Source organism: Microbacterium sp. K36, assembly GCF_004794355.1.
GTDB classification, from domain to species: domain Bacteria; phylum Actinomycetota; class Actinomycetes; order Actinomycetales; family Microbacteriaceae; genus Microbacterium; species Microbacterium paraoxydans_D.
Genome location: NZ_SSDN01000038.1, coordinates 1 through 42,003 on the forward strand (window position 1 = coordinate 1; position 42,003 = coordinate 42,003).

Consider the following 42,003-nt stretch of genomic DNA (forward strand, 5'->3'; position numbering starts at 1 on the left):
CCGTCGACGCCTGGTACGACGCGCTGCTCCCGCGGCTCGTGCCCCTGCAGGCGGCGTACGGCGGGCAGATCTGTCCCGTGACCTCCGTCGCCCGACGCAGGACCGCCGAACGCGGGAGACGCCGCCGTCGCGGGACCGCCGAACACCGGCGGAGCGGGCGGCGCCACCGGATCTCCGGCCGCGGCGTGCTCGCTCCAGCGGTGCGTGTGGTCTCGGGACGCCGCCTCGGCTGCGGCGACACTGACCTCGTTGAGCAGCGCGAGGGCGTCGGCTCGCTCGAGCCCGGAGAGGAGGCCGGTGATCGGCCCGGGCACGGTGTGCACCTGAGCACCGGAGACTCCCTGCGCCCGGTCGATGGGCCCCTGGCTCAGCGACACGCCCTGGAGACGCGCGAGCGGGAAGACCGCGAGCTTGCGCCACACGATTCCCCGACGCAGCAGCAGGCCGTCCGTCGTCACCGTGTATCCGTGACGCTTCCAGGAGAACGGTCGCCGCCACCAGGCCCGGCGCGGCATCGTCCGGTAGGGGTCGGCGTCGGTCGGACCGACGACACCCTGGTCCCACAGCGCGGGGATGCTCTCGACCGGCACGTCGGGCAGCACGAGCGACAGCACCCGCTCCACGTCCGCGCGCTTGCCGACCGGGAGCACGACGTTGAACTGCTGACCGCTGCTCGACGACTGCTGGGCAGCGCTCTTGCCGCTCATCCGGTTGATCTTGATGGTCCACCAGCCGAACGGCCGCCAGAGCAGGGACTGCGACACCTCGACCGCGAAGATGCGGCCGGGCGGGAGGGTCTCGGTGACGGTGGTGAGCAGCCCGTAGGTGATGCGCACGCCGTCGGGAGTGGGCGCGATGGAGTAGCGCAGCGACTTGGATATCTGCGCCCAGGTGATGCCGACCACGGCGATGACCATGGGGACGCCCATGCCGAGACCGATGCCCAGCAGCACCACCCCGCCGTCGGGTTCCCCGTCGATGAGGATCCCGATGAGGGTGCTGCCGATCGCGATGGCGAAGATCACGCCGAAGAACACCAGCCACAGCAGCCCGGAGATGAGCTGCGAGCCGATCAGCCGGCCGGCCGGGATCTTGACGACGCTCTCGGGCACGACGTCCTGCAGGTCCACCCCGGCGAGCAGGCCGTTGACGCCCTCGTTCATCGAGCCGGCGAGCTGTGCGCGGGCGGAAGCCGGAGCGGTCCCGCCGGGCGCCGCTGCGCCCTGCGGATCCAATGCCGCGTGCCGAGCGGCACGCGCCCCGGACGCCAGGCGCAGGATCTCGGCGCGCACGCCTTCGGCGCGCGGCGTCGCCAGGTATTCGAGCGCGACGTTCGCGTCGGTGCCCGCGCCGACGACCTCGAGTTTCGCGAGGCCGATGATGCGTGCCGGGAACGGCCGCGTGAGGTTCACTCCCTGCACGCGGTCGAGCGGGGCCCGACGGTGCGACCGGAAGATGATGCCCTTGCGCACCTCGACATGGTCGCCGGTGATGCGGAACTGCTGGAAGCGCCAGACGAACCAGAAGATCGCCACGAGCACCACGACGAGCGCGAGGACACCCAGCAGCGCGATCAGGGCGAAGTTGTTCGCGAGCACCCAGTCCACCGGGTCGCCGCCGGTGTAGTCGTCGTAGTGCGCCTCCTCCGGCGCGAACTGCCCCACGAGCCAGGCGATGACCCGATCGCGCATGTTCGCGATCACGATGCCGCCCACGATGATGAGCGCCAAGCCGCCCTTGAAGAGCGGGGTCAGCGGATGCATCCGGTGCCATTCGCCGTCCGCGAGGTGCGTCGACGGTGTGCCCGCGGGGGTCTGCCCTGGTGCGGCGGTGGGGAGCTGCTGCGACTCGCTCACAGGCCGGTCCGGCGGGTCTCGGCGACCTGGATGAGCGTGTCGCGCAGCGCCTCGGCCGCCGCCTGGGTGAGGCCGGGGATCTGCACACCGGTGGTCGCTGCGGCGGTGACCATCTTGAGCTGGGAGATGCCGAACGCCCGGTCGAGCGGCCCCTGGGTGATGTCGACGAGCTGCATACGGCCGTAGGGCACCGCGATCATGCGCTGCCAGAGGATGCCCTTGCGGAACACGATGTCGTCCGCCCGCAGCATGTAGCCGATCGCCCGCGCCTGACGCGGGAGGATGACCAGCGTCACGAGGGTGATGAGGATGATGACCCCGGCCGGGATCCACACCCAGTCCTGCTCGAGCACGATGTTCAGCACGACGGCCGCCGCCACGACGATCGCCAGGAAGATGACGTTCTGCACGATCTGCGACACCACGTAGCGCGGCGAGATCTGGTGCCAGGTGCCGTCGAGCTCGAGGCGGGCCTCGTTGCGCGCCGTGCGCAGGCCCGTGTAGGTGCCCTGGTCGAGGGCGCCGAGGTCAGTGCCCTCCGCCGGGTTCAGGGGCGCGGTCTCTGGGTTCTGAGTCATCAGGATCCTTCGGCAGGGTGCAGAACTGTTCGGCGACGAGAGCGGCGACGACGAGCACGACCGCACTCGCGATCAGCGCCACCATGGCCACAGTCGACCCTATCGGGGGATCGATGGGGCGCGTGAGGAGGAAGGCCAGCAGCCCGGCGCCGAAACCCGCCATGATCGCCCCCAGCAGGCTGGACGCCCGCGCGAGGGTCGCGGCCCGGAGGGCACGGAACGGGTCGATGCGCACCCCCGACCGGACGCTGCGCCGCACCGGCCAGGCCACCCCGAGCGACGCACCCGCGATGAGGACGAGCAGCACCGGGAGGAAGAGGGACGGCGTGAACGTGGCCCGCCCCGTCGCCGTGAGCATCTGGTCGAGGACGAAGCCGGCCCCGGCGCCGACGAGTGCGAGAACGGCGAGAAGTCCGGCGGAGGTGCGCTTCATCCCTCGCCTCGCGCGTGAAGGTCCGCCGCCAGATCGGCGACCCGGCCCCGGCCCACGAGCTCGGCGTCGGGATCGAGGTCGAGCCACGGCTCCAGGACGAACAGCCGCTCCGCCGCCCGCGGATGGGGCAGCTGGATCCGGGGGTCGTCCGACACGACGTCGCCGTAGGCGATGAGGTCGAGGTCCAGGGTGCGGTCGCCCCACCGCTCGCCGCGCACGCGGCCGTTCTCGTCCTCGATGGCGTGCAGCATGCCGAGGAGGATCTCGGGAGCGAGCCGGGTGGTCACCAGAGCCACCGCGTTCACATACCCGGGGGCGTCCGGATCGGGGCCGTCCAGGCGCAGCGCCACCGTCTCGAACAGGCGCGACAGGCGCACGTCCGAGACGAGCGGGAGCCGCCCGATGCGCGCGGCCGCGGCGCGGATCGTGTCTTCGCGGTCGCCCAGGTTGGCGCCGAGCGCCACGACCGCCACCGTCTCGGGGCGCGGAGGTCGGGGCCCCGGCACCTGCGGCGGGCGGGTGAGGTTGCGGCTCATGTGGTGATGTCCTCCAGCGACTCCGGCGCCCGCGTCCGGTGCACCGTGACGGCCACGTCGCCGAAGGTCAGGGCGATCGGAGCCTGCGGCTTGTGCACCGTCACGGTCACCTGCTGCACGCGGCGGTCACCGAGGGCGACGTCCGCGATCCGCTCGGCCAGGGTCTCGATGAGGTTCACCGGCTCCCCCGCGACGACGGCGGCCACCCGCTCCGCGAGCTCGCCGTAGTGCACGGTGTCGGCCACATCGTCGGAGGCGGCGGCCTGTTCGAGGGAGAGCCGCAGGCGGAGGTCGACCGTGAACTCCTGTCCGTTCTCCCGCTCGTGCGGGTAGACGCCGTGGTGGCCGAACACGGTCAGCCCTGTCAGCACGATCTCGTCGAGGAAGTCCATGCCTCTAGGGTACGGCGACGCTCCGACCTCGCACTCAGCCTTCCCAGGCGCGCGTGATCGCGAGGGCGTCGCGGGTCGCCGCGACGTCGTGCACGCGCACCGCCCAGGCGCCGGCGCGCATCGCGAGCGCACTCGTCACCGCGGTGGCCAGGTCCCGGCGCTCCTCGGAGACGCCGTCACCGCCCGGCGCCGCCGCCTGCAGCACGTCGGCGAGGAAGCGCTTGCGCGACGTCCCGACCAGCACGCGGAAGCCGAGGCCCACGATCTCGTCGAGGCCCCGCAGCACATCCCAGTTCTGGGCACCGGCCTTGGCGAACCCGATACCGGGATCGACGATCAGGCGGGAGGGCGCGATCCCGGCGGCCGCTGCCTCCCCGATGCGCTCGCGCAGCTCGCCGGCCACCTCTCGGGCGACGCGGCGGTAATCGGCGTTCGCGTACATGTCGGCGGAGAAGCCGCGCCAGTGCCCGATCGCGAAATCGGCTCCCGAGTCCGCCACGGCGGCGCGCATGTCGGGGTCGGCGAGTCCGCCGGAGACGTCGTTGACGATGCGCGCCCCCGCCCGGACGGCGGCCGCGGCGGTCGACGCGTTGAGGGTGTCGATGCTGACGACGGCGCCGGCCGCCGCGAGCTGTTCGACGACCGGAAGGACACGGCGCTGCTCCTCGTCCACCCAGACGCGCTCCGCGCCGGGCCGGGTCGACTCGCCTCCGACGTCGAGGACGGACGCCCCTTCCACGCGCAGGCGGAGGCCGTGGGTGACCGCGCGGTCCGCGTCGAGGTACCGCCCGCCGTCGCTGAACGAGTCGGGCGTCACATTGACGATGCCCCAGATCCCGGTCATGCGCGCGATGTCCCGACCCCCGGCACGGTCATGCCGATCAGGGTCACCAGCTCCGCACGCGCCACGGGATCCGTGTAGACCCCGCGCGCCGCGATGGTCAGCGTCGAGGCCTCGGTCTGCCGCCCGCCCCGCATCGTCACGCAGCCGTGGCTGGCATCGAGCACGACGAGCACGCCGCGCGCGTCGAGGTTCTCGGCGATCGTGTCGGCGATCTGCTCCCCCAGCCGCTCCTGCACCTGCGGCCGCGCGGCGAGGACCTCCACGACGCGCACGAGCGCGCCGAGGCCGACAACCTGCTCGCCCGGAAGGTAGGCGATGTGCGCATGCCCTGCGAAGGGCAGGAGGTGGTGCTCGCACACCGAGCGGAAGCGGATGTCGCGCAGCAGCACCGCGCCGGACGGCAGGGTGTCCGGCGCCGGCCCGCGGGTCACGCTGATGGTGTGGGCGAGCGGCTCGGCGGGATCCTCGCCCACCCCGGCGAAGAACTCCGCGTAGAGCTCGGCCATCCGGGAGGGCGTCTGTTTGATCCCCGGACGATCGGGGTCCTCGCCGATCGCCTCCAGGAGTTCCCTGGTGAGCCGCTCGACGCGTCCCTTGTCGACGGTCACGTCACGCCGTCGCGGGACGAGGGTTGCCCGCTCCGGCGGAGCCCTGCTGCGGACGCGGCGGGGCCGTCGGCGCCTCGACGGAGGCGGCGAGCGAGACGTCCTTCTTCGGGACCTCGATCGGCGGCCGCTCCGAGACCGGACGGTCCTCGCTGGACAGCCACAGCGGACGCTCGGGGAGCTTCTTCACCTCGGTGAAGATCTCCGCGATGCGGTTGTGGTCGAGGGTCTCCTCCTCGAGGAGCGCGAGGGCGAGACGGTCGAGGATGTCCCGGTTCTCGCTGAGCACCGCGTACGCCTCGTTGTGCGCCTGCTCGATGAGCGCCCGCACCTCGGCATCGACGCGCTCCGCGACCTTCTCGGAGTACTCGCGGCCACGGCCCATGTCGCGCGCGACGAACATGTCGCCGCCCTCGGTGCCGAGCTTGACGGGGCCGACCTGCGTCGTCATGCCGTACTCGATGACCATCTTGCGGGCGATCGAGGTCGCCTTCTCGATGTCGTTCGACGCGCCGGTTGTGGGGTCGTGGAAGACGAGTTCCTCCGCGACGCGACCGCCCATGGCGTAGGTGAGCTGGTCCTGCAGCTCGTTGCGGGTCACGGAGTACTTGTCGTCGAGCGGCAGCACCATCGTGTAGCCCAGCGCCTTGCCGCGGGGCAGGATCGTGATCTTCGTCACGGGGTCGGTGTAGTTCATCGCCGCCGCCGCGAGCGCGTGTCCGCCCTCGTGATACGCCGTGATGAGCTTCTCCTTGTCCTTCATCACGCGAGTGCGACGCTGCGGACCGGCGATCACGCGGTCGATGGCCTCGTCGAGGGCGCGGTTGTCGATGAGCTGCGCGTTCGAGCGGGCCGTGAGCAGCGCGGCCTCGTTCAGCACGTTCGCCAGGTCGGCACCGGTGAAGCCGGGGGTCTTGCGAGCGACGACCTCGAGGTCGACGTTCTTCGACAGCGGCTTGCCCTTGCTGTGCACCTCGAGGATCTTCTGGCGGCCCTTGAGGTCGGGGGCGTCGACACCGATCTGACGGTCGAAGCGGCCGGGGCGCAGCAGCGCGGGGTCGAGGATGTCGGGACGGTTGGTGGCCGCGATCACGATAACGTTCGCGTTCGGGTCGAAGCCGTCCATCTCGACGAGCATCTGGTTCAGCGTCTGCTCGCGCTCGTCGTTGCCGCCGCCCATGCCGGCGCCGCGGTGACGGCCCACGGCGTCGATCTCGTCGATGAAGATGATGGCCGGGGCGTTCTCCTTGGCCTGGCTGAACAGGTCGCGCACGCGGGAGGCGCCGACGCCGACGAACATCTCGACGAAGTCGGAACCGGAGATCGAGTAGAACGGGGCTCCGGCCTCACCGGCGACGGCGCGGGCGAGGAGGGTCTTTCCGGTTCCGGGAGGGCCGTACAGGAGCACGCCCTTCGGGATGCGGGCGCCGATGGCCTGGAACTTCGCCGGGTCCTGCAGGAACTCCTTGATCTCGTGGAGCTCCTCGATGGCCTCGTCGGCACCGGCGACGTCGGCGAAGGTGACCGTCGGGGTCTCCTTGTTGACGAGCTTGGCCTTGGACTTGCCGAACTGCATGACCTTGCCGCCGCCGCCCTGCATGGAGGACAGGAGCCACCAGAACAGCAGACCGAGCAGCACGAGGGGAAGAAGGAGGGAGAGGAAGCCGTCGAACCAGGTCGCACGCGGGACGGCGTCGTTGAAGCCGTCCTTCGGAGCGGCCGCATCGATCGCGGAGACCACCTCGTCGGCGCGGGCCTCGACGTAGTAGAACTGGACGTTCTCGGAGCCCTCGAACGGCTTCGACAGCGTCATGTCCACGCGCTGATCGCCGTCGGTGGTGACGACCTCGGTCACGGTCTTGCCGGAGAGCAGCTCGAGCCCCTCCTGCGTCGTGATCTGCTTCGGCGCACCGAGGTTCGAGATCAGCAGGAATCCGCCAAAGAGCAGCACGCCGATCAGAGCGATGTAGATCAGCGGATTGCGGGTGAGCTTCTTCACATCCATGGTCGGATCAGCGTATCGCCTCCGTGCTAGGGGGCCGCTGTGCGTTCACCCACGGCGCAACGCCCCCGACGCTGCGGCCTGGGTCGCTGAGCCCGCTGGAGCCCGCCCGGGTCGCTGAGCCTGTCGAAGCGTCAGCTGTAGACGTGCGGTGCCAGCACGGCGACGTCGCGGAGGTTGCGGTAGCGCTCGGCGTAGTCGAGTCCGTAGCCGACGACGAATTCCACGGGGATGTCGAAGCCGACGTACTTGCAGTCGATCTCGACCTTCGCGGCCTCCGGCTTGCGTAGCAGCGCGAGGACCTCGATCGACTCCGCACCGCGGGACTCGAAGTTCTCCAGGAGCCAGCTCAGGGTGAGGCCGGAGTCGATGATGTCCTCGACGATGAGCACGTGCTTGCCGTGCAGGTCCGTGTCGAGGTCCTTGCGGATCTGCACGACGCCGCTCGACTTCGTGCTGGCGCCGTAGCTGGACACCGCCATCCAGTCCATCGGCGCGTGGAACGGCAGCGCTCGCGCGAAGTCCGCCATGACCATGACCGCGCCCTTCAGCACGCCGACGAGGATGAGGTCCTTGCCCTCGTAGTCCTTCGCGACCTGCGCCGCGAGCTCGTCGAGCTTGGCGTGGATCTCCTCCTCGGTGACGAGGATCTGTGCAAGGTCGTCCTGGATCTCCGCGGCGCGCATGGATCGATTTTAGGCGACGCGGCGGTGTGCTCCGGTCGCGGGCGCGTACCTCTCCCCTGGGCGGGCGGCACCGCACTACTCTGACGGTGACGTGGGCGCACGCCCCGACGGAAGGAGATCCCCATGGCGACTCAAGACATCCTCAGCCAGGTCCCCCTCGACGACATCGCAAAGAAGCTCGGAGTGTCGCGCGACGAGGCCAAGGTCGCGGTCGAGCAGGGCGGCGCCGTGCTCCTCGGCGGGCTGGCCAAGAACGCGGAGAGCTCCGAGGGGTCGGCGGCCATCGAGAAGGCCCTCGGCAAGCACCGCGGCGCGTCGAGCCCGGCGACGGTCGACGACATCGATCAGGAGGACGGCGAGAAGATCGTCTCCCACATCCTCGGCGGGAAGGAGAAGGAGGTCACGAAGGAGCTGACGGAGTCGAAGGCGACCCCGGGCATCGACTTCGGAAAGCTCCTCCCCATCCTCGCGCCGATCGTGATGGGTCTCATCGCCAACGCGACCAAGGACAAGACGGCGAAGGCGGATGCGGGCACGGAGGGCTCCGGCGGGATCGGCGACGTCATCGGCGGCATCCTCGGCGGCGGCGACTCCGGCTCCGGCGGCGGGTTGGGTGACGTGCTGGGTGGCCTCCTCGGCGGCGGCAAGAGCGGCTCCGGCGGCGGCATCGACCTCGGCGGGATCCTCGGCGGCCTCTTCGGCGGCAAGAAGTAGAACGTGACGCCGCCGCGGCCCGCGATTCAGCGGGTCGCGGCGGTGAACACGATCCGGCCGCCCTGGCGCACGGCGGCGCACCCCGGCAGGTCGATCGGGCCCTGACCCGACCAATCGGTCACGAGGCGGGCGACCTCGATCGTCTGCGCACGGCTCAGGCTCGCCCCGAACTCGCTGTCGACCACGAGGCGGATGATCCGGTTGCGCAGCGCGGCTGGGTTGGCGGCGAGCGCGGCGACGCTCACCGAGATCCCGGCCTCCGCGTGCTCGACGATGTCCTCGATCGTCTCGTGGATCATCTCGTCGAACGCCTCCGCGTCCTCCCGGAGCTGCTCGGCGGTGCGCGCCAACGCCTCGGCGATGCCCGGGCCGAGCTGCGTCTCCAGCACGGGGAGCACGTGGCGACGCACCCGCACCCGCGTGTAGCGGTCATCGGTGTTGTGCGGGTCTTCCCACGGCTGCAGCTCCGCCGCGGCGCAGAACGCACGGGTGGTCTCGCGGCGCACGCCGAGCAGCGGGCGCAGCCACTGGAGGCCGTCGTCGTCCTCCCGATCCGGTGCCATGCCCTGCAGGCTCGTCGCCCCGGAGCCTCGGGCGAGTCCGAGCAGGACCGTCTCGGCCTGATCGTCGAGCGTGTGACCGAGCAGGACCGCCCGCGCGCCGATGTCGCCCGCCGCGTCCCGGAGCACGCGGTAGCGCGCATCCCGCGCGGCCGCCTCGGGACCGCCGTCGCCGTCGACCTCCACGCGGACGACGAGCACCTCGAGCCCGAGCTGTCCGGCGACGCGTGCCGTCTCGGCGGCGACCTCGGCGGATCCCTGCTGCAGACCGTGGTCGACCGTCACCGCGGTCGCACGCACCCCGCGTTTCGCGGCCTCGAACGCGGTGGCCGCCGCCAGTGCGAGCGAGTCGGCGCCGCCGGACACCGCGACGACGACGGTCGAGCCCTCGGGCAGGTCGGCGAGCGCGGTGCGCACGGCGAGGCGGATCTCGGCGACGGCGGGGTCGAGGGAAGGCATCCCTCCACGCTAGGGCACCGTCTCGGCTGCCGTGTCGCCCGAAACCGCGCAGGGCTATCCTGGCGCCGTGACCGGTCGCTCCCCTGCTCCGTCGTTCCGCCCTGAGCGCTTCAAGGCGTTCGTCGATGCGGTCGTGGCGATCGCGATGACGTTGCTGATCCTGCCGCTCACGGACTCGGTCGCCGAGGCGGCCGCCGATCACTTGGATACGGCACAGTTCCTCGCCGCACACGCGGGCCAGCTTCTGAGCTTCGGATTGAGCTTCCTCCTCATCGCGGTGTTCTGGATGGGGCACCACAGTCAGTACCGGGACGTCCAGGCGGTCACGCCGGCACTGCTGTGGATCAACGTGGCGTGGATGGCGACCATCGTGTGGCTGCCGGTGCCGACGGCGATGATCGGTCAGATGGAGCCCGACCCTCTGCAGGCGGTCCTCTACATCGGCACGCTCCTTCTGACGCAGGTCACGACGCTCGCCGGCTGGCTCTATCTGCAGCGGCACGGGGAGCTCATCACGGCACCCCCGGCGGTGATCCGCGGCGGAATCGCCGGTGATTTCGCGGCGATCGTCCTTTTCGCGATCGCCCTGGTCATCGCCGTCGCCGCGTCGCCGAACGGATACCTGGGGTTGCTGGTCCTCCTGTTGAGCAGTCCTCTCTCACGCCTCCTGAACCGGATCGTCCAGCGGCGGCACCGGGACAGCCATCCCGCGCCCCCCGAGTAGGCTGGTCCGCGGCATCCCAACCGATCTTCCTGAGGAGCACACGCATGGGCGCACACGACGCCGTCATCGAGATCCCGCGCGGCAGCCGCGTGAAGTACGAGGTCGACCACGAGACCGGGCGAGTGCACCTCGACCGCGTGCTCTACACGACCTTCGGCTACCCGGCCGACTACGGCTACTTCGACAACACGCTCGGCGAGGACGGCGACCCGCTCGACGTGCTGGTGCTCCTCGACCACCAGATCTACCCCGGCGTCGTCGTCGAGGTCCGCCCCGTCGCCGTGCTGAAGATGAGCGACGAGGCCGGCGGAGACGACAAGCTCGTCGCCGTGCTCTCCAAGGACCCGCGCTGGGCGCACATCCAGGACATCGACGACATCGCCGAGTACACGAAGAAGGAGATCGCGCACTTCTTCGAGCACTACAAGGACCTCGAGCCCAACAAGTGGGTCAAGGTCGACGAGTGGGGCAACGCCGCCGAGGCGCAGCGCATTCTCGACGAGGCCATCGTCCGCTTCGGCGAGCAGGGCCACTGACCCCACCTGGGTCGCTGACCTCTCTGGGTCGCTGACCTTCTCTGGGTCGCTGAGCCTGTCGAAGCGAAGACCCCCGGACACCAGGCGTCCGGGGGTCTTCTGCTGTCCAGCCGTCCGTCAGACGGAGATGCCCTTGCTCGCCATGAAGTCGATGGGGTTCGTGTAGCGGCCGTTGATGTAGACCTCGAAGTGCAGGTGGCAGCCGAAGGAGCCGCCGGTGTTGCCCGCATACGCGATGACCTGGCCGGCGCGCACCCACTGGCCGTTCCGGACCGCGAAGCCGCCGGGCTTGATGTGCGCGTAGCCGGTCGCGATGCCGCCGCCGTGCTGGATCCGGACGTAGTTGCCGTACCCGCCGTTGTAGAACGCGGCATCGACAGTGCCCGAGTGCGCCGCGTAGATCGCTGCGCCGCAACCGTTCGCGAGGTCGACGCCGTAGTGCCAGCTCGACGAGCAGCCGTTGGCGTTGCACTGCTGCGAGCGGGGGCCGTAGCCGGAGCTGCGGTAGCCGCCGTGCGGACGCACCCAGCCGCCACTTCCCGGGGTCCCTCCTCCGCCGCTGTTCCCACCGGCGTTCGCGGCGGCCTCGGCGGCCTCGCGGCGCTTGCGCTCCTTCTCGCGCTCCTCGACGCCCTTCTGGTAGCCGGCGACGGTGGTCGCGGTGGTGTCCTTGAGCGCGGCGAGCTGCGCCTGCATCGTGGCGAGGTTGGAGGACTGCTCGTCGAGCGCGGCCTGCGCGGCGTCTGCGGCCTGCTGCGCCGCGACCATCTTCTCCTCGGCGATCTTCTGGAGCCGATCGCGCTCGTCCCGGGCGACGACCGCCTGGTCGCTGAGCGACTGGGCGGAGTTCCGCGCGGCGACCGCGTCGTTGTAGACGGTCTGGTTGTACTCGAGGAGCTTGTCCATCGACCCGAGGCGGGCGAGGAGCTCGTCGGCGTTGGCTGCGGAGCCCGCGAAGAACAGCTCCAGCGAGGTGTCGTCACCGCCGTTGCGGTAGAGCTGGGCGGCGACCTGTCCGGCCTTGCGGGCGGACTCGTCGGCGACGGCGGCCTGCGCGTCCGCCTTCTCCTGCAGCGAGTCGGCCTCCGCGATCGCGGCGAAGTAGGCCTGCTGCGCGTTGTAGAACTCGGTCGAGGCGACCTCGGCGGCGGCCTGCGTCTCGGAGACCTTCTGCGTGAGCGACTGGATCAGCCCCTCGATGCGCTTCACCTCTGCGGCCTTGGAGGCCTCGTTCTGCTTGGCCTTCTGCACGTCGTCCCAGCTCGGGTACGACGCGGCGTGGGCGGCCGTGACTCCGGACGTGATGCCGAACGCGCTGAGGGCGACGACGCTGAGCGCGCCGAGTCCGAGAGCGCCGCGACGGCTGATGCCGTCGCCGAAGAGGGTACGTCGCTCCGTCGGGGTGGGCGCACACCCGCAGTCCGCGGATGCTGCGAGTGCCGCATCCTGCGTGGTCTTGTCGTTCACACGGCCCCTTCCGCCGGTTTCACAGATGCCACAGTAACAACAACTTTCACACCAGCACCAGACTCCTGGAGCGGCGCGAACGGCATCCCCGACCCCTCCATGGTCCCGCTCGAACACGCCCGGGGGAAGCGGGTTCCGGGCTCGATTCGCGATTTGCCCGAATGATCCCTTATGCTTGAGCGTCGGCAAGGAAGTCCCCCGGGACTGACTCGGCCCCATCGTTTAGCGGCCTAGGACGCCGCCCTTTCACGGCGGTAGCACGGGTTCGAATCCCGTTGGGGTCACTCCATCCGATACAATTGAAAACACCAGTATGGCCCTGTAGCGCAGTTGGTTAGCGTGCCGCCCTGTCACGGCGGAGGTCGCGGGTTCAAGTCCCGTCAGGGTCGCTCCGTGCGACGAGCTCTTTCTTCGGAGAGGGCTCTTCGTCTAGGACGCGGCAGCATCATCGCCGCGCGGCTCTGTAGCTCAGTTGGTAGAGCGTTCGACTGAAAATCGAAAGGTCACCGGATCGATGCCGGTCGGAGCCACAAGGCTGATCATTACAATCAGCCCAGAAACCCTCGCCTAGCTTCTACATGGCGGGGGTTTTGCTTTGCCCTGGAACGAACGGGACGCGGCTTCCCGGATCCGAGGCGTCACATCCCGATCCCCGCCGACGTAGAATATGGCTCAGAAGACATTTCTACGGGAGGCGACATGACCAACGCATCAGTGCTCGTGCGCGCTGCGCGGAAGAGCAGCGGCCTCACGCAGAAGGATCTCGCCGAGCGAACCAACGTCGACCAAGGCCGAGTATCTCGGGTGGAAGGTGGCCGGGAGGCTGAGTTCAGCACAGTCGAGCGCTTCCTCCGTGGCGCCGGCTACCGCTTGTACTCCGCACCGACGCGACGGGACGACGCGGCAACCATCGCGGCGGCGATCCGCGGGTACCTGCGAGCGGGTGACAAGTACAGCGCACTTCGCGAGTTCATCCAGCTGAGCGACAACCTCAACGCCGAGCACGGCCTCGTACGCGGGGTCCTCGGTCTCGCGGAACCCGAGCCGACCGGCGACCGCGTCTGGGACGCCGCCCTGGCAGCCCTCGTGGATCTTCGCCTCCGCGAGGAGGGGCTCCCCACTCCGGCGTGGGTCGACGCCCCGAACAGGCGGGTCCAGGTTCCCCGTACCCTGGACGTCGATCCGGCGGATCCGATCCCGGCGCCCGACGACGTGCCCACGGAATTCTTCGAGCGTGGTGTCCTTGTCTGGCAAGACACACTGACGAGCGTCTGATGGCTGACGCACTGAACCGCGACGACATCATCGCCGGCCTCCGCGACCTGGTCGGGGAGCTTCATGCCGCTGGCGAAGTCGCAGGCATCCGACTTGTCGGTGGCGCTGCGCTCGTCATCAGGTACTTCGACCGCCGTGCCACCGGAGACCTCGATTCCCTTCACATCAACCCTGGAAGTGACGAAGCCGTTCTCGCTGCGGCCTCGCGCGTCGGAGACCAGCGCGGGTGGAGCGTCGGCTGGTTCAACTTCGCTGTGGAGCACGCGGATTCCGTGCCGACGTTCGGGCGTCGAACTGTCGAGTGGGAGACGATCTACGACCGAGACGGCGTCATCATCCAGGTCGCCTCGAAGGACGCGCTTCTCGCCATGAAACTCCGCGCCAACCGGCCAGGACGCGACGTGGACGACATCCGTCAGTTGCTCAGCCTCTGCGGCATCACCACATTGGAGGCGGCGGAGGCTCACTACGAGGACTTCTACCCGGGCGACGGTCTCAGCGACCGCGCTATCGGCATCGTCGAGCGGATCCTCGATGCCGGCCTGCCGACAGCGGTTCCCTCCCCCGGTCCCATCCATCTCTGACGCGATAACAGAGCGGGGTGGAGAGAGGGGAGAACGGGAGGAGGCGACGCGCAGACTCACGCCGACACAGGTGAGTCCGCCGAGCCATCCTTCCTCGCGTCGCCCGCGGCGACCGCGTGCGGCAACGCGTAGGTCACGAGGCTCACGATGAATTTCCCGGGCTCCTCGAACATGCACAGGTGCGCGGAGTTCTCGAACCACACGACGTGCGTCGAAGGCGCCGTCACGGTCTCCAGCCAGCGGGCGACCGGTCCGGTGGGGGTCGTCCAGTCGTGTCGTCCGAGGAACTGGAGCATCGGCACCTCGAACGCCGTCTGATCGCGGGCGTCGAAGCCGAGCAGGGCGGGCAGCACCTTACGCATCGTCGCCCGCTGCCCGACACCGATGAGGCCCAGGTCGGCGTCCGTGTAATACGGGGACAGCTCCTGCGACTCGGTGAAGTACGCGAAGTCGGAGCGATACGCCGAGAGGCCGCCGTAGTACTGCGCCCATCTCCGGCAGGTCACGATGCGTTCGACGGTCAACGGCTCGTCACCGGGGTACTCCCCGAGCGCCTGCAACTCGGAGATCGCCTGCTCGTTCCGGTCCGCGACGGCACTCCGCAGCGCGTGGCGGAAGCTCTCCTCCTCGTTCTCGGGACCGGAGATGACCTGGCCGACGCCGACGTACGCCCACAGCAGGTCGGGACGCCGCCGGGCGAGGGTGAGCCCGAGGACCGTCCCCCAGCTGTGCCCGAGCACCCCGACCTTCTGCACGCCCAGCTCGCCCTGGAGCCACGCGATCAGGTCCACGAGATCGTCGACGTACCGGTCGACGCTGAGGTCCATGTCCTCGGACACGGACCCCGCGGACTTGCCGCTCGCGCGCTGGTCGTAGTTGACGACCGTGAAGTAGTCCTCCACGCCTCGTTGCCAGACCCACGACGAGGGCAGCGACGGGAGGGCCGGACCGCCGTGACAGACGACGAGCACGGGGTTCCGTATGCTCCGACCGCGGATCGAGACGAACTGGGCGACGCCGCCGAGCTCGACGTACGCCGTCCGGTCGATCGACTCCGGGTTCGGGATCCGGCACAGATCCGCGATCACCGCGCGGCCGAGGTCGTCACTCATGTCGATCACCCTAGGAGAGAATCACACCGGCGGAACGGTCACCCCAGCGCGCGCTGCGACACGCCCCGATGCGCGGTGACGTAGTCGAGCACCGCCGCCCAGTGCGCCCCGTGACCCGTGCGATACATGGTCCCCCACGGCTCGCGCCCCACCTCCGCGGACGAGCGCAGCAGATCGAGCATCGCCTGCGTGCGTCGGCGCATCATGTCCGGGAGCACCGCGCGCAGCTCCTCGTCGGCGCCGTATCCGTCGACGAAAGCCGCGAGGTCTTCGGCGGAGCGCTGCGGGTCCCGGGTCGGATCCGGAAGCGCGAACGTCTGCGCGGAGAAGGCGAGGTCTCACGAGCGGGTGCTCGGGGAGGCGCCGTCCCAGTCGATGAAGACCCAACGGTCGCCGAGCATCAGATTCCACGGCGCCAGGTCGTTGTGGCAGATGAGCTCCTGCGCGGGCGGCGAGAGGGGTGGTTCCCAGACCGCATCAGCAGCAGGGACGTACCTCGCCGAGACGTCATGGATCCGGCGGACCATCCCGCCCACGCGACCGAGCTCGGCGGCGGAGAGCGGTGCGGCATCCATCGCGAGCGCGCCGGGGAGGAACTCGATGATCTGCCGCCCCTGCGGGTCTCTGCCGAGCGGCTCCGGCGCATCGACGCCGCCGTCCCGCAGCGCCCGCACATAGGCGATGACGTGCGGGGTCGCGGCTGTCCACGCCTTGCGGACGGTGTCCCCGACCCGCACGACGGGTCCGCTCGCATTGCCGCCCTCGAGGACTTCCTCCCGCATCCCCCGAGGCTATCGGAGGCGCCTTGGGCAGAGATCACTCCTCCGGGTGACGAGGGATACCTCCCCCGACGGACGCCCCCCGCGAGCCACGCCAGCAAAGTGGAGGTATGACACGACGACACCTCCTCCCCGCTGCCGCTCTGCTCCTCGGCGGCACCCTGCTGCTCGGCGGATGCGCCGCCGTGGAGGGTCTCGTGCACAAGCAGTCGACCCGGACCTTCGACGACGCCGACGCCTTCCGCGCGGACACGCCGGTCGACGCGGACTGGGTTCCGGACGACGCGACCGCTCTCACGCTCCGGACGTCGACCATCGAGGACGCCGACGACGCCGTGCTCCTGCTGACGAGCACGACGGCGCTGCCGGACGAGTGCGTGGAGACGGAGCGGACCTCCGCCCCGACCTGGACTCTGGACGACGGCCCGTCCGCGTACGAGGCGAAGACCGTCTCCGTCTGCGGCGACTGGAGCGTCATCCCGTCCGACGACGGCTGGTTCGGATGGACACCGAACTCGGACGAGGAGAAGGCCTCCGCCCGGAGCTGAGGTCCGCTCAGAGGTCGTCGAGGGCCTCGCGCGCCGACTCCACGGCCTCGGCAGCGGCGTCCTTCTTCTCCACGGCCGCGGTGCGCCGCTCCTCCGCGGCGGGACGGTCGCGCTCGACGCGATCGGCCTCCTGACGCAACTTCTCCAGCTGCGCCTCCAGCTCGGCGATGCCGTCGGCAAGCTCCTCGGCGCGGTCGCTCAGTGCCCGCACCGCCTCGTCCTCCTTCGTGAGCGCCCGCTCCGCCGCCGCGAGATCCTTCTCCGCAGCCGCCACCTGACGCTCCGCATCCCGGCGCTTCCGACGCTCCTGCAGTTCGTCCGGGGGACGCGGGGCCTGCGGCCGCAACGTCGGGAGAGTCCCGGCGACCGCGTCCCGGATGTCATCCGCGTTGCCGGAAGGTTCCAACGCCCGCACCAGACGCCCCGAGGCGACAGCGGCGGCCGCATCCGGGTCGAAGAACGCCGCGGAGATCGTCTGCTCCACCGCGTCCCGCGTCGCCGCCGTCACGCGTTCACCCCGGGACCCCGCAAGGTCGGCAGCGGCCTCGGCAAGGCGCCGGGTCAAGGCCCGACGCTCCCGTCCGAGCTTCGCCAGTGCAGCGGCATCCAGGTCCTCCTGCGCCTCGCGCAGCTCCGCCGCGAGCGCCAGGGCCTCCCCGAGCTGGGCGGCGCGCTCCTGCGCGAAGACGTTGACGACCCAAGCGGCGACCGCGGGCTTGCGCAGCGCCTTCACCTCCGCGGCGAGCGCGCGGTCGTCGAGGTCTTTCGCCCGCGCGTTCCGGGCGGTCGTGAACTCCTCGGGCGGCCCCGCATAGAGCACCGCCGCGATGTCATCGAGAGTCGGAGCGGCCATGCGCCCACGATACGCGTCGCCGTCTGGCGAGGGCCCGGAGGACGGGACTACTCGATCGCGAGGTAGTCCGCCGCGTCCGAGGCGACCAGCATCCTGGCCCCGAAGCCTCCGCTGCCGTTTCCGGGGTACAGGTAGAGCTGTCCGGCGGCCGTGCGCCCGATGATGTCCGCGCGCCCGTCGCCGTTGTAGTCCACCCCACCGGTGACCTCGGTGAACTCCTGCCATCCGGAGCCCACCTGCCGGGAGGTTCGCAGCCCGGACGACCCGGTGTAGAGCTGGAGTGCTCCGGTGCCGGTGACGGCCAGGATGTCCCCGCGCCCGTCCCCGTCGAAGTCGCCGGCGATGAGGTAGTGGAAGGCGTCCCAGCCGCCGCCATAGGTGATGTGGGGCGTGCTGAAGCCGCCCGCGCCGTTCCCTCGATACACCGTCAGCACACCGCCCTCGGAGACGCCGATGAGGTCCTGCCGACCGTCCCCGGTGAAGTCCGCGCCGGATGCGACGTGTCGCATGGAGTACCAGCCCGACCCCGGCGTGTTCGCGGCCCGGAAGCCGCCGACGCCGTTCCCGGCGTAGAACTCCAGAACCCCGTCGGAGCGCGCCACGAGGATGTCCGCGTTGCCGTCACCGTTGAAGTCCGTGTGGGTGATGTGGCGCCTCGAGTTCCCCCAGTCAGCTCCGAAGAGCGTGGTGGGGGCGCCGAAGCCGCCGCGGCCGTCACCCGCTCGCAGGCGCAGATCGCCGTTACCGGCGACGAGGAGCAGATCGGTGTTTCCGTCTCCTGTGAAGTCGGCGACATCGAGTCCCGCGGGGTCTCCTGTGCCCAGCCCCGGGAAGAACAACGGGATCGTCCCGCCCCTCGTGACGTTCGACAGGCAGGTGAAGCCCTGGTTGATCTGGGAGTAGACCTTGCCGTTCAGCCACACCTCGAAATGCAGGTGATACGCGGCGGAGTTGCCGGTGTTCCCGACGACGCCGATCTGCTGTCCGCGCAGGACCTTGGTCCCCGGCGCGTACCAGCCGGGCGCCGCCATATGGGCGTACCGGGTGACGTAGCCGCCCGGATGCTGCACGTCGACGTAGTTTCCGTAACCGCCGTTCGACGTGCGGCTCTTGATCACGCCGTCATACGCCGCCAGGATCGGCGTCCCGCCGTTCCGGGAGATGTCGATGCCGTCGTGCGCTCGATAGTTGCCGAGGCATCCGTCGCCGACCTTGGACTGGATGTTGCCCGAAGCCGGGTAGACCATGTAGCCGTCGGACGCCGCGCTCGCGGAGCCGGTCGTGGTGAGGGCCGGCGTCAGCGATCCCAGCACGATCGCGAGCACGGCGACGATCCCGATGCGACCAAGACGCAAGCGGGACGTGCGCTTCATCTCGAAGTTCTCTCTTGCTCGGCGGCCCCAGGGGACGTGGTGTCCTCCGCGGTCACCGTACCAAGGGCAGACGCCCCGCCACGCGAACGCCACCCCCTTCGCCCCGTTCCGCCGGCCTCACACCGGTGATCGTGAGACCCCACGGGGGTGTACCGTCAGCACCATGGGAAGACTCCGGTACGACGGGCACTCGGATCCGATCCTCATCGAGGACGAGACGCTCGCGCATCTGAAGATCGTCATCGCCACGAAGCTGCGTCGTCAGGAGAGCTTCATGATGACCTGGCAGCCTCCCGAGGGCGGCATCGACCGGCGAGCGAGCGTCTGGATCCATCCCGCCATCCCCCTGCAGTTCGGCTTCGACGAGGCGGAGCCGCCGGCCGTGGACCCGCACCGCATCCAGGAGATCATGCAGGCGCTCAATGCCTCCGGCGACCTTCAGCTGGACCATCTCACCGGCCCGCGCTGACGCGCACCGACGTTCAGCACGGAAGGTCGCTGCCCTGGACACCGCTCTGATCCTCGTTCTCTTCCTGGTCATCCTCGGCCTCATCGTCGGGGCTGCTTTTCTCCGCGGCTGGGTGCGGCGCAGCGCATCGTCGGCCGGCGAGCGCGCGGGAGCACGGTACACCGCCGCGCGGATGGAGGAGATCCTCGCCGACCTCGGCGCCACTCTCCTCGTCCACGCCTCCCCGACGGCCACGGCGGAGCTCCTGCGCGTGGTCGTCGCGGAGCGAGGCAGGAGCTTCTCGCTGCTCCCGGATGGTGCACTGGGAGTCCGCTTCGTCGAACCGGACGACACCGTCGCGCGATTGGTTCCCCGCAGCGGGGGAACTCTCCTCCGCGTCGAGACCTTCCGCGAGTACCTCGGGTTCCCGCAGACCGCGCCCCTCTGGCGGGAACTGCGCGCCCTCGCGGCCGCTGAGGCTGCGATCCGCGGGATCGAGGTGGGCGACGGACCCGTCTCCGTGTTCGAGCGCGGCCCGGAGCTCGACGACCGCAACGCGCGCTGGTTCCGGGTCTGATCGTCGCCGCAGGCCCTCGAATTGAGGGTCACGATTCCCAGGTGACGCAATTAGGCTAGACGCGCGCCGCGCCCCGCAGGGACGGATGACGACCCGGTCGTGGCGCATGCCGGGGGCCTCCTCCTCCGAGCTTGCGATCCCGTCCACGGAAACGAAGTCCGCTTCGTGTCGCGGACACGCCAGAAAGGCTTGAACCCATGAGCGAATCCTCGGGCACACCCCGCGACGACGACCGGTCGCCGGACTTCTTCGATCAGCTGATCGAGACGGCTCCCCGCGACACGTCGTCCACGTCCACCTCGGCGTTCACCATCGGATTCCGCGGCTACGACAAGGGCGAGGTCGACGCCGCGCTCGCATCGATGCGCGCCCAGCTCCAGCAGGCCGCTGATGAAGTCGCCGAGGCGAAGGCCCGCGAGGCCGAGTCGGTCGAAGCTCTCAAAGCCGAAGAGCGAGCGGCACGCGAGGCCCTGGAAGCCGAGCTCGCCGCCGCGAACGCCAAGGCCGCGGACGCCGAGCAGCAGGTTGCGACGCTCACCTCCGAGCTCGTCGACATGCCGCAGGCCGACGGCGAGGAGGCGCCCTCCCGCCAGCAGTTCGAGGCGATCCTGCGGGTGGCCGAGGAGCAGGCGAACGTCCTCATCCAGAACGCCGCCGTGCAGGCCGACCGCCTGATGACCTCGGCCCGCGAGGAAGTCGCCGCGCAGCGCGCCGAGGCCGAGGCGGATGCCGAGCGCATCATCTCCCAGGCTCAGCGCGACGCCGATCAGGTGCGGCTGAAGATGGAGACCGAGTACACGGCCCACGAGGCGCGCATCGAGCGCGAGGCCGCCCACGCCGCGGAGAAGGTCAGCCAGGCGTCCCAGGAGGCCACGGCCATCCGGACCGAGGCCGAGAAGGGCGCCGCGGCGCTCCGGTCGCTGGTCACCCGCGAGACCACGCAGCTGCGCGCGGACGCCGAGCGCGAGGTCCGCGAGATGAACGCCCGCGTGCTGGAGTTCGAGGAGACCCTCACCCGCCGCCAGGACGACGCGCAGCAGGAGTTCCTCGTCCTCCACAACCAGGCGGTCGCACACGCCGAGCGCATCACGACCGACGCGAACGAGCAGGTCACCGCCTCGCTGGAGCACGCCCAGCGCATCTCCGCGAAGGCCGACGGCTACGAGAAGCTCATGCGCTCGCAGGCACAGGCGATCGAGGCCGACGCGCAAGTCCGCGCCAGGGACATCCTCGAGCGCGCCCGCGTGAAGTCTCAGAAGATCGTCGACGCGGTGACCGGCCACACCTCCACCGTCCTCCGCGACGCCGAGGATCGCGCCCGTCAGCTGCGGTGGCAGCAGCAGCAGCTCACCAGCTTCATGGCCGAGGTGCGCGAGCTCATCCGCCCCGACGGCATCTTCAGCGACGACAGCCTTCCCACGGAGATCGCGGTGACAGAGGCCACGATCGACGAGGACGACGACGAGAACGAGGACGACGTCGTCGAAGCGACCGTCGAGAGCTTCCGAGGCGACGAGGTCCTCGACGACGAGCTCGACGACGACCGTCCGCTGGAGAAGATCACGATCGACGTCGTCGAGACGGACGACTCCTCGAAGCGTTGATCCACGCGGATACGACGAAGGGGCGAGCAGCTGTCCGCTCGCCCCTTCGTCGTCTCCGTACGACTCAGGCGCGGCGGAGCTGTGCGGCCGCCGGGCAGTCGAACGGGTCGCGCGCCGCCAGGCCCACGCGGTTCAGGTAGGCGATGACGATCGCGTACGACTGCCCGAGGCTCGTCTCCGTGTACGGGATGCTGTTCGCCGCGCAGTAGTCGCGCACGATGCCGCGGGCCTTCGACAGGTGCAGCCGCGACATGTTCGGGAACAGGTGGTGCTCGACCTGGTGGTTGAGGCCGCCCATCAGCCCCGTCACCCACCATCCGCCGCGGATGTTGCGCGACGTGCGCACCTGCTTCGAGAAGAAGTCGAGCTTGGCGTCCGGGGCGATGACCGGCATGCCCTTGTGGTTGGGGGCGAAGGACGCGCCCATGTACACACCGAAGACCGCGAGCTGCACACCCAGGAACGCGAAGGCCATGCCGACGGGAAGCAGGAGGAACAGCGGCACGAGGATGACGGCGAACCGGAGGACGATGAGACCGAGTTCGGTCCAGCGCCCCTTCACGTTCTTCCGCGTCATCAGGTGCTTCAGGCCGAGGTAGTGCAGGTTGAGCCCCTCGAGCGTCAGGAGGGGGAAGAAGAGCCACCCCTGCTTGCGCGTGATGAGCCGGACGATGCCGCGCGACTGCGCCGCATCCTCCTCCAGGAAGGAGATGGTGTCGACCTGGATGTCGGGGTCCTTGCCGACCTGGTTCGGGTTGCCGTGGTGGCGGGTGTGCTTGGAGTCCCACCAGTGGTAGCTCATGCCGATGATGCCGGCGAGCACGCGGGCCAGGCGGAAGTTCGCGGGCCCCGTGGAGAGGATCTGACGGTGCGCCGCCTCATGGGCGAGGAAGGCGACTTGCGTGAAGACGACCCCGAGGGCGGCGGCGATGAGGAGCTGGAACCAGCTGTCACCGAGGAGGAGGAAGCCCGCGACGCAGCCGGCGAAGGCGACGACCAGGGCGGCGCCGATCAGCGTGTAGAACACAGGAGTGCGCTGCAGGAGCCCGGTCTCCTTCACGACCTGCTGCACATCGCGGTAGGCCCGGGTGAGCGGGGGGAACTCGGCGTTCCCGGCGTAGGTCTGACGAACCGGTCCGAGCGTGGCGGTGACGGTCGGGGAGGATGTGCGGGAGATGATGCTCTCCTGTCGATCGGGAGCCCTTGAGCTGAAGAAGCCAAGGGCGGTTGCCGATCGCTGTGGCCACACTAACCGCGCTCGCATACGCGAGGCGGCATACGACTCAGGCCCGTGCCCGCCGCGGCCGCCGGCGGGGCGCGCGCGGCGGTGTCGCCGAGGCCGCCGGTCGTGCGGGCTGCTGCGCGGCGGCGAGCGCGCGGAAGGCGTCGTCGAGGGACGGGAACGACCCGAGGTCGGTGCCGCGCTCGTCGCGCAGCCGGTGCGCGGATCCGTCGAACTCGACGAATCCGGCGAACTCACCGTTGCGGGTGGCGACGTGCACGTCGACGTCGGCCTGTTTCCAGGTGAGAGGGATGGAGGAAGGGACGGTGGTGGTACTCATGCTCATGCTCATTGCTGTGGGGCGGGCGCGCTCGCGCTCCGCCACGTGAAGAGACCGAGGGCGGATTCCACGCGCGTCGATGTGCGTGTTCCGTGGATGGCCCTGATCAGTGGCGACGAGGCGGCCGAGAGGGGGCGAAACGCACACGTTGCACCATCAGCTTAGCAGATCCACGAACCACGCGCCGAGAGCGTCAGCTGCCGGGCGGACGACCGCCGCCACCCGTGGGCGCGGCGCCGGCGCTCGGCGTGGTCGTCGTGTCGACGCCGACCACGAGGGTCGCGGTGTATCCGCCGGTGACGCTCCCCGTCGTCGTGGCGAGCTGCGACACCCCGCCGTCGTCGCCGAAGACGTTGTCGGAGGTCAGGGAGATCCGCGCCAGATTGTCCGCCGATCCGGAGTACGCCGTCTCCGCATAGACCGCACTGCAGGCGTCCTCGGGCAGCGCGAGCTGGGACGTGGCGATCGCGTTCGACGCGTCGGTGATCGAGGCCGCGTCCGGATACACCTCGAAGTGGATGTGAGGCCACCGACCCGAGTAGCACCCGGGGAAGACGGAGGTGAAGGACACCTTCCCGTCGTCGTCGGCGACCTGCACCCCGCGCAGATAGGAGACGTCCTCGAGCCCGGACGAGTACAGCGAGTACTCCCCCTGCGCGTTGCAGTGCCAGGCGTAGACCGCGACGCCTGCGAACGGCAGCCCGCCGTTCGCCAGGTCGAGGATCTGCAGCTCGAAGGAGAGCGGCACGCCGTCGGCCGTCGCACCTCCGTCGATGGACGAGCGGATGTCCTGGCGGATGATCCCGGCTTCGTCGAGGATGTCGGGGCCGTTCGACCCGTCGCCCGGGTAGGGACCGGCGGTCTCGTCCGGGATCTCGGCGACCGCGGCGTCGGTCGCGGTGGCGCTGGGCGTGGGGGTGGCGGTCGTCGACGACGATCCTGTGGCGCCGGGAGCGCAGGCGGCGAGGACGACGGCACCGAGGCCGAGCCCGCCGCCGATCAGCAGCCCGCGACGGCTCATCAGCGTCCGGAGGTCGAAGGCGACACCCTGGTCGACGACCTCTTCGTCCGCGCGGTCCAGCAGTCGTCCTTCGTACATGGGGCCCTGCGGCGTGGGGGTCGGTTCGGGGATGCGGCTCATGATGTGCTCCTCTCGAGCGTCGGCGGCGTTGCCACAATGCTCGACGGGTGAACAATCAAGAAGCTATGCGTGATCCCTGGGGCTCCTGTGGAGTCAGGAGCAGAGCGGAGGATGCGGGGACATCGCTCCGCTCTGCAGCGCTGGCGCTCGAAGAACTCGGCGGACAACGCAGGGCCGGGGCGATGGGGGAATCGCGCGCGCGGCCACGAAGACGGCCGTCATGCAGGGGACATGCGCGGCCGTGGCGCATCCAGTGCAACATGCCACTTGGCACCTGTCAAGTTTTTCCCGGACATCTGTCCAGATTGGGCGAGATGCCATAGCATTGCCCGCACCGATCCCGAAGGGGACGAGACCGGGGGACAGCATGACGACAGCGGACAAGCGCGCGGAACGCGCAGGGGTGGACAAGTTCGCGCTGCGCCGGCGGGCGCTGGCCGAAGCGGCCTTGGAGGCGATCGCCGAGCGGGGGTTCGCGCGGACGGGACTCCGCGAGATCGCGCAGCACTCGGAGCTCTCCCACGGGTCGCTGCACTACTACTTCACCGACAAGAACGACCTCATCGCGGAGGCCGTGCGGATATCCAAGGGCGGGCTCGGTGACCGCTACCTCGCCGTGCTGGAGAGGGCCGAGACCGCGGAGGAGCTGGCGGCCGGGGCCGCCGAGGAGCTCGCCAGGAGCGTGCACGACGACGCCCGCCTGCACCGGCTCTGGTACGACCTCCGCAACCAGTCCCTGTTCGAGTCGGGCTTCGGCGACACGATCGCCGAAGTCGAGGCCGACCTGCAGGATGCCATCTGGCGCGTGGTCGAGCGCTACTCCGAGCTCTGCGGACGCCCGTGCCGCTTCACGCCGCTCTTCGCGTACGCGCTCACGGACGGCATGCTCCAGCACGCCCTCATCCGCCACCTACGCGGCGACGGCGAGGCGATCGCGCGCCTGCGCCGCGAATGCCGGGAGCTCTTCGCCGCCAGCGTGTGACGCCGCGGATCACTCGTCCGTGACGATGGTTCCCCGAGCAACGGGCGGCCGGATCACCAGCACGATCACGATCGCCACCATGACCGTCGCCGTCAGCGCCACGGGCACCGGCACGAACGGATCGAGCAGGACGAGCAGCGCGCCGACGGGGATGACCGCGTTGACGACGCGGTCGGCGTTGTCGCGGATCGCGATCCACCAGATCCCCAGGAGGAAGACCGCGATCGGCACCGAGACGGTGAACGTGGCGATCACCGGGGCGAGGTGGCTCTCCCCCGTCATCACATCCAGCTCGACCTCGACACCGGCCGAGAACGCGGCCGCCGCGGCGAACACGAAGTAGTGCGTGTAGCCGTAGCGCAGGGAACGCCCCAGGGTCGTGATGGCCCGGTGGTGGGGCGGCCAGAAGTAGATCCACCACAGCGCGGCCGTGACGATGAAGGCCAGCGCCGAGATGGCGAGGAGCGGACCGAGCGCCTCCACCTCGTCCAGCGCGTCGATGATCGCATTCGCGGAGGCGAGGAGGCTCTCGCCCAGCACGATGAGGGTGAAGAGACCGTACCGCTCGGTGATGTGGTGCGGGTGCCACGGCGTCTGTCCTCGGCGCTCCGCGAACACCGGGACGCTGACCTCGATGAGCGCGAACACGACGAACGCGACGAGCTGGACCGGACCGGACGGGATGAGCAGGAACAGGACCCACAGCACCTGCACGACCGCGATCCCGAGCGCGTATCGGAGTGCGACGCCGCGGAGCGGTTGCTCGGTCCGCGAGGCGCGCAGCCATTGGGCCACCATCGCGACGCGCATCACCACGTAGCCGACGACGGGGAGCGTGAAGTTCCCCTCGTCGAACGCCTGCGGGACTCCGGCGGCGAGGATGAGGACGCCCGCCATCTGGACGAACGTGGCGATCCGGTACGGCCAGTCGTCGGTGTCGAACGACGTCGCGAACCACGTGAAGTTCATCCACGCCCACCAGATCGCGAAGAAGAGCATGGCGTAGGAGGTGATGCCGTGGAGGAAGTCCCCGTGGCTCAGCGCGTGGTGCAGCTGGGCCGAGGCGATGCTCACGGCCACGACGAAGACGAGGTCGAAGAAGAGCTCCAACGGGCTCGCCGTGCGGTGGGGCTGACCCGGATCCCGCGGTGCCATGGGACGCAGGTGGAAGCGCGTGCTCGGTGTCTGGTGCGTGGTCACCGCGAAAGAGTAGCCCCGCCCGCCCGGCGCTGTGCGGTATTCCGGAACGGATTTCACCGAGTCCGCGGAACGGCTTCCCTCCGACGAGCGGATCCGCTACAGTGTTGGACGTCTGCAGTGCCTGCTGCACGCCTCGTCGGTTGGGACGACGAGGACCTTCACGATGTGGGATCGCGAAGCATCAGCAGGACCCGAGGGGTCGGGACGCAGACGTGTCCGTGAACGTGGGGTTCACGGTCTGGGGAAAACTGGGGAAACGATGGCGCACTGGGGTTATCTGCGTACATTCACGGCTCAAGGGGCCTCGGCATGACTTCCGTCGAGGATGCTCTGAGCATCGCTCGTACGGGTTTCACGCCGATCACGGCACCGCGAGCGACCGCGTCGGTGACGCCTGCGGCGAGCACGCCGCGCGTGTCGGCGACGCTCGAACGACGCCGCCAGTGGGAGCGTCGCTATCGGATGCGGCTGCGGATCACGGATGCGGCTGTCATCCTGATCGCGGTCGCACTGACGGCGATGGTCCAGCTGGTCTCCGGCGTCGCGGTGATCGAGGCCGTGCGCAACGCCGCATTGCTGGGTCTCGCCTGGTACCTGATGCTGTCGGCGCTCAACAGCCGAGCCGCCGCCATCTTCGGGTCAGGGGCCACGGAGTACCGTCGCGTCGCGCACGCGGCGGGACTCGCCTTCGGCATCACCGCCATCGCGGGCGTGCTCCTGGAGTGGGAAGGACTGCAGCCGCTGTTCTTCATCGCCCTCCCGGTCGGCATGCTCGGTCTCCTCTTCGCCCGCTGGACCTGGCGCCGCTGGCTGCAGCGGCAGCGTCTGTCCGGTCGGTTCGCGTCGAGGACATTGGTGGTCGGCGCCACCGAGGACGTCGAGTATGTGATCGACTCCCTGCAGAAGGGCGGGGAGAACGGCTATCACGTCGTGGGGACGACGCTGCTGGATCGCAATGCCGGCGCGCTCAGGATCGGGGAGAGCATCTACCCGGTCGTGGGCGATCTCGACACCGTCGCCGCCGCGGCGGCACAGCTCGGGGCGGACACCATCATCGTGGCGAGCCGCCCCGAGGGGTCCCCCGACTTCGTCAAGCAGCTCAGCTGGCAGCTCGAGGGCACCGCCGCCGAGCTCGTCCTCTCGAGCCGCCTGACGGATGTCGCGGGCCCGCGCATCTCCCTCCGCCAGGTCGACGGCCTGCCGCTGATCCAGGTGAAGATCCCGACCTACGAGGGCGGGGTCCACCTTCTCAAGCGCGCACTCGATGTCGTCGTGGCCACCGTCGCGCTCATCCCGATCGCGCTGCTCACCCCCGTGCTCAGCGCGCTCATCAAGCTCGACTCCCCCGGCCCGGTGTTCTTCTTCCAGGAGCGCGTGGGACGGGACGGCCGCCGGTTCAAGATGGTGAAGTTCCGGTCGATGCGCACCGACGCGGAGACGCAGCTCGCGGCGCTCAAGGAGCAGAACGAGGGCGCCGGCCTGCTCTTCAAGATGAAGGACGACCCGCGCGTGACCCGCGTCGGGAAGGTGCTGCGCAAGCTGTCGCTGGACGAGCTCCCGCAGTTCTGGAACGTGCTGGTGGGCGACATGAGCGTCGTCGGCCCGCGTCCGCCGCTGCCCAGCGAGGTCACGGCCTACGACGGCACCGTGTTCCGCCGCCTCTACATCAAGCCGGGCATCACGGGTCTGTGGCAGGTCTCCGGACGCAGCGACCTCTCGTGGGACGAGAGCGTGCGGCTCGACCTGCGGTACGTGGAGAACTGGTCCGTCATGAACGATCTGCAGATCATGTGGCGCACCGCGAAGGTCATGGCGCAGCCGAGCGGGGCATACTGAGCGGATGAGCACTACGACACCCCTCACGATCGCGATGGTGGGGACCAGAGGCGTGCCTGCCGCCTACGGCGGGTTCGAGACGGCCATCGAGGAGGTCGGACGCCGCCTGGCCGACCGCGGGCACGACGTCGTCGTGTACACCCGCGGTTCCGAACACCGGGAGAAGGAGTACCTCGGCATGCGCGTGGTGCACCTCCCCGCCGTCCCCGTGAAGCAGGTCGAGACGCTCAGCCACACCGGGCTCTCGGCCCTGCACCTGCTCTTCCACCGCCGCCCCGACGCGACCTTCGTCTTCAACGCCGCGAACTCGCCGTTCCTGCCCCTGCTCCGGCTGCGCCGGGCGCCCGTCGCCCTGCACATGGACGGTCTCGAGTGGCGTCGTTCGAAGTGGGGTCCACGCGGCAAGGCCTACTATCGCTGGGCCGAGCAGTTCGGCGTCCGCACCGCCGACGCGCTCATCGCCGATGCCCCCGGCATCTCCGACTACTACCGTCACCAGTTCGACGTGCCGACGGAGTTGATCCGCTATGGCGCGCCGATCCTCGACCAGCCGCCGACGCACCGTCTGGCCGAGATGGAGCTCACTCCCGGCGGCTACCACCTCGTCGTCGCACGGTTCGAGCCGGAGAACCATGTGCTCGAGATCGTCCGTGGCTACCGGGCCAGCGCCGCGCGCCTGCCGCTCGTGGTCGTCGGGTCTGCCCCGTACGCGGCCGGGTACATCCAGGAGATCCGGAACGCCGCCGAGGGCGACGAGCGCATCCGCCTCGTCGGCGGCGTCTACGACCAGGAGCTCCTCGACGCGCTCTACGCGCACGCCGCCACCTACCTGCACGGCCACTCCGTCGGCGGCACCAATCCGTCACTCCTCCGCGCCATGGGAGCGGGCACGGCCGTGATCGGCTACGAGGTGCCCTTCAACCGCGAGGTGCTCGACGGCAACGGGTGGTTCTTCGCCGATGCGGACGACGTCGCCGCCCATGTCGCCGCCGCCGAAGGCGATACGGCCGCTCGCGACGCGCATGCCGCGGCGGTGCAGGAGATCGCCCGGACCCGGTTCCGGTGGGACGACGTGGCCGACGAATACGAAGACCTCGCTCGCCGCCTCGCCGAGGGCTCCAGCATCCATTCCTCCGCCCGGCGCGCACGACGACGGAGCACGGACTGGGCCCCCGCCCCCGCGGACGCCGCCCGATGACCGCGGGAGAGAACCGCAAGACCGTCCTCCTGGTGCATCCCGGAGCGGAGATGTTCGGGTCCGACCGCATGCTCCTCGAGAGCGCGACCGGCCTCGTCGAGGCGGGCGCCCGCGTCGTGGTCGCCCTGCCGAGCACGGGTCTCCTCGTCGCGCCGCTGCGAGAGGCCGGCGCGGAGGTCGTCATCCTGCCGATGCTCGTCCTGCGCAAGGTCCTCCTCACCCCGCGGGGACTGCCGCGCCTCTTCCGCGACACGTTCCGCGGTCTCGGCGCCGCGTGGCGGCTGATCGGACGCCTCCGGCCCGACGCGGTCTACGTGTCGACCATCATCATCCCGCAGTGGCCTCTCGTCGCCCGGCTCCGGGGCACGCGCGCGGTCAGCCACGTGCATGAGGCCGAGGCTTCCGGCAACCCGCTCGTGAACCGGCTTCTCTATGCGCCGCACCTCGCCTCTGCCCGGGCCCTGGTGAACAGTCGCTTCAGCCTGGACACGATCCGGCGCGCGCTCCCGGCCCTCGCCGACCGGACCCGGGTGGTGGCCAACGGCGTCGCATCACCCGAGCACCCTGCTCGGCCGCGTCCCCGCCTCGACGGTCCCCTCCGCGTGCTCTACGTGGGCCGGCTCTCGCCGCGGAAGGGTCCCGACCTCGTCATCGACGCTGCCGCCGCGCTTCAGGCGGCGGGCCGTCCGGTCGAGGTCACGCTGCTCGGCGCGGTCTTCGAGGGGTACGAATGGTTCGAGCGCGATCTCCGCGCGCGGGCCGACGAGACCGGCGTCGCCGTCACCTTCGCCGGTTTCCACCCCGACATCTGGCCCTTCCTCGCCAAGGCCGACGTCCTGGTCGTGCCGTCGCGGGTGGACGAGCCGTTCGGCAACACCGCCGTCGAGGGCGTGCTCGGACTCCGCCCTGTCATCGCGAGCGACAGCAGCGGCCTGCGGGAGGCCGCGGGCGGATACGCCACTGCGCAACTGGTCGCTCCGGACGATGCCGACGCGATCGCGACCGCGCTCGAGGAGGTCCGCGCGCGCTGGGACCACCACGTGGCCGCCGTCGACGCGAGTCGGGACGAGGCCCTGCGCCGGCACGCTCCCGCGGTCTACCGCGCCGGCGTCACCGCCGGCGTCCTGGACTGAGCCGCGGAGAACACCCCCGGATCAGACCGATGCCCCGGCATCGGCGGTCAGCCGCGCCCGGTGTCGCACGATGTAGATCGAGAACGGGATCAGCTGGCAGACCAGCAGCGCGAACGCGACACCGATCAGCGGGCCGACGATGCCGAGGATCGGCGTGAGCACGAACGCGAGGATGATCCCGACGGCGGCCATGCTGAGCGTCGGGATCACCTGGAAACGGATCCCGGGCTTGTCCATGATGAACATGCCCAGCGGGTACACGGCCGCGGTGAGCATGATCATGAGCCCGAACGCGAAGATCGTGGTCGGCCGCACCTCCAGCTCCCCCTGGGTGATGAATCCGAACAGCCACGGACCGATGAGCCACACCACGACCGTCGCGAGGGCGACCGCCGTGGCGAACAGAGCGGAGAGCAGGAACGGTCCGCGGCGCAGGTCGCCCTGGTGCCGCATCCGGGCGAAGTGCGGCCAGAGGGCGAGTCCGCCGGCCATCACGAGGCCGTTGAGCGCGAAGAACACCTGGCCCGCCACCCCGTACTCCGCGACGTCGGTCGGGCCGCCGAGCTGCGCGATCACATAGCGCTGCGACCCCACCGCGATGGGATAGGTCACCATCTGCGCCAGCATCGGCCAGCCGACGTCCATGACCCGGACGCCGGGGAACCGTCGCGGACGCAGCACCATGCGTGCGGCCTCGGGGATCAGCGGAGAGGTGGTGCGTGCGGTGATGAGCACGCCCAGGATCGAGACGATGAGAGACGCCGCGAAGGACGCCATCGCCGCATAGGAGTGGAGGTCGTCGCCGCCGAACGTGAGGAGCAGCCAGACGCCGGCGAGGGTGAGCGGCGAGATGAGGCCCTGCAGCAGGATCACGATGTGGTTCTTCCGCTGCCCGAGCATGATCCGCGCCCAGATGCCGAGCGGGATCCCGAGGCAGAAGATGGTGACGCAGAAGAACGCCGCCAGCGACGCCCCGGGCTGCTGTCCGGCGTCGCCGAAGATGAGCTCCCAGGCTCCGGTGGCGAGGAGCACGGTGTTGATCGCCATCGCGGAGGCGGCGAACAGCAGCAGCACCCGCCCGACGGAGGTCAGCTGGTAGCGCAGCTTCTCGTCCGTCCGGACGTCGTCGCTCGTGGCCACGGCGTTCACGAGCACGGCGCCGCTGCCGAGATCGGTGAACGTCAGCAGAGACGGGATCGTGGTGAGCAGCGTGTAGAGGGCGAAGCTGCCGACGCCCGCATCCCCGATGATCATCCGTGTCGTGAGAACGCCGCAGACCAGCGCGATGACCATCGTCAGCGCGCGGGCGCCGACAGCGAGAAGAGAACCCATACCTAGATCGTCACCGCGGCAGGGCCCCCAGCGTCGCGCTGTTGCCGGGGAGTCGCGATACCGAGGCGATATCCGCCGGAACCGGCACTGCCACTGCGGCCTGCCGCTGCGCCTGTGCGGGGATCAGTGCGTATGTCGCGGACACCACGGAGGCTCCCTGTACGAACTGCGAGCGGCGGTCCTGGCCCGTCGCCGCCGTGAAGGCCGCGAGGGTGTCGGCCACGGCCGGATCCCGCGAGACGGATCCCTTCGACCACGCCGAGAACCACCGGGGTGTGCCCGGGGCGGTGCGGTGGTAGAGGTTGCCGTTCACGCTCGACATCATCTGCGCACCCGTGAAGGTGGTCGAGTAGTCCTGCACGCAGACAAGGCAGTTGCCGGCGCTCTCCGCCATGACGTTGTTGGACATCACGGTATTGCGCACGATCCACGGCGCGAGCGGCGCGTACCGCGTGCGTGGATCATGGCCGGCCGCGTTCGGGTCGGAGGCTCGGCGAGCGTCCTGACCGATGCTGATGTTCCGGTTGGCGTTGCCCACGAAGGTGTTGTTCCAGATCTTCACGTTTCCGGAGTTCAGGACGAACAGTCCGAAGTCGCCGTTGCGCGCGATGATGTTGTCCGCGACGACCGCCCGCTCTGAGAGTTCGACCATGACGCCGTGGCCGGTGTTGCCGATCACGTCGTTGCCCGTGAAGACGATGTCGATCACCGACTCGTCGAACCAGGGACCACGCCCGGCGTTCCCGGTGAAGGCGCTGTCTGAGACGGTCACACCCCGCGTCCTGGTGACCTTGAACGCGCCGGATACCGGGGAGTGGTTGAAGCGCTCGGCGTTGTTGCCGACGGAGAGCATCTGCTTCACCTTCAAGCCGTCGGCCTGGCTGGCCCCGCCGCCGAGAAGCCCGTTGCCGATCAACGAGACCCGCGTCAGCGTCGTCCGGGGCGCCCAGGAGTAGAAGCCGGTCGTCGAGTTGTCGCGGATGGTCACGTCAGCCAGCGTGATGTCGCTCGCCGCGGCGATGACCGTCCCCATCTGGGGCACGCTGGTGGCGTATCGCCGCACGCCGATGCCACGCACCTCGGATCCGGCGGAGCGGATCGAGAGCGCCTGAGTCAGAACGCTCGCCTCCACGGACTTGCCCGTGGGATCCGTGCCGATCACGAGCCGCTTCGCCTTGTCGTCGACGAAGAAGGTTCCGGCGACCACCTGTGCGGCGGAACCGACCTCCCGCAGCTGCACGCCCGCGACCCAAACCTGATCCGGATGCGCCGCCATGGGATACGCGGGATCGACGAAGCGCCACTCCGCCTGGGCGTTGTCGGGCGCGCCCTTCGTGTACGTGGGGCTCGAGTCGAGCGCCGTCCCCCAGCCGTCCACCGTCCAGGTGTTCCCTGCGGCCTTCCAGCCGGTGACGGCCTTCGCCCCGTCCATCCAGACCGCCTCGTTCGGAGCAGGCTGGATCGTGACCCGCTTCTGCGGCGGCACGATGACCTCTTCGTGGTAGGTCCCGCCCCGGAGGACGATGGTCCCTCCGTTCGGCACGAGCCGCAGCGCCGCCGCGATCGTGCGCACCGGCGCCTTCTGCGTGCCGGCGGCGGCGTCGGATCCGCCCGGCGCTGCGTAGATCGCGGTGGCGGGAGCCGGGTACGACAGCGTGCCGGGGGCAGCAGCACCTGGCTTTCCGCGGACGCCGGCCGGAGTCGCCGGCGGAGCGGGCGTGACCGGGTTCGTCGGGTTCGCCGGCGGAGCCGGGTTCGGTGCGGGCGCAGGGGTCGGCGTCGGCGCAGGAGTCGGCGTCGGCGCAGGAGTCGGCGTCGGCGTCGGAGTAGGCGCAGGAGTGGGAGTCGGCGCGGTGACCAGGAGATCGTCGAGCGCCAGCGGAGCGGCCGCCTTTGCCCCGGACGAGGTATACAGCGCGAAGCCGTAACCCCCCGCGGCGGTGATCCGGGCCGCCGAGGAATCGGAGTGCGTCACCTGCCACGCGGAGGGCTCGGCTGCCCCTGCCACCCAGGCCTTGGCCGCCAGCGTCACCGGACTGGTTCCGGTCACATCGAGGGCGACGCGCAGCGACATGCCCTTCGTCACTGCGAACGGGAGTCGCCGCTCACTCAGATTCTGCACCGTCGTGAGATCGGTCATCCGGACGACGGAGACGTAGGCGGAGCCGTCGGGGTGCACCCGCAGCCGCACGCCGTACGAGTCCTTGCCCACGATGCGGACGGCTTGGGCGAGGTACAGGGGGCCACCGACGGGGAGGGCGGGGACGGTCACCGTGTAGCGGCTGGACACGTCCGCCGCGGTCACCCCGGCCACGGTCGCCCGCGCCGTGATCCCGGGCTTCCGGCTGGCGAGCATCCCCCGCCCGTTCGCGACGCTCGACGTGCCCTCGACCACGCGCCAGGCGCCGACGGGAGCCGCGCCCCAGCCGGAGGCGACGGTGCGGTTCATATCGTCCGACAGCAGAGGCGCCGCAGACGTGGCTGCCGGCCGGACGGACGGTGAGGCGGCGACCGCCGCGGATGCCGGTGCGGCGACCAGCGCTCCGGAGAGCGCAACGGCGATGCCGAGGACGCCAGCGACCATGCGATGGCGGCGCCGCGGCGCAGCGGGCGCTGCGGAAGACGAGGCACGAACAGGGAACGGAAAGGACACCATGTCACCGTTTCTGGGGCAGACTGCACGATCAACCCACGCTTCGCCGCAGTTTCAACCCCGGCGACAAAGAGCGAGCCCCCCTCGCAACCCATGAAGAATAACCGCCTCTCCAGGCGATGGCAAACGTTTCGAGCGCCTCCGCCGATATGCTGCGTGACCGCGCACATCGGACCGCGAGTCGGTCACTCGCTGTAGTACTCGCTGCGGTGACGATCGGGACGTGCGCGGTTGAGGACCGTGCCGAGGATGCGTGCGCCGCCCGATTCCAGCGATTTGATGCTCTTCTCCAACGCTGCGCGCCTCGTCTTCGTGGCGTCGACGACGAGGATCACGCCGTCCGTCTGCGTGGCCAGGAGATTGGCGTCCGCGACGCTGAGCGTCGGGGGCGAGTCGATCACGACGTAGTCGTAGTCCGCGGCCGCGAAGTCGAGAAGCTGCGCCATGCGGGCCGACGTGAGCAGCTCGGCAGGGTTCGGCGGGATGGTGCCGGCAGGGAGGATGTCGAGCGTGGTGTCCGCGACACGATGCTTCGCCACCTCGAACTCGACCTCGTCGAGCAGCACGCTGGTGAGTCCGACCGAACCGTCGATACCGGCGTGCTCATGGGCGCGCGGGCGCCGCATGTCCGCGTCGATCAGCAGGACGGAGTTGCGGAGCGCCGCGAGGGTCATCGCGAGGTTCACTGACACGGTCGACTTGCCCTCGGCGGGCATGCCGGAGGTCACCAGCAGCACCTTCACCCGGGACGAGACATTCGCATACGCGAGCGCCGACCGGATGCGCCGGAACTCCTCGGACGTGTGGCCGAGGGGCTCCTGGGCGACGGCGATTCCCCGCGCCTCCAGCAACGGCGACTTGGAGACGACGCCGAGCACGGGATCTCCCCCGGCCTGCGTCAGCGCCTCCTCGTTGCGGACCCGCGTGTCCAGCACTCCGATGAGCACAGCGGCCGCGAGGCCCAGCACGCCACCGAGGAACCCGCCGAGCGCTGCATCCCTCGGCTTGCTCGGGGTGAACTGGAACTCCGGGACCACGGCGTCGTCGATGACCTCGGCCGTGATCGTCGACTCGCCCTGCGGGTCCTTCGGGGCGACGTCTTTCACGACTGTGATGAGCTGCTCGGCGACCGCGTTCGCGAGCTCGGCGGCGGATTCCGGGTCGTCGGTGATGCCGGTGACGCGCAGGGTGACCGTGCTCTGCGGGATGGTGACCTCGATGTCTCTGGCGAGCGCGCGAGGTGTCGTGTCGAGACCGAGCTCCTCGATCACCGGATCGAGCACCCGCGAGCTCGTCGCCAGCTGGGCGAAGGAGAGCATCTGGCTCTGGGTGTACACGGACCCCTGGTTGAGATCCGAAGCACTCGTCCCCTGGTTGAGCGCGAAGTAGAGCGAGGTGGTCGCCTGGAACAACGGCGTCTGCAGCGACGCGTATCCGTATGACCCTGCGGCGCCCACGACGCCGCACAGCACGATCAACCACCAGAACTTACGCAGTGAGCCCGCGATGACACGCAGGCTGACCCGGCTCTCGGCCATGACTCCCCATTCCCCCTGAGGTCTCGATTCTAGAGGAGCCATCTGCACGTCTCCCTCACGTCTGCCGCACCTGTGGAGCGGTTCGGGCCGGCGGCGGTGCCGACGTGCCCAGATCGCGCAGGAATGCCGTATCGGCCGCGGTGGATCGTGTCCCGGCGTCTCGCGCCCAGGTCACCGCGAGCCCCACGCAGAACCACAGGAACATGCTGTACTGCGTGATGAGGGCGACGACGACCAGGCTCGGAAGCTGCCCGACGACAGCGAGGGCGGCAGGACTCCGCGTCGACCGCCGCACAGCCAGGATCGCCGCGCAGACGACGGCCGCCATGATGAGCAGCGTCGGCACGTAGCCGTACCGGAGGAGCGTGAGCACGAGGGCGTTGTCCACCGAGCGAGCGAAGTACCCCAGGTAGTAGTCGCCGGAGACGAGGGAATGCCAGTCGCCGGGGTTGCCGAACAGCTGCACCTGCTCCAGGAGGACCAGGAGGTCGGTGCGGTAGTCGGCGCTGCCTCCGGCCTCATCCCCTGCCGCACCGAACACGGAATCGATGACGGGGATGACGATCGCGGTGCCGATCACGCCGGCGACCGCCACCGTCACCCGGAAGCGCGTCGAGACGCCGACGATGAGGAAGGTGGACAGGACCAGGGTGAGCACCAGCGTGAGAAGGCCGGCACGACTGAAGGTGAAGACCGTGGCGGTGGCGATGAGCACGATGCCGGTGATCTTCGGGAACAGCCGCCACCGCGTCGCCACGACGAACGCTGAGGACATCGCGAGCGCGGCGCCGAGCGCGATCGAGTGTCCCCAGGCGCCTTCCGCACGCAGCACCCCACCGCGCTCCTGCAGTGGACTCCACGTCTCGTACACCACACCCGACCCGGGGATGAGGACGAAAGGGTTGAAGGACGTGAGGAACTCCACGACAGCGAGCGCCGCCGCCACGATGGCGACGACCGCGATCGTGGACGTGATCCAGTCGGTCGTCACACGCGCGAGCACCACGCGCCCCCAGATGTACGGGATCACCCACTCCAGGAGCGATGCGACGAGGGAGGCGAGGTCGACGGTGCCGAACCCGTACAGGCCGGTCACGACGAGGACGAACGCCGCGACCCAGGCGTCGGCGGCGCGCAGCGGCACGACCGACCAGTTCACGATGATCAGCAGGACGGTGAGTAGGGTGATCCCCGCCCAGTAGAACCCGAGGTTGACACCCACCCAGAGCGGTACGAAGAACAGCACGACGGCCCACACCGCGAAGGCGACGCGCGGAAGCAGCCGGAGGGCGAACACGACGATGGCCACTGCCGCGATTCCGCCGAAGGCGAGGAGCGCGATCGGGACAGCAGTGGCCATGCGTCAGGATCTTACTGCGGTGCGGTGACGCGGAACGAATCGAACGACACGCCCAGCGGCGCGGTCGCGCTGCCGGAGCGGTTGCCGCTCAGACCCACCGCGCCGGCGCCCAGGGGCGCCGCGTCGGTCGTGGTGATCTGCCAGGCTGCCGGCTTCGTGGTGTCCGTCGGCCAGAACTTGGCGGACAGCGTCGCCGACGTCGTCCCGGTCACGGACACCTCGAGGTTGTAGGAGGTGTTCGCCGCCCAGACCAGCCCGGGTACGGCCTGCGTGCGCAGGACGGTCCCTTCACGGTGCACGACGAGCCAGACCGTGCCGTCAGGACGCAGCCAGGCGCGGACGAAGTACTTCCCGGCCGCCGACTGCCGCGCGATCACGCCGATGTAGGCGCCGCCCGCGGCGGGCGCCTGGTCGACCCGGAACTGCGTCTCGAGCACCGCGTCGGCGACCGACGTCGTGTTGAGCGTCGCGTGACGGGTGTCTCCGGCGATGAGGTTCAGCTTCGCCTGACCGTCGGCGACCGTCGCCGCCGCCTGCGAACCGCCGGCGATCGTCCACGCCCCGCCGACCGTGGCGGTGCCCCAGCCGGGTCCCGCGGTCCGGTCGAAGCCGTCGTCCGCCACCGGAGCCGGCTGCGGCTCGGGCTCGGGCTCGGGCTCCGGGTCGACGGGAGGCGCAGTCACTGTCACCGGCTTGCTGGTGGTGTGCGTGGCCCCCTTGTCGTCCTTCACCGTGAGGGTGACGGTGTAAGTGCCCGCCGCGGTGTAGGTGCGGCTGCTCGTCGCGCCGGTCCCGGTCGTCCCGTCGCCGAAGTTCCACGCGTACGAGGCGATCGTGCCGTCGGAGTCGGTCGAGGCGCTGCCGTCCACGGCGACCGTGAGGTTGGTCGCGGTCGCGGTGAACGCGGCGGTGGGAGCGACGTTCGCGGGCTCCGGTTCGGGCTGCGGCTCGGGCTCCGGCGCCGGCGTGCCGAGGTTCTTCAGCGTGAAGTCGTCGAAGCTGGCGAGGTTGGTGCCGGTGGCGCTGCCCGCGCGATAGGAGAACACGGTCGGGGCGCCGGCGACCTGGAGGGCCGGAGTCGCATCCGTCGTGGTGAGCTGCCAGTTCGCGGGCTCTGCCGACCCCGACGCCCACAGCTTGGCGCGGATGGTCGTCGTGGAGGAACCCGTCGTCTCCATCAGGAGCGTGAACGAGCTGCCCGCTGTCCAGGTGAGTCCGGAGACGGCCGTGCTGGCGATCGCCGTTCCGTTGCGGTGGATCACGAGCCAGGTCGTGCCGTCGGCCCGGTGCCAGGCGAGGGCCCGGTATCCGGAGGACCCGGAGCGTCGAGCGCCCAGCCCTTCGTACACGACCCCGGTGGAGGGGCCGGAGGCGAGCGTGTAGCTGATCCGCGCGGACGAATCGAGGACGGACGTGCCCTGCAGCAGCATCTCCCTCGTCTCACCCGGCGTCAGGTTCACCTTGCCCACACCGTCGCCGACGGAGAGCACGGTGGCGGAGCCGCTCATCGGCGCCCAGGTGCCTCCCTTGTCCGCCGCACCCCACCCGCTGGACACGACGCGGCCGAAGGCATCGGACGCGGCGAAGACCTGAGCGGTCAGCGTGACCGTCTTGGTGGCCGTCGCGGTCGCGCCGAGGCTGTCGGTCACCGTGAGGGTGATCTCGCGCGCCCCGGCGCTCGCGTAGGTGTGGCCGGCGGACGCTCCGGAGCCCGCGGGGGTTCCGTCGCCCCAGTTCCACGAGTAGGTCAGAGTCGCGCCGTCGGACGCGCTCGAGCCCGCGGCGGAGACGTCGACGTTCAGCCCCGAGGCCGTCGCCGTGAAGGCCGCCACCGGGTCGGCATGCGTGGTCGTCACCTGTCGGGTGGTGGACGCGCTGCCGCCGCGATCGTCGGTGACGGTCAGGGTCACCGTGCGGGTGCCGGCCGTGGCGTACACGTGCGTGGCGACCTGCCCGGTCGACGTCGTGCCGTCCCCCCAGTTCCAGGCGTAGGAGGCGAGGGAGCCGTCCGAGTCCGCCGAGGCGGACGCGTCGGCCGAGACCGTCAGGCCGTTCGCGGTCGTCTCGAAGGCAGCCGTCGGGAGGACGTTCGGCGCCTGCACCACGACCTGCTTCTCCGCCGTGCTGGCGAGCCCGTTGCTGTCCGTCACCGTCAGCGTCACCGTGAAGGTGCCGGACTTCTCGTACGTGTGGCTCGTCGTCTTGCCGGTCGCCGTGGCCGAGTCGTCGCCGAAGTCCCAGCGGTAGCCGGCGATCGTCGCCGACCCCGCGGGCGCCGAGGCCTCCGCGTCGAACGCGACGGCGAGGTCGGTCGGGGTGGCGGAGAAGGCCGCCGTGGGGGCCTGGAAGCCCTTGCCGATGCCGTAGTGCGTCTTCACCTGCGTCGGGGTGAGGGCGAACGGGTAGACCGCGACCTCGTCCAGGGATCCCTTGAAGTACTTGGAACTGGGCTCGGACGGCCATCCGGCGAGGTTGTCCCCGCCGATACGCCAATATCCCGTGTAGTTCTCCGCGGTCGTGGCCCCGGCGAGCGACGACACGAGCTGGCCGTCGACATAGAGCTTCATCCCGTCGGCGCTCTGCGTCGCCACGGCATGGTGCCACGCGTTGTCGTTGAGCGCCGCGCCGTTCTGCACCGTCTGCGTGCTGCCGTTGTAGGTACCGAAGACGAGGCGGCCGTTGTTGGTCATGTAGAGATGGCGGTCGTAGCTTGTCGAGTCACCCGACGCCGCGGCGCCGTAGCCCATCAACTTGCCGCCGCTGTTCGTGTTGGTCTTGAACCACAGTTCGGTCGAGAACTCGGACGGAGCGGCGATCTTGCTCCCGGAGGCCACGCGCCCCGCGCTCGTCCCGGTGAAGGTCGAGGCGCCGGTCGCCGTGTTCTCCACCCCGGACGTCGAGGCGGTGACACCCGTGCCGAACACGGGGGTGTTGGACCCTGCCCAGTCCTGCGCGGCGGTGCCGAGCGGGTAGTAGAGCTGCGGTCCGTCCGCCGTGACGGCGTTGACGTAGTTCGACACCGCACCGGCCGCGATGGTCACGCTCATCGCCTGGCTGGAGACGGAGTTGCCCGCGCTGTCCTTCGCGACGACGGTGTACTCCTGCGTCGATCCGGGAGCTGCGGTCTTGTCCTCGAGGTTCACCGAGGGGCGGTCCCACCAGGTGCCGCGGGCGGTGGCGGTGGCCACCGGTGCGGCGGTCCCCGTCCGACGCAGCTCATAGGTCAGCGTGAGGTCGTCACGATCCCAGTTCGCGGGGATCGAGATCCGCGCACGCCCGGGGATGAACGACTGCGCCGTGCCGGTCCAGTTGGCACCCGACAGCCGAGGGCCGTCCTTCGCGCCGCCGGGCGGGTTGGTGGAGAAGCGCACGAGCCCCTCGAATCGGCCGTTGTTCACGGAGCGGAACTCTCCGCCGATCGAGATCATGTTCCCGGCACCGGTGATCGAGAGTCCGGCCTGCCCCATGCCCGTGGTCACGCCCACGGCCCAGTCCGGCGTCCAGGCGTAGGCCGAGGGCGCCGGCGTACCGGCCCAGTTCTTGTACGTGCCACCGGCCGCGGGCTGGTTGCCCAGCAGACCGCGGGCGTCCGCGGTGTACGCCTCCGAGTACCGGTGCGTGCGCGGGTTCTGCTCCGGGTGCATGCCCATGGTGCTGCAGGCATGGGTGTGGCTGGTCGTGTAGACCGTCTTTCCGGTCGAGTAGACGCCGTAGTGGTCGCCCAGGCAGTCCGCGATCCAGCGGACCTGGCCGCTTCCGGCCTCGGCCGCGAAGGTGCCCTCGAGGTTGCCGGTGGCCGCATCCGCGTAGACCCAGCCGGTGCCGTACACGGCGCCGGCGTCGGCCGCGAGGCCGAAGATCCCCGCCTTGCCCGAGTTCGCGCCCGTGTTCGATCCGTTCTTCACCGTCTGCGGCAGCGCCCATCCGCTGTCCACCGCGCCGGTCGTCTTGTCGAGGGCGACGGTGCCGCGCATCGTCAGGTCGCCGTTGACCTGGGAGAACCGGCCGGCCGCGATGACGTTCTGACCCGCCGGGTCCATCACCATGGCGTCGACCTGGAGGTCGGTCTGCGGCGCCCAGCTGAGCAGCGCGCCGTTCGTCGAGGAGAAGGCCGCGAGGTTCTTGCGCGGGGTCGCGTTGCCCTGCGTGAAGAGACCGCCGACGTAGACGCTCGAGCCCGAGGTGGCGAGGGCGTACACGCCGCTGCCGCCGATCGAGGGCGAGAAGCCGGGCACGAGCTGCCCGGTCACGGCGTCCAGCGCGGCGAAGTTCCAGCGCGTCTGGCCGTTGACGGAGTTGAAGGATCCGCCGATGTAGATGCGGCTGCCGTCCGGCGAGGCGGCCACGGCCTTGATCACGCCGTTCACCTGCGGTGCGAAGGAGAGCAGCTGGCCCGTGTTGATGTCATACGCGAGGACGTTGGAACGGGCGGTCAGGCTCGTCCCCGGCGCCGCGAGCGGTGCCCGGGCGTTGTCGAACTTGCCCACCGCGTAGACGGTCGAGCCGATCGTCGTCTGCGCCCA

Annotated in this window: 38 protein-coding genes and 3 tRNA genes; 16 read left to right on the forward strand and 25 right to left on the reverse strand. The window is 69.9% G+C overall.

Features of this window, described 5'->3' with window-relative positions; all coding sequences use genetic code 11:
* The 9 genes from DW296_RS01880 to hpt form a co-directional block, all read right to left on the reverse strand.
* Positions 1 to 1,856 (reverse strand): PH domain-containing protein (locus tag DW296_RS01880; RefSeq protein ID WP_240742954.1); only part of this gene is annotated, 1,856 nt, incomplete at its 3' end.
* Positions 1,853 to 2,434, reverse strand: coding sequence for a PH domain-containing protein (locus DW296_RS01885; protein WP_060921542.1), 582 nt, complete (start codon positions 2,432 to 2,434; stop codon positions 1,853 to 1,855). The genes DW296_RS01880 and DW296_RS01885, both read right to left, overlap by 4 nt.
* On the reverse strand, positions 2,385 to 2,867 hold the full coding sequence (locus DW296_RS01890) for a DUF3180 family protein (protein WP_136050852.1): 483 nt from the start codon (positions 2,865 to 2,867) through the stop codon (positions 2,385 to 2,387). The genes DW296_RS01885 and DW296_RS01890 overlap by 50 nt, the downstream gene beginning before the upstream one ends.
* The gene (folK, locus tag DW296_RS01895; protein WP_136050853.1) at positions 2,864 to 3,403 is read right to left on the reverse strand and encodes a 2-amino-4-hydroxy-6-hydroxymethyldihydropteridine diphosphokinase; all 540 of its coding nucleotides are present in this window, start codon (positions 3,401 to 3,403) and stop codon (positions 2,864 to 2,866) included. Before folK ends, DW296_RS01890 begins: the two co-directional genes overlap by 4 nt.
* The gene (folB, locus tag DW296_RS01900) at positions 3,400 to 3,795 is read right to left on the reverse strand and encodes a dihydroneopterin aldolase (protein WP_085604020.1); all 396 of its coding nucleotides are present in this window, start codon (positions 3,793 to 3,795) and stop codon (positions 3,400 to 3,402) included. The genes folK and folB overlap by 4 nt, the downstream gene beginning before the upstream one ends.
* Before the next feature lie 34 nt (positions 3,796 to 3,829).
* Complete coding sequence (folP, locus tag DW296_RS01905) at positions 3,830 to 4,639, reverse strand: dihydropteroate synthase (protein ID WP_136050854.1); 810 nt, start codon at positions 4,637 to 4,639, stop codon at positions 3,830 to 3,832.
* Positions 4,636 to 5,247 (reverse strand): GTP cyclohydrolase I, encoded by a 612-nt coding sequence (folE, locus tag DW296_RS01910; RefSeq protein ID WP_136050855.1) that lies wholly within the window; start codon positions 5,245 to 5,247, stop codon positions 4,636 to 4,638. Before folE ends, folP begins: the two co-directional genes overlap by 4 nt.
* Before the next feature lies 1 nt (position 5,248).
* The gene (ftsH, locus tag DW296_RS01915; RefSeq protein WP_136050856.1) at positions 5,249 to 7,249 is read right to left on the reverse strand and encodes an ATP-dependent zinc metalloprotease FtsH; all 2,001 of its coding nucleotides are present in this window, start codon (positions 7,247 to 7,249) and stop codon (positions 5,249 to 5,251) included.
* 131 nt (positions 7,250 to 7,380) lie between these two features.
* Entirely contained in the window at positions 7,381 to 7,932 is a 552-nt protein-coding gene (gene hpt, locus DW296_RS01920; protein WP_017204674.1) for a hypoxanthine phosphoribosyltransferase, read from the reverse strand.
* A gap of 123 nt (positions 7,933 to 8,055) precedes the next feature.
* On the opposite strand from hpt, the gene DW296_RS01925 reads away from it, so the two are divergent.
* On the forward strand, positions 8,056 to 8,646 hold the full coding sequence (locus tag DW296_RS01925; RefSeq protein ID WP_136050857.1) for a DUF937 domain-containing protein: 591 nt from the start codon (positions 8,056 to 8,058) through the stop codon (positions 8,644 to 8,646).
* A gap of 26 nt (positions 8,647 to 8,672) precedes the next feature.
* On the opposite strand, the gene tilS is transcribed toward DW296_RS01925, so the two are convergent.
* A complete protein-coding gene (tilS, locus tag DW296_RS01930) occupies positions 8,673 to 9,665 on the reverse strand; it encodes a tRNA lysidine(34) synthetase TilS (protein WP_136050858.1) in 993 nt (330 codons plus the stop codon).
* A gap of 67 nt (positions 9,666 to 9,732) precedes the next feature.
* Between tilS and DW296_RS01935 the strand changes: the two genes are divergently transcribed.
* The gene (locus tag DW296_RS01935; protein WP_240742955.1) at positions 9,733 to 10,389 is read left to right on the forward strand and encodes a TMEM175 family protein; all 657 of its coding nucleotides are present in this window, start codon (positions 9,733 to 9,735) and stop codon (positions 10,387 to 10,389) included.
* Between the two features lie 44 nt (positions 10,390 to 10,433).
* Positions 10,434 to 10,925, forward strand: a complete 492-nt coding sequence (locus DW296_RS01940; protein WP_071327680.1) for an inorganic diphosphatase — start codon at positions 10,434 to 10,436, stop codon at positions 10,923 to 10,925.
* A gap of 117 nt (positions 10,926 to 11,042) precedes the next feature.
* Here the strand turns inward: DW296_RS01940 and DW296_RS01945 are convergent, their stop codons facing one another.
* Positions 11,043 to 12,392, reverse strand: a complete 1,350-nt coding sequence (locus DW296_RS01945; RefSeq protein ID WP_136050860.1) for a M23 family metallopeptidase — start codon at positions 12,390 to 12,392, stop codon at positions 11,043 to 11,045.
* A 211-nt stretch (positions 12,393 to 12,603) separates the two neighbouring features.
* Between DW296_RS01945 and DW296_RS01950 the strand changes: the two genes are divergently transcribed.
* From DW296_RS01950 to DW296_RS01970, 5 genes are all read left to right on the forward strand, one after another.
* Positions 12,604 to 12,676, forward strand: a tRNA-Glu gene (locus DW296_RS01950).
* A 31-nt stretch (positions 12,677 to 12,707) separates the two neighbouring features.
* Positions 12,708 to 12,781, forward strand: a tRNA-Asp gene (locus tag DW296_RS01955).
* Between the two features lie 68 nt (positions 12,782 to 12,849).
* A tRNA-Phe gene (locus DW296_RS01960) sits at positions 12,850 to 12,922 on the forward strand.
* A 169-nt stretch (positions 12,923 to 13,091) separates the two neighbouring features.
* Positions 13,092 to 13,667: a helix-turn-helix domain-containing protein gene (locus DW296_RS01965; RefSeq protein ID WP_136050861.1), complete on the forward strand. Its 576-nt coding sequence runs from the start codon at positions 13,092 to 13,094 to the stop codon at positions 13,665 to 13,667.
* On the forward strand, positions 13,667 to 14,251 hold the full coding sequence (locus DW296_RS01970) for a hypothetical protein (protein WP_136050862.1): 585 nt from the start codon (positions 13,667 to 13,669) through the stop codon (positions 14,249 to 14,251). The genes DW296_RS01965 and DW296_RS01970 overlap by 1 nt, the downstream gene beginning before the upstream one ends.
* Positions 14,252 to 14,307: 56 nt before the next feature.
* Here the strand turns inward: DW296_RS01970 and DW296_RS01975 are convergent, their stop codons facing one another.
* The 3 genes from DW296_RS01975 to DW296_RS16725 all read right to left on the reverse strand — a co-directional run bounded on the left by DW296_RS01975 (position 14,308) and on the right by DW296_RS16725 (position 16,145).
* Entirely contained in the window at positions 14,308 to 15,363 is a 1,056-nt protein-coding gene (locus DW296_RS01975) for an alpha/beta hydrolase (RefSeq protein ID WP_136050863.1), read from the reverse strand.
* Positions 15,364 to 15,401: 38 nt separating this feature from the next.
* Positions 15,402 to 15,581, reverse strand: coding sequence for a hypothetical protein (locus DW296_RS16720; RefSeq protein WP_342588945.1), 180 nt, complete (start codon positions 15,579 to 15,581; stop codon positions 15,402 to 15,404).
* Positions 15,582 to 15,701: 120 nt separating this feature from the next.
* A complete protein-coding gene (locus tag DW296_RS16725; RefSeq protein ID WP_342588946.1) occupies positions 15,702 to 16,145 on the reverse strand; it encodes a phosphotransferase in 444 nt (147 codons plus the stop codon).
* A 107-nt stretch (positions 16,146 to 16,252) separates the two neighbouring features.
* On the opposite strand from DW296_RS16725, the gene DW296_RS01985 reads away from it, so the two are divergent.
* Positions 16,253 to 16,690: a hypothetical protein gene (locus DW296_RS01985; RefSeq protein WP_136050864.1), complete on the forward strand. Its 438-nt coding sequence runs from the start codon at positions 16,253 to 16,255 to the stop codon at positions 16,688 to 16,690.
* A gap of 7 nt (positions 16,691 to 16,697) precedes the next feature.
* Here the strand turns inward: DW296_RS01985 and DW296_RS01990 are convergent, their stop codons facing one another.
* Positions 16,698 to 17,543, reverse strand: coding sequence for a transposase (locus tag DW296_RS01990; RefSeq protein WP_136050865.1), 846 nt, complete (start codon positions 17,541 to 17,543; stop codon positions 16,698 to 16,700).
* A 47-nt stretch (positions 17,544 to 17,590) separates the two neighbouring features.
* Positions 17,591 to 18,916 (reverse strand): VCBS repeat domain-containing M23 family metallopeptidase, encoded by a 1,326-nt coding sequence (locus tag DW296_RS01995; RefSeq protein WP_136050866.1) that lies wholly within the window; start codon positions 18,914 to 18,916, stop codon positions 17,591 to 17,593.
* Positions 18,917 to 19,079: 163 nt separating this feature from the next.
* Here DW296_RS01995 and DW296_RS02000 point away from each other — a divergent pair, with 163 nt between their 5' ends.
* From DW296_RS02000 to DW296_RS02010, 3 genes are all read left to right on the forward strand, one after another.
* On the forward strand, positions 19,080 to 19,385 hold the full coding sequence (locus DW296_RS02000; protein WP_136050867.1) for a DUF7882 family protein: 306 nt from the start codon (positions 19,080 to 19,082) through the stop codon (positions 19,383 to 19,385).
* Positions 19,339 to 19,941 (forward strand): hypothetical protein, encoded by a 603-nt coding sequence (locus DW296_RS02005; RefSeq protein WP_136050868.1) that lies wholly within the window; start codon positions 19,339 to 19,341, stop codon positions 19,939 to 19,941. Before DW296_RS02000 ends, DW296_RS02005 begins: the two co-directional genes overlap by 47 nt.
* 197 nt (positions 19,942 to 20,138) lie before the next feature.
* Entirely contained in the window at positions 20,139 to 21,545 is a 1,407-nt protein-coding gene (locus DW296_RS02010) for a cell division initiation protein (RefSeq protein ID WP_136050869.1), read from the forward strand.
* A 64-nt stretch (positions 21,546 to 21,609) separates the two neighbouring features.
* Here the strand turns inward: DW296_RS02010 and DW296_RS02015 are convergent, their stop codons facing one another.
* The 3 genes from DW296_RS02015 to DW296_RS02025 all read right to left on the reverse strand — a co-directional run bounded on the left by DW296_RS02015 (position 21,610) and on the right by DW296_RS02025 (position 24,248).
* The gene (locus DW296_RS02015) at positions 21,610 to 22,722 is read right to left on the reverse strand and encodes a fatty acid desaturase family protein (RefSeq protein WP_446724121.1); all 1,113 of its coding nucleotides are present in this window, start codon (positions 22,720 to 22,722) and stop codon (positions 21,610 to 21,612) included.
* Positions 22,723 to 22,828: 106 nt separating this feature from the next.
* The gene (locus DW296_RS02020) at positions 22,829 to 23,107 is read right to left on the reverse strand and encodes a hypothetical protein (protein WP_136050871.1); all 279 of its coding nucleotides are present in this window, start codon (positions 23,105 to 23,107) and stop codon (positions 22,829 to 22,831) included.
* Positions 23,108 to 23,300: 193 nt separating this feature from the next.
* Positions 23,301 to 24,248 (reverse strand): intradiol ring-cleavage dioxygenase, encoded by a 948-nt coding sequence (locus tag DW296_RS02025; RefSeq protein ID WP_136050872.1) that lies wholly within the window; start codon positions 24,246 to 24,248, stop codon positions 23,301 to 23,303.
* Between the two features lie 367 nt (positions 24,249 to 24,615).
* Between DW296_RS02025 and DW296_RS02030 the strand changes: the two genes are divergently transcribed.
* On the forward strand, positions 24,616 to 25,230 hold the full coding sequence (locus tag DW296_RS02030) for a TetR/AcrR family transcriptional regulator (RefSeq protein ID WP_025104606.1): 615 nt from the start codon (positions 24,616 to 24,618) through the stop codon (positions 25,228 to 25,230).
* 9 nt (positions 25,231 to 25,239) lie between these two features.
* Here the strand turns inward: DW296_RS02030 and DW296_RS02035 are convergent, their stop codons facing one another.
* Positions 25,240 to 26,385 (reverse strand): low temperature requirement protein A, encoded by a 1,146-nt coding sequence (locus DW296_RS02035; RefSeq protein WP_136050880.1) that lies wholly within the window; start codon positions 26,383 to 26,385, stop codon positions 25,240 to 25,242.
* Between the two features lie 354 nt (positions 26,386 to 26,739).
* Here DW296_RS02035 and DW296_RS02040 point away from each other — a divergent pair, with 354 nt between their 5' ends.
* Genes DW296_RS02040 through DW296_RS02050 form a run of 3 tightly spaced genes read left to right on the forward strand, consistent with a single transcriptional unit; the run spans position 26,740 to position 30,597 of the window.
* Positions 26,740 to 28,266: a sugar transferase gene (locus DW296_RS02040; RefSeq protein ID WP_136050873.1), complete on the forward strand. Its 1,527-nt coding sequence runs from the start codon at positions 26,740 to 26,742 to the stop codon at positions 28,264 to 28,266.
* Between the two features lie 4 nt (positions 28,267 to 28,270).
* A complete protein-coding gene (locus DW296_RS02045; RefSeq protein ID WP_136050874.1) occupies positions 28,271 to 29,464 on the forward strand; it encodes a DUF1972 domain-containing protein in 1,194 nt (397 codons plus the stop codon).
* Positions 29,461 to 30,597 (forward strand): glycosyltransferase, encoded by a 1,137-nt coding sequence (locus DW296_RS02050; RefSeq protein WP_136050875.1) that lies wholly within the window; start codon positions 29,461 to 29,463, stop codon positions 30,595 to 30,597. Before DW296_RS02045 ends, DW296_RS02050 begins: the two co-directional genes overlap by 4 nt.
* Positions 30,598 to 30,618: 21 nt before the next feature.
* Here the strand turns inward: DW296_RS02050 and DW296_RS02055 are convergent, their stop codons facing one another.
* The 5 genes from DW296_RS02055 to DW296_RS02075 form a co-directional block, all read right to left on the reverse strand.
* Positions 30,619 to 31,929 carry a hypothetical protein gene (locus DW296_RS02055; RefSeq protein WP_136050876.1) on the reverse strand — a complete coding sequence of 437 codons (1,311 nt, stop codon included), beginning with the start codon at positions 31,927 to 31,929 and terminating at the stop codon, positions 30,619 to 30,621.
* A 10-nt stretch (positions 31,930 to 31,939) separates the two neighbouring features.
* Positions 31,940 to 34,513: a right-handed parallel beta-helix repeat-containing protein gene (locus DW296_RS02060; RefSeq protein WP_240742956.1), complete on the reverse strand. Its 2,574-nt coding sequence runs from the start codon at positions 34,511 to 34,513 to the stop codon at positions 31,940 to 31,942.
* 254 nt (positions 34,514 to 34,767) lie between these two features.
* The gene (locus DW296_RS02065) at positions 34,768 to 36,120 is read right to left on the reverse strand and encodes a polysaccharide biosynthesis tyrosine autokinase (protein WP_060921567.1); all 1,353 of its coding nucleotides are present in this window, start codon (positions 36,118 to 36,120) and stop codon (positions 34,768 to 34,770) included.
* A 55-nt stretch (positions 36,121 to 36,175) separates the two neighbouring features.
* Positions 36,176 to 37,480: a hypothetical protein gene (locus tag DW296_RS02070; RefSeq protein ID WP_136050877.1), complete on the reverse strand. Its 1,305-nt coding sequence runs from the start codon at positions 37,478 to 37,480 to the stop codon at positions 36,176 to 36,178.
* Between the two features lie 11 nt (positions 37,481 to 37,491).
* Positions 37,492 to 42,003 (reverse strand): PKD domain-containing protein (locus DW296_RS02075; RefSeq protein WP_136050878.1); only part of this gene is annotated, 4,512 nt, incomplete at its 5' end.

Coding starts and splice junctions, on each gene's coding strand:
- DW296_RS01990 (WP_136050865.1), bottom strand. CDS start 17,543: ATGGCCGCTCCGACTCTCGATGACATCGCGGCGGTGCTCTATGCGGGG.
- folP (WP_136050854.1), bottom strand. CDS start 4,639: ATGACCGGGATCTGGGGCATCGTCAATGTGACGCCCGACTCGTTCAGC.
- DW296_RS02045 (WP_136050874.1), top strand. CDS start 28,271: ATGAGCACTACGACACCCCTCACGATCGCGATGGTGGGGACCAGAGGC.
- DW296_RS02060 (WP_240742956.1), bottom strand. CDS start 34,513: ATGGTCGCTGGCGTCCTCGGCATCGCCGTTGCGCTCTCCGGAGCGCTG.
- DW296_RS02035 (WP_136050880.1), bottom strand. CDS start 26,385: ATGGCACCGCGGGATCCGGGTCAGCCCCACCGCACGGCGAGCCCGTTG.
- DW296_RS02005 (WP_136050868.1), top strand. CDS start 19,339: ATGCCTCCGGCGACCTTCAGCTGGACCATCTCACCGGCCCGCGCTGAC.
- DW296_RS01975 (WP_136050863.1), bottom strand. CDS start 15,363: ATGAGTGACGACCTCGGCCGCGCGGTGATCGCGGATCTGTGCCGGATC.
- DW296_RS01940 (WP_071327680.1), top strand. CDS start 10,434: ATGGGCGCACACGACGCCGTCATCGAGATCCCGCGCGGCAGCCGCGTG.
- DW296_RS16725 (WP_342588946.1), bottom strand. CDS start 16,145: ATGCGGGAGGAAGTCCTCGAGGGCGGCAATGCGAGCGGACCCGTCGTG.
- DW296_RS01995 (WP_136050866.1), bottom strand. CDS start 18,916: ATGAAGCGCACGTCCCGCTTGCGTCTTGGTCGCATCGGGATCGTCGCC.
- DW296_RS02020 (WP_136050871.1), bottom strand. CDS start 23,107: ATGAGTACCACCACCGTCCCTTCCTCCATCCCTCTCACCTGGAAACAG.
- folK (WP_136050853.1), bottom strand. CDS start 3,403: ATGAGCCGCAACCTCACCCGCCCGCCGCAGGTGCCGGGGCCCCGACCT.
- folB (WP_085604020.1), bottom strand. CDS start 3,795: ATGGACTTCCTCGACGAGATCGTGCTGACAGGGCTGACCGTGTTCGGC.
- DW296_RS02055 (WP_136050876.1), bottom strand. CDS start 31,929: ATGGGTTCTCTTCTCGCTGTCGGCGCCCGCGCGCTGACGATGGTCATC.
- DW296_RS01925 (WP_136050857.1), top strand. CDS start 8,056: ATGGCGACTCAAGACATCCTCAGCCAGGTCCCCCTCGACGACATCGCA.
- DW296_RS02010 (WP_136050869.1), top strand. CDS start 20,139: ATGAGCGAATCCTCGGGCACACCCCGCGACGACGACCGGTCGCCGGAC.
- DW296_RS01970 (WP_136050862.1), top strand. CDS start 13,667: ATGGCTGACGCACTGAACCGCGACGACATCATCGCCGGCCTCCGCGAC.
- DW296_RS02030 (WP_025104606.1), top strand. CDS start 24,616: ATGACGACAGCGGACAAGCGCGCGGAACGCGCAGGGGTGGACAAGTTC.
- DW296_RS02050 (WP_136050875.1), top strand. CDS start 29,461: ATGACCGCGGGAGAGAACCGCAAGACCGTCCTCCTGGTGCATCCCGGA.
- DW296_RS02040 (WP_136050873.1), top strand. CDS start 26,740: ATGACTTCCGTCGAGGATGCTCTGAGCATCGCTCGTACGGGTTTCACG.
- DW296_RS02000 (WP_136050867.1), top strand. CDS start 19,080: ATGGGAAGACTCCGGTACGACGGGCACTCGGATCCGATCCTCATCGAG.
- DW296_RS01985 (WP_136050864.1), top strand. CDS start 16,253: ATGACACGACGACACCTCCTCCCCGCTGCCGCTCTGCTCCTCGGCGGC.
- DW296_RS01885 (WP_060921542.1), bottom strand. CDS start 2,434: ATGACTCAGAACCCAGAGACCGCGCCCCTGAACCCGGCGGAGGGCACT.
- ftsH (WP_136050856.1), bottom strand. CDS start 7,249: ATGGATGTGAAGAAGCTCACCCGCAATCCGCTGATCTACATCGCTCTG.
- DW296_RS02025 (WP_136050872.1), bottom strand. CDS start 24,248: ATGAGCCGCATCCCCGAACCGACCCCCACGCCGCAGGGCCCCATGTAC.
- DW296_RS02065 (WP_060921567.1), bottom strand. CDS start 36,120: ATGGCCGAGAGCCGGGTCAGCCTGCGTGTCATCGCGGGCTCACTGCGT.
- DW296_RS02070 (WP_136050877.1), bottom strand. CDS start 37,480: ATGGCCACTGCTGTCCCGATCGCGCTCCTCGCCTTCGGCGGAATCGCG.
- DW296_RS01890 (WP_136050852.1), bottom strand. CDS start 2,867: ATGAAGCGCACCTCCGCCGGACTTCTCGCCGTTCTCGCACTCGTCGGC.
- hpt (WP_017204674.1), bottom strand. CDS start 7,932: ATGCGCGCCGCGGAGATCCAGGACGACCTTGCACAGATCCTCGTCACC.
- tilS (WP_136050858.1), bottom strand. CDS start 9,665: ATGCCTTCCCTCGACCCCGCCGTCGCCGAGATCCGCCTCGCCGTGCGC.
- DW296_RS01965 (WP_136050861.1), top strand. CDS start 13,092: ATGACCAACGCATCAGTGCTCGTGCGCGCTGCGCGGAAGAGCAGCGGC.